Annotated in this window: 49 protein-coding genes and 1 tRNA gene (1 of these 50 running past the window's edge); 23 read left to right on the forward strand and 27 right to left on the reverse strand. The window is 64.2% G+C overall.

What is annotated here, in order from left to right; translation table 11 throughout:
- Positions 1–272 precede the first annotated feature (272 nt).
- From O4H53_RS23220 to O4H53_RS23235, 4 genes are all read right to left on the reverse strand, one after another.
- Positions 273–1,094, reverse strand: a complete 822-nt coding sequence (locus tag O4H53_RS23220) for an arginyltransferase (RefSeq protein ID WP_269367362.1) — start codon at positions 1,092–1,094, stop codon at positions 273–275.
- 87 nt (positions 1,095–1,181) lie between these two features.
- Complete coding sequence (locus O4H53_RS23225) at positions 1,182–1,607, reverse strand: RDD family protein (RefSeq protein WP_269367363.1); 426 nt, start codon at positions 1,605–1,607, stop codon at positions 1,182–1,184.
- A gap of 93 nt (positions 1,608–1,700) precedes the next feature.
- Positions 1,701–2,111: a DUF2852 domain-containing protein gene (locus O4H53_RS23230; RefSeq protein WP_114276491.1), complete on the reverse strand. Its 411-nt coding sequence runs from the start codon at positions 2,109–2,111 to the stop codon at positions 1,701–1,703.
- A 127-nt stretch (positions 2,112–2,238) separates the two neighbouring features.
- The gene (locus O4H53_RS23235; RefSeq protein ID WP_269367364.1) at positions 2,239–2,721 is read right to left on the reverse strand and encodes a YbaK/EbsC family protein; all 483 of its coding nucleotides are present in this window, start codon (positions 2,719–2,721) and stop codon (positions 2,239–2,241) included.
- A 28-nt stretch (positions 2,722–2,749) separates the two neighbouring features.
- On the opposite strand from O4H53_RS23235, the gene O4H53_RS23240 reads away from it, so the two are divergent.
- From O4H53_RS23240 to O4H53_RS23260, 5 genes are all read left to right on the forward strand, one after another.
- Positions 2,750–5,551, forward strand: coding sequence for a glutamine-synthetase adenylyltransferase (locus tag O4H53_RS23240; RefSeq protein WP_269367365.1), 2,802 nt, complete (start codon positions 2,750–2,752; stop codon positions 5,549–5,551).
- On the forward strand, positions 5,548–5,826 hold the full coding sequence (locus O4H53_RS23245; protein ID WP_269367366.1) for a hypothetical protein: 279 nt from the start codon (positions 5,548–5,550) through the stop codon (positions 5,824–5,826). The genes O4H53_RS23240 and O4H53_RS23245 overlap by 4 nt, the downstream gene beginning before the upstream one ends.
- Positions 5,827–6,412: 586 nt before the next feature.
- Positions 6,413–7,042, forward strand: a complete 630-nt coding sequence (locus tag O4H53_RS23250; RefSeq protein WP_269367367.1) for a DUF6778 family protein — start codon at positions 6,413–6,415, stop codon at positions 7,040–7,042.
- A 75-nt stretch (positions 7,043–7,117) separates the two neighbouring features.
- On the forward strand, positions 7,118–8,353 hold the full coding sequence (locus O4H53_RS23255) for an RSP_2647 family RNA methyltransferase (protein ID WP_269367368.1): 1,236 nt from the start codon (positions 7,118–7,120) through the stop codon (positions 8,351–8,353).
- On the forward strand, positions 8,353–8,895 hold the full coding sequence (locus tag O4H53_RS23260) for an RSP_2648 family PIN domain-containing protein (protein ID WP_269367369.1): 543 nt from the start codon (positions 8,353–8,355) through the stop codon (positions 8,893–8,895). Before O4H53_RS23255 ends, O4H53_RS23260 begins: the two co-directional genes overlap by 1 nt.
- 57 nt (positions 8,896–8,952) lie before the next feature.
- On the opposite strand, the gene O4H53_RS23265 is transcribed toward O4H53_RS23260, so the two are convergent.
- The 7 genes from O4H53_RS23265 to O4H53_RS23295 all read right to left on the reverse strand — a co-directional run bounded on the left by O4H53_RS23265 (position 8,953) and on the right by O4H53_RS23295 (position 15,514).
- Positions 8,953–9,636: a M48 family metalloprotease gene (locus O4H53_RS23265; RefSeq protein WP_269367370.1), complete on the reverse strand. Its 684-nt coding sequence runs from the start codon at positions 9,634–9,636 to the stop codon at positions 8,953–8,955.
- 70 nt (positions 9,637–9,706) lie between these two features.
- Positions 9,707–10,855, reverse strand: a complete 1,149-nt coding sequence (locus O4H53_RS23270; RefSeq protein WP_269367371.1) for a cytochrome P450 — start codon at positions 10,853–10,855, stop codon at positions 9,707–9,709.
- A gap of 107 nt (positions 10,856–10,962) precedes the next feature.
- On the reverse strand, positions 10,963–11,391 hold the full coding sequence (locus O4H53_RS23275; RefSeq protein WP_269367372.1) for an OsmC family protein: 429 nt from the start codon (positions 11,389–11,391) through the stop codon (positions 10,963–10,965).
- Between the two features lie 248 nt (positions 11,392–11,639).
- Positions 11,640–12,827, reverse strand: coding sequence for a vWA domain-containing protein (locus O4H53_RS23280; protein WP_269367373.1), 1,188 nt, complete (start codon positions 12,825–12,827; stop codon positions 11,640–11,642).
- 3 nt (positions 12,828–12,830) lie between these two features.
- Complete coding sequence (locus O4H53_RS23285; protein ID WP_269367374.1) at positions 12,831–13,001, reverse strand: apolipoprotein acyltransferase; 171 nt, start codon at positions 12,999–13,001, stop codon at positions 12,831–12,833.
- A 16-nt stretch (positions 13,002–13,017) separates the two neighbouring features.
- Positions 13,018–14,388 carry a DUF2927 domain-containing protein gene (locus O4H53_RS23290; protein ID WP_269367375.1) on the reverse strand — a complete coding sequence of 457 codons (1,371 nt, stop codon included), beginning with the start codon at positions 14,386–14,388 and terminating at the stop codon, positions 13,018–13,020.
- A 286-nt stretch (positions 14,389–14,674) separates the two neighbouring features.
- Positions 14,675–15,514 (reverse strand): AAA family ATPase, encoded by an 840-nt coding sequence (locus tag O4H53_RS23295; protein ID WP_114276504.1) that lies wholly within the window; start codon positions 15,512–15,514, stop codon positions 14,675–14,677.
- A gap of 135 nt (positions 15,515–15,649) precedes the next feature.
- Here O4H53_RS23295 and dksA point away from each other — a divergent pair, with 135 nt between their 5' ends.
- On the forward strand, positions 15,650–16,105 hold the full coding sequence (gene dksA, locus O4H53_RS23300) for an RNA polymerase-binding protein DksA (protein WP_269367376.1): 456 nt from the start codon (positions 15,650–15,652) through the stop codon (positions 16,103–16,105).
- Positions 16,106–16,172: 67 nt separating this feature from the next.
- Positions 16,173–17,333: an FAD-dependent monooxygenase gene (locus tag O4H53_RS23305; protein ID WP_269367377.1), complete on the forward strand. Its 1,161-nt coding sequence runs from the start codon at positions 16,173–16,175 to the stop codon at positions 17,331–17,333.
- A gap of 257 nt (positions 17,334–17,590) precedes the next feature.
- Here O4H53_RS23305 and O4H53_RS23310 read toward each other — a convergent pair whose 3' ends face one another.
- Together O4H53_RS23310 and rocF are read right to left on the reverse strand one after the other, a co-directional pair.
- On the reverse strand, positions 17,591–18,643 hold the full coding sequence (locus O4H53_RS23310; RefSeq protein ID WP_269367378.1) for an ornithine cyclodeaminase: 1,053 nt from the start codon (positions 18,641–18,643) through the stop codon (positions 17,591–17,593).
- A gap of 11 nt (positions 18,644–18,654) precedes the next feature.
- Positions 18,655–19,575 carry an arginase gene (gene rocF / locus O4H53_RS23315; RefSeq protein WP_269367379.1) on the reverse strand — a complete coding sequence of 307 codons (921 nt, stop codon included), beginning with the start codon at positions 19,573–19,575 and terminating at the stop codon, positions 18,655–18,657.
- A gap of 107 nt (positions 19,576–19,682) precedes the next feature.
- Between rocF and O4H53_RS23320 the strand changes: the two genes are divergently transcribed.
- Positions 19,683–20,108: an Lrp/AsnC family transcriptional regulator gene (locus O4H53_RS23320; RefSeq protein ID WP_269367380.1), complete on the forward strand. Its 426-nt coding sequence runs from the start codon at positions 19,683–19,685 to the stop codon at positions 20,106–20,108.
- On the opposite strand, the gene O4H53_RS23325 is transcribed toward O4H53_RS23320, so the two are convergent.
- Both O4H53_RS23325 and O4H53_RS23330 read right to left on the reverse strand, forming a co-directional pair.
- The gene (locus O4H53_RS23325; protein ID WP_114274531.1) at positions 20,100–20,567 is read right to left on the reverse strand and encodes a disulfide bond formation protein B; all 468 of its coding nucleotides are present in this window, start codon (positions 20,565–20,567) and stop codon (positions 20,100–20,102) included. The two genes, O4H53_RS23320 and O4H53_RS23325, sit on opposite strands and share 9 nt — an antisense overlap.
- Positions 20,564–21,142: a YqaA family protein gene (locus tag O4H53_RS23330; protein WP_269367381.1), complete on the reverse strand. Its 579-nt coding sequence runs from the start codon at positions 21,140–21,142 to the stop codon at positions 20,564–20,566. Before O4H53_RS23330 ends, O4H53_RS23325 begins: the two co-directional genes overlap by 4 nt.
- Before the next feature lie 121 nt (positions 21,143–21,263).
- Here O4H53_RS23330 and O4H53_RS23335 point away from each other — a divergent pair.
- From O4H53_RS23335 to O4H53_RS23345, 3 genes are all read left to right on the forward strand, one after another.
- Positions 21,264–21,347 (forward strand) — tRNA-Leu (locus O4H53_RS23335).
- Between the two features lie 881 nt (positions 21,348–22,228).
- A complete protein-coding gene (locus tag O4H53_RS23340; protein WP_269367382.1) occupies positions 22,229–25,111 on the forward strand; it encodes a Hint domain-containing protein in 2,883 nt (960 codons plus the stop codon).
- A gap of 167 nt (positions 25,112–25,278) precedes the next feature.
- Positions 25,279–25,653 (forward strand): nuclear transport factor 2 family protein, encoded by a 375-nt coding sequence (locus O4H53_RS23345; RefSeq protein ID WP_269367383.1) that lies wholly within the window; start codon positions 25,279–25,281, stop codon positions 25,651–25,653.
- A gap of 537 nt (positions 25,654–26,190) precedes the next feature.
- Here the strand turns inward: O4H53_RS23345 and O4H53_RS23350 are convergent.
- Positions 26,191–26,811 (reverse strand): nucleotidyltransferase family protein, encoded by a 621-nt coding sequence (locus O4H53_RS23350; RefSeq protein ID WP_269367384.1) that lies wholly within the window; start codon positions 26,809–26,811, stop codon positions 26,191–26,193.
- Positions 26,812–26,851: 40 nt separating this feature from the next.
- Positions 26,852–29,269: a GcvT family protein gene (locus O4H53_RS23355; protein ID WP_269367385.1), complete on the reverse strand. Its 2,418-nt coding sequence runs from the start codon at positions 29,267–29,269 to the stop codon at positions 26,852–26,854.
- Between the two features lie 180 nt (positions 29,270–29,449).
- On the opposite strand from O4H53_RS23355, the gene O4H53_RS23360 reads away from it, so the two are divergent.
- Complete coding sequence (locus tag O4H53_RS23360; protein WP_269367386.1) at positions 29,450–30,754, forward strand: DUF2254 domain-containing protein; 1,305 nt, start codon at positions 29,450–29,452, stop codon at positions 30,752–30,754.
- 38 nt (positions 30,755–30,792) lie between these two features.
- Here the strand turns inward: O4H53_RS23360 and O4H53_RS23365 are convergent, their stop codons facing one another.
- Positions 30,793–31,020 carry a hypothetical protein gene (locus O4H53_RS23365; protein ID WP_269367387.1) on the reverse strand — a complete coding sequence of 76 codons (228 nt, stop codon included), beginning with the start codon at positions 31,018–31,020 and terminating at the stop codon, positions 30,793–30,795.
- 173 nt (positions 31,021–31,193) lie between these two features.
- Here O4H53_RS23365 and O4H53_RS23370 point away from each other — a divergent pair, with 173 nt between their 5' ends.
- Complete coding sequence (locus O4H53_RS23370; protein WP_269367388.1) at positions 31,194–33,617, forward strand: GcvT family protein; 2,424 nt, start codon at positions 31,194–31,196, stop codon at positions 33,615–33,617.
- Positions 33,618–33,830: 213 nt separating this feature from the next.
- Here the strand turns inward: O4H53_RS23370 and O4H53_RS23375 are convergent, their stop codons facing one another.
- From O4H53_RS23375 to O4H53_RS23385, 3 genes are all read right to left on the reverse strand, one after another.
- The gene (locus O4H53_RS23375; protein WP_269367389.1) at positions 33,831–34,451 is read right to left on the reverse strand and encodes a class I SAM-dependent methyltransferase; all 621 of its coding nucleotides are present in this window, start codon (positions 34,449–34,451) and stop codon (positions 33,831–33,833) included.
- The gene (gene pssA, locus O4H53_RS23380) at positions 34,441–35,217 is read right to left on the reverse strand and encodes a CDP-diacylglycerol--serine O-phosphatidyltransferase (RefSeq protein WP_269367390.1); all 777 of its coding nucleotides are present in this window, start codon (positions 35,215–35,217) and stop codon (positions 34,441–34,443) included. Before pssA ends, O4H53_RS23375 begins: the two co-directional genes overlap by 11 nt.
- Positions 35,218–35,425: 208 nt before the next feature.
- On the reverse strand, positions 35,426–36,733 hold the full coding sequence (locus O4H53_RS23385; protein ID WP_269367391.1) for an HlyC/CorC family transporter: 1,308 nt from the start codon (positions 36,731–36,733) through the stop codon (positions 35,426–35,428).
- 76 nt (positions 36,734–36,809) lie between these two features.
- On the opposite strand from O4H53_RS23385, the gene O4H53_RS23390 reads away from it, so the two are divergent.
- Entirely contained in the window at positions 36,810–37,637 is an 828-nt protein-coding gene (locus O4H53_RS23390) for a metallophosphoesterase family protein (protein WP_269367392.1), read from the forward strand.
- Here the strand turns inward: O4H53_RS23390 and O4H53_RS23395 are convergent.
- The 3 genes from O4H53_RS23395 to O4H53_RS23405 are packed head-to-tail and all read right to left on the reverse strand — an operon-like array spanning position 37,574 to position 40,287.
- The gene (locus tag O4H53_RS23395) at positions 37,574–38,548 is read right to left on the reverse strand and encodes a site-specific tyrosine recombinase XerD (RefSeq protein ID WP_269367393.1); all 975 of its coding nucleotides are present in this window, start codon (positions 38,546–38,548) and stop codon (positions 37,574–37,576) included. The two genes, O4H53_RS23390 and O4H53_RS23395, sit on opposite strands and share 64 nt — an antisense overlap.
- Positions 38,549–38,552: 4 nt before the next feature.
- Positions 38,553–40,166: a hypothetical protein gene (locus O4H53_RS23400; RefSeq protein WP_269367394.1), complete on the reverse strand. Its 1,614-nt coding sequence runs from the start codon at positions 40,164–40,166 to the stop codon at positions 38,553–38,555.
- A complete protein-coding gene (locus O4H53_RS23405) occupies positions 40,138–40,287 on the reverse strand; it encodes a hypothetical protein (RefSeq protein ID WP_269367395.1) in 150 nt (49 codons plus the stop codon). Before O4H53_RS23405 ends, O4H53_RS23400 begins: the two co-directional genes overlap by 29 nt.
- An 80-nt stretch (positions 40,288–40,367) precedes the next feature.
- Between O4H53_RS23405 and O4H53_RS23410 the strand changes: the two genes are divergently transcribed.
- Positions 40,368–40,964, forward strand: coding sequence for a shikimate kinase (locus O4H53_RS23410; RefSeq protein WP_443069633.1), 597 nt, complete (start codon positions 40,368–40,370; stop codon positions 40,962–40,964).
- Positions 40,957–42,069 carry a 3-dehydroquinate synthase gene (gene aroB / locus O4H53_RS23415; protein WP_269367412.1) on the forward strand — a complete coding sequence of 371 codons (1,113 nt, stop codon included), beginning with the start codon at positions 40,957–40,959 and terminating at the stop codon, positions 42,067–42,069. Before O4H53_RS23410 ends, aroB begins: the two co-directional genes overlap by 8 nt.
- A gap of 9 nt (positions 42,070–42,078) precedes the next feature.
- Here the strand turns inward: aroB and O4H53_RS23420 are convergent, their stop codons facing one another.
- Together O4H53_RS23420 and O4H53_RS23425 are read right to left on the reverse strand one after the other, a co-directional pair.
- Entirely contained in the window at positions 42,079–42,615 is a 537-nt protein-coding gene (locus tag O4H53_RS23420) for a GNAT family N-acetyltransferase (RefSeq protein ID WP_269367397.1), read from the reverse strand.
- Complete coding sequence (locus O4H53_RS23425; RefSeq protein WP_269367398.1) at positions 42,615–43,139, reverse strand: single-stranded DNA-binding protein; 525 nt, start codon at positions 43,137–43,139, stop codon at positions 42,615–42,617. The genes O4H53_RS23420 and O4H53_RS23425 overlap by 1 nt, the downstream gene beginning before the upstream one ends.
- A 497-nt stretch (positions 43,140–43,636) precedes the next feature.
- Between O4H53_RS23425 and O4H53_RS23430 the strand changes: the two genes are divergently transcribed.
- From O4H53_RS23430 to O4H53_RS23445, 4 genes are all read left to right on the forward strand, one after another.
- Positions 43,637–44,224, forward strand: a complete 588-nt coding sequence (locus O4H53_RS23430) for a heme NO-binding domain-containing protein (RefSeq protein WP_269367399.1) — start codon at positions 43,637–43,639, stop codon at positions 44,222–44,224.
- Positions 44,221–45,255 (forward strand): GGDEF domain-containing protein, encoded by a 1,035-nt coding sequence (locus O4H53_RS23435; protein ID WP_269367400.1) that lies wholly within the window; start codon positions 44,221–44,223, stop codon positions 45,253–45,255. The genes O4H53_RS23430 and O4H53_RS23435 overlap by 4 nt, the downstream gene beginning before the upstream one ends.
- Positions 45,256–45,343: 88 nt before the next feature.
- Positions 45,344–46,387, forward strand: coding sequence for a glycosyltransferase family 2 protein (locus O4H53_RS23440; RefSeq protein ID WP_269367401.1), 1,044 nt, complete (start codon positions 45,344–45,346; stop codon positions 46,385–46,387).
- Positions 46,384–47,319, forward strand: coding sequence for a glycosyltransferase family 2 protein (locus tag O4H53_RS23445; protein ID WP_269367402.1), 936 nt, complete (start codon positions 46,384–46,386; stop codon positions 47,317–47,319). Before O4H53_RS23440 ends, O4H53_RS23445 begins: the two co-directional genes overlap by 4 nt.
- Positions 47,320–47,328: 9 nt before the next feature.
- On the opposite strand, the gene O4H53_RS23450 is transcribed toward O4H53_RS23445, so the two are convergent.
- Positions 47,329–48,075, reverse strand: a complete 747-nt coding sequence (locus O4H53_RS23450) for a WecB/TagA/CpsF family glycosyltransferase (RefSeq protein WP_269367403.1) — start codon at positions 48,073–48,075, stop codon at positions 47,329–47,331.
- Between the two features lie 205 nt (positions 48,076–48,280).
- Between O4H53_RS23450 and O4H53_RS23455 the strand changes: the two genes are divergently transcribed.
- From O4H53_RS23455 to O4H53_RS23465, 3 genes are all read left to right on the forward strand, one after another.
- Positions 48,281–49,738 carry a hypothetical protein gene (locus O4H53_RS23455; RefSeq protein WP_269367404.1) on the forward strand — a complete coding sequence of 486 codons (1,458 nt, stop codon included), beginning with the start codon at positions 48,281–48,283 and terminating at the stop codon, positions 49,736–49,738.
- A 259-nt stretch (positions 49,739–49,997) separates the two neighbouring features.
- Positions 49,998–56,450: a type I polyketide synthase gene (locus tag O4H53_RS23460; RefSeq protein WP_269367405.1), complete on the forward strand. Its 6,453-nt coding sequence runs from the start codon at positions 49,998–50,000 to the stop codon at positions 56,448–56,450.
- On the forward strand, positions 56,450–57,089 hold the 5' portion of the coding sequence (locus tag O4H53_RS23465) for a glycosyltransferase family 2 protein (RefSeq protein WP_269367406.1). The gene runs 353 nt beyond the window's last position; only the first 640 of its 993 coding nucleotides appear in the window; it begins with the start codon at positions 56,450–56,452; its stop codon lies beyond the right edge, outside the window. The genes O4H53_RS23460 and O4H53_RS23465 overlap by 1 nt, the downstream gene beginning before the upstream one ends.

Raw genomic sequence — 57,089 nt, forward strand, 5'->3', positions numbered from 1 at the left:
AAGGGAGGCGCTCCGAATGCGCGTCTCAATGCGCCCTCCCAGGCTCGGGCGCGGCCCTTCGTTCGAAAACGTAACGCTGAGCGCAGAAGAACGATTTACCTCCGGCGGCAGCCGTTTCCGGGTTTGTCAGCAATCTGAGGGCGCCCACGGGCGCCCTCATGCGATTCATGGATTGCAGGCGGGCCTTGTCACGGCCTGCATAACATCGGGGGGCTTTGCCCCGGGCGCTCTGAGTATTGCTGGCATGAAGAAGCGGGCAGGCCCCGGGCCCGTCAGCGGCGGTGGCGCGCCATGTCGGGCAGGGCGATATTGGCCACCTGTTCGGCAATCGGATCGTTGCCCAGCGGGTGTTGCTCCGGCCTGAATTCTTCGGGGTCGCGCAGTTTCTGCCAGTGACCGCCTAGGTAGATCTCCAGCCCCGAAAAGCGCGCCTTGTATCCCATCTTGGGGCTGCCGGGGACCCAGTAGCCCAGGTAGACATAAGGCAGACCCGCGGCGCGGGCGATCTCGATGTGATCGAGGATGATGTAATTGCCCAGCCCGTTGCGGGGAAGCTCGGGAGAGTAGAAGGAATAGACCATGCTGACGCCATCGGCCAGCACATCGGTCAGGCAGACCCCGGCCAGTTCACCGGTTTCGGGATCGACATATTCGATCACCCGGCTGCGGATCGGCGTTTCCTCGATCATCGCGGCAAATTCGAAGATGTCCATGTCCGCCATGCCGCCGTCCGCATGGCGGCTGTCCAGATAGCGGCGGAACAGGGCGTATTGGTCTTCTGTCGCCCAGGGCGAGGTGGCGCGGCGCACCAGATGCCGGTTGCGCTTCAGGGTACGTTTCTGACCCTTCGAGGGTTTGAAAGCGGTCACGTCGATCCGTGCGGAAAGGCAGGAGGCGCAATCGGCGCAGGAGGGACGGTAGAGCACATTCTGCGAGCGGCGAAACCCCTGTGCCGACAGGCTGTCATTCAGCTCTGTCGCGGTGTCACCCTGCAGTGCCGTGAACAATTTCCGCTCCATCCTGTTCTCAAGATAGGGACAGGGTTGCGGCGCGGTCACATAGAACTGCGGTGTGATCGGAAGACTGTGGCGCATGGAGATCCTTTGGTTGACGAAATGATAACCAAGGTCCTGTCACGCGCCAAGGGGACATTTAATAAAATGGTAAAGAGTCGCCCAGTGTCATGTGCGCCGGTTCAGCGGCACGGTGCCCAGCAGCATATCGGTCAGCCCCTGCCGGCGTGCGGAGGTGATCATGAGCACGACGGAGATCAGTTGCAGCGGGGCCATGGCAACCGAAACCGTATAGCCCAGCGTATGCATGAAGGCGGTGCCGCCGTCGAAGGGCAGGTCGCGCCCGTCGCGCAGTTCCATCCCCACCAGGCGCATCCCCCAGGTCGCAGAGCCGCCCGCGAGGGTGGCCAGCCGGTAGAGGAAGCCGATCACCAGGATCAGCGCGGGGAAAAAGAACACACCGGTAAAGGCGGTGAAGGGCAGCACCAGCAGGCACAGCGCAACAATCAGGATGCTGTCCACCACCCAGGCAAAAAAGCGCTTTGCAAGGATGCCGTCGTAGAATTCCGGCTGGTCGAAGGGATCGGGTGTCATTGCTGGTCCTGTGGCGGGCAAAGGCCCCCGGCAGGCGGCGGGGGCGGGAGAGGGAAGGTTGTCGGCCCGGTGTCCGGGCCGACCCGTGATGCGTCAGGCCTCTGCCGGGCCGTCGTTGCGCTTGGCGCGTTCGTCCATGAACTGGTCGAACTCGGCCTTGTCCTTGGCTTCGCGCAGCCGCTCCAGGAAGGATTCGAAGTTGGTCTGCTCTTCCTCAAGACGGCGCAGCGTGTCCGCCTTGTAGGCGTCGAACGCGGCATTGCCGGTGTTGCGGGTGGTCATCATCGTGCGTTTGCTGCGCTTGGCGCAGGAGGGGCCGGAAAACATGCGTTTGCTCCAGATCATGTACATAAGAAGGGCGAGGCCGACAGGCCAGAAGAAGATGAAGCCAAGCACCATCGCGGCGATCCAGGCACCTTTGCCCTTGTCGTCCAGCCAGCCCTCGGTCCGGGCGAACCAGTTCTGGCGGGTGCCGTAGCTAGAAGTTTCGGTCATGGTCGTCATGTGACAAGCCTTTCTGGTGGTAAGGCCTGACTGCGGCCTCGGGATCAAAAGGTCTTATGTGAATGCCTTTTACATCAACCAAGATGGGCATTGCCGCGATTCGTACAAGAGGGTATGTGAAGACTTTTTACATTTTCTCTGAAATCTGTTGGAAATCAGCGGCTTGCGCGCCAGAAATCTGGAGCATTTCTTGTGGTGTAAGCCGGAAAACGTGATGAGGCGTGCCCGCTGCGGCCCAGATTTCGGGGAAATCCAGCAGCCGCCGGTCAAACCACATGCGGCAGGGATTGAGGTGCCCGACCGGGGAAACGCCGCCGATGGCAAAGCCGGTCTGCGCCCGGATCAGCGCCGCATCCGCCTTGCCCAGGGGTTCTCCGGCCAGGGCGGTGGCGGCGGCAAGATCGACCTGATTGCCACCGGCCGTGATGAAAACCACCACATCGCCGGAGGTTTCGCCCCGCAATGCGATGGATTTCGCGATCTGGTCGATCTCGCATCCCACGGCAGCGGCCGCATCGGCGGCGGTGCGGGCCAGTTCGGTTTCACGGATCTCGGCGGGGACGCCGGCAGCCTCAAGGGCGGCGCGGACTCTTTTCAGGCTCTTGCTCATGGGCGCAGACTGTCGCAAAGCTGGGGCCATGACAAGTACGCTCGAAGCCCGTGTCACCCGATGCCCGCGACCCCATGATCCGGGCCGGGTCGATGATATAAAGGCGCTGGTGGGCGACCTGCCGCCGCGGCTGCGCGAGCTTGCTGTCGGGGCCGGGGCCTCTGCGCCCTATCTGGCGGGACTGCTGGAAAAGGAGCGTGACTGGCTGGCCGATGCCGTTGCGGACCCGGAGGCGGCGGTGCGCGCGGTGATCCGGGGCGCGGGTGAGCTGGCTCCGGAGGGGCTGGCAGACGGGTTGCGGCAGGGCAAGCGGCGCGTGGCGCTGATGGCGGCGCTGGCCGATCTGGGCGGCGCCTGGGCGTTGGAGCAGGTGACAGGCGCGCTGACCGATTATGCCGATGCGGCCTGTGCCGCCGCATTGCATGCGGGGCTGGTGGTGCAGGTCAAACGCGGCAAGCTGCCCGGGGTGACCCTGGACGATCTGGGGGATTCAGGCGGCATGGTGGTGCTGGCCATGGGCAAGATGGGCGCCCATGAGCTGAATTATTCTTCTGACATCGACCTGATTTGCCTGTTTGACGAAACCCGGTTCGACCCGGAGGTGTTTCACGATGCCCGCAGCGCATTTGTGCGCGCAACCCGGGCGATGGCGGCCACGCTCAGCGATCTGACCGGGCAGGGCTATGTGTTCCGGACCGATCTGCGGCTGCGGCCCGATCCTTCGGTGACCCCGGTGTGTCTGGGGATGGAAGCGGCGGAACGCTATTACGAATCCCTTGGCCGGACCTGGGAACGCGCAGCCTATATCAAGGCGCGCCCCTGTGCGGGGGATGTGAAGGCGGGCGAGCGTTTCCTTGCGGATCTGCGGCCCTTCGTCTGGCGCAGGCATCTGGACTTTGCCGCCATTCAGGATGCCCATGACATGCGTCTGGCAATCCGCGAGCACAAGGGGCTGGGCGGGCCGATCACCCTGCCGGGGCACAACATGAAACTGGGCCGGGGCGGCATCCGGGAGATCGAGTTCTTTACCCAGACCCGGCAGTTGATTGCAGGCGGGCGCGACCCCGATCTGCGCCAGCGCGGCACCTGTGCGGGGCTGAAGGTGCTGGCCGAAAAGGGCTGGGTGCCGCAGGAGGTCGCCGAAACCCTGACCGACCATTACCGCGCCCACCGCACGGTGGAGCACCGGTTGCAGATGGTGCGCGACGCCCAGACCCATGAGCTGCCGGGATCGGAAGAGGGATTTGCGCGGCTGGCGGCGATGATGGACATGGATGTACCGGCGCTGGAGCAAGACCTGCACCGCCGCCTCAGCGCGGTGCATGAAATGACCGAAGGCTTCTTTGCCGCCTCGCGCAAGGGTGCGGATCAGCCCGGCGCGCCCCATGCCTTCGACAGTACGATCCTTGACCGCTGGCCCAGCTATCCCGCGCTGCGCTCTGTCCGGGGGGCGGAAATCTTTGAACGTCTCAAGCCCGAATTGCTGGCGCGGCTGGCCGATGCGGCCAAGCCGGACGAAGCCTTGCTGGCCTTTGACGGTTTCCTGGCCGGGCTGCCTGCGGGGGTGCAGCTGTTTTCCCTGCTCAGGGCCAATCCGCAGCTGGCGGACCTGCTGATCGACGTGGTCAGCACCTCACCGGCGCTGGCCGCGCATCTGTCGCGCAATGCGCAGGTGCTGGATGCGGTGATCGGCGGCGATTTCTTCAGCGACTGGCCGGGGGCGGAGGCGCTGGGAGAAGCCCTGTCCGAGGTACTGGCCCGCGAACCGGATTACGAGGCGCGGCTGGACGGCACCCGCCGCTGGGCCCGCGAATGGCATTTCCGCATCGGGGTGCATCTGCTGCGCGGTCTGACCGATGCGCAGACGGCGGGCCGCCAATATGCCGATCTGGCCCGCGCGGTTCTATCCGCGCTCTGGCCGGTGGTGGTCGCGCAGTTTGCGGAACGCTACGGCCCGCCGCCGGGGCGGGGTGCCGTGATCCTTGGCATGGGGTCGCTGGGGGCAGGGCGGCTGACCGCGACCTCCGACCTGGACCTGCTGGTGATCTATGATGCCCAGGGGCAGGAGACCTCGGAAGGGCCGCGTCAGCTCGCCTCGCGCAGCTATTACGCGCGGCTGACCCAGGCCATGGTCACGGCGATGACCGCGCCGATGTCGCAGGGCAAGCTTTACGAGATCGACATGCGCCTGCGCCCCTCGGGCAATCAGGGGCCGGTGGCCACCTCGCTGGCCAGCTTTGACAGCTATCAGCGGTCAGAGGCCTGGGTCTGGGAACATCTGGCCCTGACCCGCGCCGATGTGGTGGCGGGGCCTTCCGATCTGGCGGCGGCGGTTCATGCGCTGCGCGACGACATCCTCGCCCGGCCCACCAAGCGCGACAGGGCGCTGGCCGAAGTGGCCGAGATGCGCAGCCGGATCGCCCAGGCCAAGGCCCCCGCAGGCCCTTGGGACGCCAAGATCGGGCCGGGCCGGTTGCAGGACATCGAATTGCTGGCACAGGCAGGCGCCCTGCTGGCCGGGACCACCGCGCGCCATATCCCCGACGGGCTGACCGCCGCCTGCACCGTGGGGCTGATCGACAAGCAGGAGGCCGAGACCCTGAAACAGGCCTACACCCGCTGCTGGGCGCTGCAATGCGCGGGCCGCCTGCTCTCGGCTGAGCCACTGGGAGAGGAAACGCTGGGTCAGGCCGGTGCGGGTTTTCTGGCCCGGACATTGAATGCACCCGATCTGGCTGCCCTTGAGGAAAAGATCATCGGCACCTATGACGCGGCGGCGGCGGTGATCGACCGCGCCCTTTCGGGACCAGAAGGGAATGAAAGCGCATGAGCAAGGCAAAAGGCACGACAGAGGACCCCAAGGCATTGATTCACGAAAGCTATCAGATCGAAGGGATCACCCTGTCCGAATGCCGCTCGATCTTTCTGGACTGGGCGCTCAGCCTGCCGCTGGAAGAGGACACGGGTGCTGCGATCAAGACCCTGCTGGAACGCTACGGCGATGACGCGCCCGATCACCCCATGTCGCAGGTGCTGCGCGAGGGGCAGGGCGGCATGACAGCGCCCCGGCGCCGGGGCGGCTGGCGCGGCCGCACGCGCAACTAGCCGCCGATTTACAGCCGAACCATCCCCTGTAGAGACGGAAAACCGCCACCTGTTGTCAGCTATGCCGCACAGGCTTGCTTTCGTAACGACCGTGAGCGGCGATTCTTGGACAGCGCGACGAACGGCGGGAGGGAGCCCGGAGTGACGTGAAGCGCAAGCCGGGCCAGCGCCTGCCCGGGGTGGGCGATACTGACCTATGTTCATGCCACTTAATTTCTCAACCGTGATGAACCCCATCGAGGGAATACCCAGCCTCACCAAATCGCCTACCCGTCATGCCAAAGGCATGCCGACGATCAAGGGCGCACCTTCGGTGCGACCGGCGGGCAGGCGATGGCCCGGCGCCTTCGGCTTGTTCCGGGCCTGGGTGCCACTGATTTACGGCAGCAAAGTCCGCGTATCGGGCACCTGACCTGCTCAGTCCGGACCGCCGCTCTTAACGCGCCTGATATTGACTGAGGATGTCGCTACCGCCGCCGAATGGCCCCATTATCAATGACGTTTCGACTAAAACGTGCCTCAATCTGAGGCGAATGTCCCTCAACGCCACAGTGGGCGGCCCTGCGTTGCCCCGAAGGAGGACTTGATGAAGACCTTGAAAATCATTGCCGCGATTGGCCTGGGTGCCCTTGTTTCTGCCTGTTCGTCCGTGCCGGACCTCGCCAGCCGCAACGCGCCCTTCGAAGCGACACCGCAACTGGCCTTTCAACAACCCGCGCCGGATGCGGGGGGGCAGATGGTCCTGCCGCAATCGCTTCAGGTCACTGCCATCAATGTGCGGGTGCCGGAAAGCCTCAAGGTCTCCGAGGCGAACCTCTTTTACCCCAGTGCCGATATCGTCTGGCGCGGTGAGCCGATCGGCAACCGCCACGCACAGGTACAGAAGATCTTTGAACAGGCCTTTCTGCACGGCACCAAAGACATGAAAGGCACGGTGGACGTGGTGCTGGATGTCGAGGTGACCCGTTTCCATTCGGTCACGGAAAAGACCCGCTACAGCATCGGCGGTGTCCACAACATGGAATTCAAACTGACTGTCCGTTCCGCGGAAACCGGTCTGCCGCTGGCCCCGACCCGGGAGGTGGAGGCGAACCTCCGCGCATTTGGCGGCAAGCAGGCGATTGATGCCGACCGCCGCGGTCAGACCCAGAAAGTGCGGGTCAGCGGCTATCTGGCCCAAGTGATCCGCCAGGAGCTGGCCAGGCCCTCGGTGTAAGCTGGCGGGGCATGTATCCGGGCCCCATGAATTCCGGGCTTTCACTGGCAGCGGTAAAGCACTAGACGGGGCGCTATGACAGCGCCCCTTTCCCCATCCCGCCCCTCAGACGCAGCACCTTCGGGTGATCTGCCTGTCGTGAGGCTTTTGCCCAAGGCCAATGCCCGTGCCATCCGCCACGGCTTTCCCTGGGTCTATGCAAACGAATTGGTCACCGACCGCCGCACCCGCAAGCTGGACCCAGGCACGCTGGCCCTGCTGGAAGACAACGAGCGGCAGCCGATGGGGCTGGTGTCGGTCAACCCGAATTCCAAGATCATCGCACGGGTGCTTGACCGCGATCCGGCGGCTGTCATCGACCAGCGCTGGTTCGAAGGGCATATCACCCGCGCCCTGCATCTGCGCGCGCGGATGTTCGATGCGCCGTTCTACCGCCTGATCCATGCGGAGGCGGATGGCCTGCCCGGCGTGGTGATCGACCGTTTCGGCGACACCTGCGTGGTGCAACCCAACGCGGCCTGGGCCGAGGCCCTGCTGGAGCCGCTGTGCGCGGCCCTGATTGCCGTGACCGGCGTGACCCATGTGCTCAAGAACGCCGCCGGACGCACCCGTGCGCTGGAAGGGCTGGACGATGTGAACGCGGTGCTGGCGGGCAGCGCGCCGACCGGCCCGGTGCCGGTGCAGATGAACGGTGCGATCTATCTGGCCGACCTCACGGGCGGGCAAAAGACCGGCATCTTCTATGACCAGCGGCCCAACCATGCCTTTGCGGCCAGCCTGTCCCGTGGCGCACGTGTCCTTGATGTCTTTGCCCATGTGGGCGGCTTCTCCCTCGCCGCGCTCGAGGCGGGTGCGCAGAGCGCGCTGGCGGTGGATGGATCGGCCCCGGCGCTGGAACTGGCGCAGGGCGGGGCCGAGGCCGCAGGCCTTGCCGACCGCTTCCAGACCCGGCAGGGCGATGCCTTTGACGTGCTGACCGATTTGCGCGCGGAAGGGGCCGAATTCGATGTGGTGATCTGCGACCCGCCGGCATTTGCACCGGCGCGCCCCGCGCTGGAGGCGGGGCTGCGCGCCTATGAGCGCATCGCGCGGCTGGCCGCACCACTGGTGGCCGAGAATGGCATCCTGGGCCTTTGTTCCTGCTCTCACGCCGCCGACCTGTCGCAGTTCCGCGTGGCGAGCGTGCGCGGCATCGGCCGCGCGGGGCGCAAGGGTGTGTTGCTGCACACCGGTTTTGCCGGGCCGGACCATCCGCAATTGCCGCAACTGGCCGAAAGCGGCTACCTGAAATCGCTCTTCTTCCGGCTCTGATGCGGGTGCTGATCGACACCTGCGTGCTTTATCCGACGGTGATGCGCGAAATGGTGTTGGGCGCGGCGGCTCAGGGATTGTATGAGCCGGTCTGGTCGGCCCGCATCCTTGAGGAATGGGCCCGCGCCGCCATCAAGCTGGGGCCGGCAGGCGAAGCCCAGGCGCGCGCCGAAATCGCCCTGCTGCGCCGCGACTGGCCAGCGGCGGAACGGCCTCCGGCCCCCGGCATTGCCGCGCGGCTCTGGCTGCCGGACGCGGATGACATCCATGTTTTGGCGGTCGCGGTGGCGGCAAGTGCCGATGCGATCATGACCCTGAATGCAAAGGATTTTCCCAGGGGAACCCTGGCCGGGGAAGGGCTGGACAGGATCGACCCGGATCACTTCCTGACAAGGCTCTGGACGGATCACCCGGGCAAGATCACCACTGTGGCAGGCCATGTCCTGCAGACCGCAAGGGCGCTGTCGGGCGAAGCATGGGAGATGCGGGCGCTGCTGAAAAAGGCGCGACTGCCGCGTCTGGCCAAGGCGCTGACCCGGTAGCGGGGGCGGAATTTTCAAAAATTCCGGCACGAAAAATTCAAATTTTTCGGCTCTGTCTCAGCTGTTCCAGCGGGATTCCAGCTTTTGCAGCGCGGCGATGCGTTCGTCGGTCCTGGGGTGGCTCAACAGCCATGCCGGCGCGCTGCCATGGTTGCTTTGGGTCAGGGCTTCCAGCTTGCGAAACAGCGAGATCTGCGGCGCAACGCCGATCCCGGCCTTGGTCAGCAGGGCGGCGGCATAGGCGTCCGCCTCATATTCATCGCCCCGCGACAGGCGCGCCGCCAGCAGCGTGGTGATCATATTGGCGAGCCAGACGCCAACGAATGGAATGAACCGGCCCAGCACCATCGCCAGCACCGTGCGGATGGCATTCTGGCCGGAAAAGTCGATCATCCGCCGCCGGGAATGCCCCAGCGCCACATGGCCCAGCTCATGCGCGATCACCGATGCGATCTCTTCGGCAGAAACCTCGCCCGAGCGGAACTTGTTGTAGAACCCGCGGGTGATGAAAATGCGCCCGTCCGGTGCGGCCAGCCCGTTCACCGGCTCGATCTCGTAGATATGCACCTTGATCTGCGGCAGATCGAGCGCGCGGGCCAGCCTGTTGCTGACCTCCTTCAGGGCCGGATCGGCCAGCCGCGTCGATCGCGCATCCAGTTCCCGCGCCGTGCGCCAGCTGGAAAAGCGGTACATCGCCAGCGCATAGAGAATGGCCAGAAGGATGGGAAGGACACGGATCATGCAATCAATATGGGGGCGGGCGGCGCGGGGGCAAGCGGTTTGTCGGTATCATGCCGCGCCCCGCCGGGTCTTACCACGCCACCGGCATCGCCGTGGGGCCGCGAAAGGCCCAGCCCCGGAAGGGCACCGGCCCGGTCAGCCGCAGGCCCGGCAGCGCCTCGAACAGCAGCGGCAGGACCACCTGGGTGATCAGGCAGCGCGCGGCGGCCGCCCCGGCGCAGAAATGCGGCCCGGCGCCAAAGGGGATGGCCGCAGCGGTGTCGCGGGTGATGTCAAAATCTTCTGGCCGGTCAAAATGCGCCTCGTCCCGCCCGGCAGAGGAAAACATCAAAAAGACCCGGTCGCCGGGATCAAACCGCACCGCGCCCACCCGGTCCTCGCGCGCAACGATCCGGGGCGACATGCCGATGGGGCTGATCCAGCGCGCGTATTCTGCAAAGGCCTCCTGCCAGCTGTTCTGGCCGCGACGGATGCGCTGCAACTGGTCGGGATGGGTCAAGAGCGCCCAGGCGATGCCCGCGATTGCATCGCGCGGCTCGTTCTGGCCGCCGGAAATCACCAGCTTGATATTGGCGCGCAGGCTGTCCATCGGCAGGCCCGCCTCCTGCTGAACCGCAAGGGCGCTCATCGGGGCAGGGCTGGCGAAGGCCCTGTCGATATGGCTGTCGATCAGCGCCGTGGCCGCGTGACAGCGCGCCTCCACCCCGGCATCACCGGTGTAATTCGCGCAGCCGTCGATCATGTGCTGGCTGACCCGGTCCATTTCCGAGCAGGACATTTCCGCCAGCCCGGTGATGGCGATCAGCGCCGAGGCCGAGACCGGCATGGCATAATCCGTCACCAGGTCACAGGAGCCGCGCGGTGCGAGATCCGCAAGGATGCGCCGGGCCGAGGCTTCAAAGACCGGGGCCCAATGCTGTGCCACGGTGCGCGGGCTGAGCGCGGGAAACAGCGCGCGCCGCTCCGCCTGATGGTCGGCCCCGTCCTTGCGCATCATGTTCTCACCCATGAGACGGGTCATCAGCCCATCCGGCTGCCGGGAGGAAAACACCTCGATCCGCTTTTCCTCGCGGTGGATGTCATCGCGCCGGGTCAGCAGGGTTGCATCCAGTTCCGGCACATAGGCGATGGGGGCCTCATGCCGCATACGCGCGAGTATGGGATAGGGATCAGCGGCAAAGCTGGCCGGGTCGAGGGAGAAGACGGGCGCATTGGACATGGCACGATCCTAGGGCAGACCGATGCCCCAGCCAATTGTAATCCAGCCAATTGCTAAGACGCGGGGTGCAATGACGTGGGGCGCCCGGCTTGCGCCGGGCGAGAGCGTCAGGCCAGTCTGGCGTCCATCGTGATCTCAGCCGTCAGCAGTTTGGAAATCGGGCAATTCTCCTTGGCGGTTTTGGCCGCTTCGGCAAATTGGTCTTCCGTTGCATTCGGAATGGTCGCGGTCACGTCCAGATGCACCTTGGGAATGTGAAACCCGCCGTCCTTCTGCTCCAGAGAGACGGTCGCCCTGGTCTCGATGCTGTCGGCGACAAGGTCATGCCCTTCAAGCACCATGGAAAGCGCCATGGAGAAACAGGAGGCATGGGCCGCCCCGATCAGCTCTTCGGGGTTGGTGCCCTTGCCGTCCTCGAAGCGGGTGTTGAAGCCATAGGGCTGATCCGCCAGCACGCCGGTCTGGGTGGAAACAAACCCCTTGCCTGTCTTCAGATTGCCGGACCATTTTGCCGAACCTGATTTCTTGATTGCCATGATATCGTCCTTTCAAATCTATGCGCCGGACCAACGCGCCGATGCGGATTGCGTTCCGTATGAGGTACAGCGGGGAAGGAGAAAGTGAAGGACGGGCGAAACACGGGCGATGGGAGATGTCGATCAAGTTAAAGCATCACTGTAACTTATTTATTTAATACTCAGAAATATATAGAAAATATATCATTCCTGAGGCTTTTTCTGCCCCTTCGATACAGGCGCGCAGCCCGTGCACCAAAAGCGCCGCCTCAGCGCGCCATGGTCTTGATCCCGCGCGACAGGCCTTCAAGGGTCATGGGCACCATCGCCTCGGGGCCGAAAATCTCTCGGATCATGGAGATCGACTGGGTGTAGGGCCAGTATTTCTCCGGCACCGGGTTGATCCACAGATTGCTTTGCCACTGATCACGCGCACGGGTCAGCCATGTGGCGCCGCTTTCGGCGTTCCAATGTTCATTGGCGCCGCCCGGATAGGCGATTTCATAGGGCGACATGGAGGCGTCGCCAACGAAAATGCATTTGTAATCAGGGCCATAGGTGCGCAGGATCTCATGGGTGCTCAGCTGTGCATCCCAGCGCCGGCGGTTGTCCTTCCACACGCCTTCATAAAGGCAGTTGTGAAAGTAGAAATATTCAAAATGCTTGAACTCCGCCTTGGCCGCGCTGAATAGCTCCTGCACCACCTTTACATGCGGGTCCATGGAACCGCCCACGTCGAGAAACAGCAGCACCTTGACCGCATTGCGCCGCTCGGGGCGGGTTTTCACATCCAGATAGCCATGTTCTGCCGTGGCGCGGATGGTGCCGTTCAGGTCCAGCTCCTCCTCCGCGCCGTCACGGGCCCAGCGGCGCAGGCGTTTCAGGGCCACCTTGATGTTGCGCGTGCCCAGTTCGACATTGTCGTCCAGGTTGCGGAATTCGCGTTTGTCCCAGACCTTGGTCGCGCGCTGGTGGCGGCTTTCCTTCTGGCCGATGCGCACCCCTTCGGGGTTGTAGCCATAGGCCCCGAAGGGCGAGGTGCCCGCGGTGCCGACCCATTTGTTGCCCCCCTGATGGCGGCCTTTTTGTTCCTCAAGACGTTTCTTGAGCGTTTCCATCAGCTTGTCGAAGCCTCCCAAAGCTTCGATCTCGGCTTTCTCGGCCTCGGTCAGGTGCTTTTCCGCCATCTTTTCCAGCCAGTCGCGCGGGATGTCGACAGCTTCAAGAACGTCGTCCAAACTGATGTTTTCCAAGCCTTTGAAGGCTGCGGCAAAGGCCTGGTCGAACTTGTCGATGTTCCGTTCGTCCTTCACCATCGACACCCGCGCGAGGTAGTAGAACGCCTCGACGTCATAGGTCGCGATTCCGGCTGCCATGCCGTCCAGGAACGCCAGGAATTCCCGCATCGAGACGGGCACCTTATGGGCGCGCAGCTGGTCGAAGAAGGGCAGGAACATCCGTCAGCCCATCATCATGCGGTCAACAATGACGGTCAGGATCATGCCGACAATCAGGAAGGCAATGCCATAGCCTGCCGCGTATTGTGCGATGTCCTTGCGGTTGCCCGCCCGCCTGCGCGCGGTCAGCCCGCCGATCAGGGCCCCGACAAGCGCCAAAACGATTGCGATCATATTCTTCCGCCCGTGGTTACGAGCCTTTCAGCGGGTTCAGCGAAGCGATCTCGCGCAGCTTGGCCCGCACGGCCCAATCTGGCCCAAACCCGTAGCGCGCCCAGCCCACACTGTCCAGCCTGACGCCACTGGCCTCTGTGGGGCGGTTCTCCAGTTCCAGCGCCTCTGCGCGCAGCAACAACAGGGTGGCGAGCAAAGCGGCATTCTCCGACTGGATCGCCGTGTCCACATGTGGGGCGATCAGCCGCAGGGCGCGGTTGCCGTCGCCCTTGGTGATGGCATAGGCCGCCACTTGGGTGGCGACATAGGCCCGGTGCAGCCGGGTGCCCGGCGACATCGCATAATAGCGGTCGGCAATCAGATAATGTTTCTGGGCCATTTCCGCATCGCTGGCCTGCATGACACGGCCCATGGCGTAATGGGCAAAGGCGCGGCGGTGGTCCTGCCAGCCCATCGCACCGGCAATCCGGATCGCTTCCCGTGCCGCGGCCTGACGCCTGGCAAAAGAGACCGAGCGCCCGCCCAGCGCGGTCTGGATCGCCTTGCTCCATTCCGTGGGGGTGCGGGTAGCGAAGCGCGCCCTGGCCTGGGCACCGCGCGGATTGATGCGCGCCAGGATCGCGGGCAGGGCGGCGGCCACCTGGCCCCGTGTCATCCCCGAGCGCAGCGCGGGATCGTAATAGGCGCGCAGGATCAGCATGTCGAAACCCGTCAGCACCGTATGGACATTGTCGTCGTTGAAGACGGAATCGGGCAGGCGGTAGAGATCGTTCAGCGGCCCCAGCGCCTGCGCCAGTTCCTCGTGCAGGCAATCGCGCACCTCTTGCGGGCTGGCATCGTTCGGCAGGAAAATCGCGATCTTTTCGCGGGTTTTCAGCAGGGTCCAGTTGGTCTTGGCCTGCCTGCGGGCGCTGCGGTATTCGTCAATTGTGGTGACATTGGGGGCCACGAAACAGGCCGCCTGGGGCAGAACCCGGCGGATGTCCTCGCGGCTGACGGCCTGGATGGTGATATTCGCATCGCCTGAACGGGCCTCGCGGATGTCGATTTTTGCCTCGCTGCGCAGACGCGCCATCAGCTTTCTGAGATCGGGCAGCAAGGTGGGTGGGGGGCTGCCCGCAACCCGCAGCGAAATCGGTGTTTCAAAGCGGGTCAGCACCGGCAGGCTGCGGCCGCTTTCCATCTGGAAGGACAGTTCGATGAAATCCAGGGCAAGATCGTTGTTCGACCGCACCGGCGCTTCGGGCAGGCTGGTTGCAAAGCTCTTCATTGGCGGCAGGCTGCTGGCCGACGTGTCAAATGCGGCGCGGGTGGCGACATCGGGGTTGGAAGCAGGGACGCAGGCGTTCAACAGCAATACGAGCGGCAGGAAAATGCGACCCCTCACAGAAAGAACCCTTGTCCGAACAAGGGGTTGGAGAATATCTGTTGGTCTGGCGTCGCGGCGGATGCCTGCGCCGACTGAGCGGTTCTGCTGTTCATCTGTGCCTGCCTGCACTTTTTGTTCTGTCGATCTGAGGCCTTTTCACCTTCTGACCCGACTTGAGTAGGGAGCAATTGAGGCAAAATGGAGGCAAAGCCGACAGTTTGGGGCAGGCGCGCGCATTGTGGCTTTCAGGTCAGCACGCGGGGCCGGGCGGTTAGCGGCGGCGCAGGCCGCCGGCCGCCGGCGTTCAGCGTTGCGCGCGCGCCATGAAGGCAAGCCGTTCGAACAGATGCACGTCCTGCTCGTTCTTCAGCAGGGCGCCATGCAGCTTGGGCAGCGCGCTGCTGCCGTCCTTCCTGAGGTCCTCGGCATCCATGTCCTCGGCCAGCAGCAGTTTCAGCCAGTCCAGCACTTCGGAGGTGGAGGGTTTCTTTTTCAGACCGGCCTGATCGCGGATTTCGTAGAACTGCGTCAGCGCGGTGGTCAGCAGGTTCTGCTTGATCCCCGGGTGATGCACCTCGACGATCTTTTTCAGCGTCTCCATCTCGGGGAAGCGGATGTAGTGAAAGAAACAGCGGCGCAGAAAGGCGTCGGGCAGTTCCTTTTCATTGTTCGAGGTGATGATGACGATCGGGCGCTGGCGGGCCTTGATCGTCTCGCCCGTCTCGTAGACATAGAACTCCATCTTGTCGAGTTCCTGCAGCAGGTCGTTGGGGAATTCGATGTCGGCCTTGTCGATCTCGTCAATCAGCAGCACCACCTTTTCATCGGCCTCGAAGGCCTCCCAGAGCTTGCCCTTGCGGATGTAGTTCCTGACGTCATGCACCCGCTCTTCGCCCAGCTGGCTGTCGCGCAACCGGCTGACCGCATCGTATTCGTAAAGCCCTTGTTGCGCCCTTGTGGTCGACTTGATGTTCCATTCGATCATCCGCAGCCCCAGCGCGGAAGAGACCTGCAGCGCCAGTTCCGTCTTGCCGGTTCCGGGTTCACCCTTGACCAGCAGGGGGCGTTCCAATGTCACGGCGGCATTGACCGCGATGGTCAGATCGTCCGTGGCGACGTAATCGGCGGTGCCTTGAAATTTCATTTGCTTTCAATCCTCTGTGATCCGGAGCTTGGCTTGAAGTCTTTAACCAAGAATCAAAAGGATTGTGTAGTGACAAAACTGAAAGGCTGAGGTAGACGCTGCGGCAGGGAGCGTTCTCGGGGAGATAAGTCTCACATGCTCAGTCTAAAAACACTTGAGGGACAATCGATGAAACAGGAAGTTTTCCTGCCGGATAATTATTCGCCGGCTGAAGATGAACCATTCATGAATGACAAGCAGCTGGAATATTTTCGTCGCAAGCTGCTGAACTGGAAATCCGAATTGCTGGCAGGCAGCCGCGACACCATCGAAGGGTTGCAGGACGGCACAAGGAACATTCCGGACGTGGCCGACCGGGCAAGCGAAGAGACCGACCGCGCGCTTGAATTGCGCACGCGTGACCGTGCGCGCAAGCTGGTGGGCAAGATCGACGCGGCCCTGCGCCGGATCGACGAGGGGGAGTTCGGCTATTGCTCGGTGACGGGCGAACCGATCTCGCTCAAGCGGCTGGATGCGCGGCCCATCGCGACGATGAGCCTGGAAGCGCAGGAAAAGCACGAGCGCCGCGAAAAGGTGCACCGCGACGATTGAGCGGGGCGCCAAAGCAGGCAATCCAATCCGCCGGGGCAAATGCCCCGGCGTTTTCATATGAGGCGGGATGCGGATTTCAAATGCCATTGTGATCGGTGCCGGGATCGGCGGGCTGGCGGCCGCTGCGGCCCTGGCACGGCGCGGTGTTGCGGTGACGCTGCTGGAGCAGGCCGACAGGCTGGGCGAAGTCGGCGCGGGCCTGCAGGTCAGCCCCAATGGCATGGCGGTCCTGCGGGCCCTGGGGCTGGAGCCGGAGCTGCGCCGCAAACAGGCGGTGGCGGGCCGCGCGGTTGTGCTGCAGACCGAGACCGGCCGCGAGGTGGCGCGGCTGGACCTTGCGCGCCTGCGCCCCGACCAGCCCTATTGCTTTTTGCACCGTGCCGATCTGGTCGACATGCTGGCCGGTCTGGCCCGGCGCGCCAATGTCAGCTTTGAATTCGGCGCGAAAGTGGCAAGCGTGCGGCCCGGCACCCTGCCGCAGGTGCAGCTTGCCGGGGGCGGCACAAGGCGCGCAGAGGTGGTGGTGGCCGCGGATGGCATCCATTCCGTCGCGCGTTCTGTCCTGAACGGGGCGGACAAGGCGGCTTTCACCGGGCAGGTGGCCTGGCGCGCTTTGGTGCCGAACCATATGGGCCACCCGGCAGAGGCGCATGTGGCCATGGGGCCGGGCCGCCATCTGGTCAGCTATCCGATCCGGGGCGCAAGCCAGGTGAACCTTGTCGCGGTCGAGGAGCGTGACAGCTGGGCGGCGGAGGGCTGGAACCATGCGGATGCGCCCGCGCATCTGCGCGCCGCCTTTGACGGGTTTTCCGGGCAGGCCGCAGAGATGATCGCGGCGGTGCGCGAGGTGACCCTTTGGGGGTTGCATCAGCATCCCGTGGCGGCGCATTGGCATCAGGACGGGATTGTCCTGCTGGGGGATGCCGCCCATCCGACGCTGCCGTTTCTGGCCCAGGGGGCCAATATGGCGCTGGAAGACGCCTGGGTTCTGGCCGAGGCGCTGACCGGGCGCGGGCAGGCGGGTCTGGCCTCTTATCAGGCGGCACGGCAACCCCGGGTGCGCCGGGTGATCGCTGCGGCCTCACGCAATGCCTGGCGCTATCATCTGCGTCCGGGGCCTGTCCGCAGTGCTGCGCATCTGGGTCTCGGTCTGGTCAGCCGCCTGGCACCGGGCCTGATGGTTGGCGGATTTGACTGGCTTTACGGGCATGACGTGACCCGGGCGTGATCTGAAGGACTGCGCTGCGCGCAGATTACATTATGGATTTTTGCTGCGGGATGGATCTTCGCTGCGGGCCCACCATCCCAGGAAAGTCTGGCGCCGCCCTTGATTGATCTCTTTCATGGCACCATCCGCCCGTCTTCCCAAGCACAATAGCCGTCTCCCCCTGCGGGGGCCCCTCGGCGATTGTGCTTGGCAATCCGGCCGTCTGGCGCCCTGACGTGCTCAAGCAAGGGCGGCGCCAGACCAGGGATGTCAGCGGGTCAGACCTGGGTCTTTGACCGTTGCAGCATGCCAAAAAGATCGCGGGGATCGTCGGGGTCTGCCAGCAGGTCCAGGGGTTGGAAAAATCCGGTGCCCGCGATCTGGTCGCGGATGTAGCGCAGGGCGGAAAAATCCTCGATCGCGAAGCCGACGCTGTCAAAAAGCGTGATCTGGCGGTCATCGGTCCGGCCCTGGGCCTGGCCGGTCAGCACCTGCCAGATTTCCGTCACCGGGTGGTCGGGGGCAAGTTGCTGGATTTCGCCTTCGATCCGGGTCTGTTCGGGGTATTCAACGAAGATCCCCGCCCGCTGCAGGATCGCCGGGGCCAGTTCGGTCTTGCCCGGGCAATCGCCGCCGATGGCGTTGATATGCACGCCGCTGCCGATCATGTTGTCGGTCAGGATGGTGGCATATTGCTTGTCTGCCGTGCAGGTGGTGATGATCTGTGCGCCCAGCATCGCCTCTTCGGCGCTGGCGCAGGAAACCACCGTGATCCCCTGGCCCGCAAGGTTGGCGGCGCATTTGCGGGTTGCGGCGGGGTCGATGTCGTATAGACGCACCTCGTCCACGCCGGCGATGGCCTTCATCGCGAGGCTCTGGAACTCCGACTGGGCGCCATTGCCGATCATCGCCATCACATGCGCGCCTTTCGGCGCCAGCAGCCGCGCCACCAGCGCCGAGGTGGCGGCGGTGCGCAGGGCGGTGAGCAATGTCATCTCGCTGAGCAGAACCGGATAGCCCGAGGCCACATCGGCCAGCAGGCCGAAGGCGGTCACGGTTTGCAGCCCGTCCCTGGTGTTGCCGGGGTGGCCGTTGACGTATTTGAAGCCGTAATCCTCGCCATCCGAGGTGGGCATCAGTTCGATCACACCTTTCTCCGAATGGCTGGCCACGCGCGGGGTCTTGTCGAAAAGCTCCCAGCGCCGGAAGTCAGCCTCGATATAGGCGGCGAGACCCTTGAGCATCTCCTCCACGCCGATGTGGTGGATCAGCTTCATCATGTGATCGACGGATACGAAAGGCACCAGCGCCTTGTCAGAGGGGGTCATCATGATCTGTTCCTTCAATAGGCGCGGTTGGGACGGTCGAAGACGCGGCGGCCCAGGGCCGAGGCGGCGAGATCCACCATCAGGGTTGCGGTCTTGCCGCGTTCGTCGAGGAAGGGGTTCAGTTCCACCAGGTCGAGCGAGGTCATCAAACCGCTGTCGTGCAGCATTTCCATGACAAGGTGGCCTTCGCGCACGGTGGCGCCGCCCGGCACCGTGGTGCCGACGGCCGGGGCCACCGCGGGGTCGAGGAAATCCACGTCGAGGGAGACATGCAGCAACCCGTTTGCCGCGGCCACCCGGTCGAGGAAGGCCTGCAGCGGGCGGGCGATGCCGCTTTCGTCGATCTCGCGCATGTCCACATGGGTGATGGCGCTGTCCTGCAGGGCGGCGCGTTCTGCCGCATCGACGGAGCGCAACCCGATGATGGCGACGTTTTCCTCGGGCAGCGGGGTGCCGATCTCGGGAAAGCCGTCAAACCCCTTGCGCCCGGTGACATAGCCCAGCGGGGTGCCATGCAGGTTGCCGCTGTCGCTGGTCTCGGGGGTATGAAAGTCGCTGTGCGCGTCGAGCCAGAGCACGAAGAGCGGGCGCGCGGCCTTGCGGGCATGGCGCATCACCCCCAGCACAGAGCCCAGCGAGAGCGCGTGATCGCCGCCCAGGAAGATCGGCAGCCCGTCCTGCATCGCCGCTTCGGCGGCATCGGCAAGGCTTTGCGTCCAGGCGATGGTGGCGTCAAGTTCCACCAGCTTGGGATGTGGTCTGGCGGTAAAGGGGGCGGGGGCGACATTGCCCCGGTCGCTGACCTCATGGCCCAGATCGCGGAGCGCCTGGGGCAGGCCCGCGGTGCGGTAGGCGTCGGGGCCCATCAGACAGCCCTTGCTGCGTTTGCCGGAATCCATCGGTGCGCCGATCAGAATGCAGTTGCGTGTGGTCATGTGGAGGGTCCTTTGCTGTTGATCTGGAGATACCCCGCCGAACGGGGTGTGGACAACTGGGCAAACTGGCCGTATTGAGCCACATATGATCATTGTGGGAAGTCGAAATGGACAAAACGGATGAGCGCCTGATCGCGGCCCTGCGCCATGACGCGCGTGCGGCGCTGTCGGACCTTGCCACCACGCTGAACCTGTCGCGCACCACGGTCCGGGCACGGATCGCGAAACTGCGCGAGAGCGGAGAGATCATCGGTTTCACCGTGGTGACCCGCGCGGATGTCGCCCGCGACCCGGTGCGCGGCATGATGATGATCGGGATCGAGGGGCGCGGCACCGAACGGATCACCCGGCAGCTTGGCAGCATGCGCCAGGTCCGCGCGGTGCACAGCACCAATGGCCGTTGGGATGTGATCGTGGAAATCGGCAGCGAGACGCTGGAGGATTTCGACGCGGCGCTGACCCAGATCAGGCGGCTGGACGGTGTGGTGGCGAGCGAGACCAGCCTGTTTCTGAAAACCCGGAAATCAGGCTGAACGGCGGGCTGCGGCAATCCAGATCGCGGTCAGGCCCAGGGAGATGACGGCATTCCAGCCTGCCATCGACAGGCCTGCCAATTGCCAGACAACCTCGTCGCACATGACAACGCCCATGGGGCCGTCCATCGACAGCAGGTCGCCGCCGGTCATGGTGCCCAGGTCCATGCCACCCCCGGTGCAGGAGGAGGGACCGGGCCACCAGCCCCATTCGACACCTGCGTGATAGGCGCCGATGCCTGCGGTCGTGGCGGCGGCCAGCGCGCCCAGCCAGGCCAGCAGACGGTGCCCGCCCGCCAGCAGCGCCACCCCGATCAGGATGGCCGCCGCATGGGGCCAGCGTTGCCACAGGCACAGCTTGCAGGGGGCCAGCCCGCCCAGGTGCTGAAATCCGAAGGCGCCCAGCAGCAGGGCGGCGGAGCCGAGCGTGGCCAGCAGGATCAGGGTTTTCCGGGTCATATGTACCTCACGAGGACAAAGGCGCCGACCAGCAGCAGGATAAACAGGCTGAACATCAGGCCAAGCCTGCGTTCGATGAATGCCCGCACCGGCGCGCCGAATTTCCACAGCAGCGCCGCCACGATGAAGAACCGCAAACCCCGCGCCAGGATCGAGGTGGCGATGAACGTGCCCAGCGGCATGCCGGTCCAGCCGGACATGATGGTGATCACCTTGTAGGGGAAGGGGGTGACGCCGGCGGTCAGCACCGCCCAGAACCCCAGGTCGTTGAACCGTTCGGAGAATTCGGCCATCGCCTCGGCCTTGCCCATAGCAGCAAGGATCGGCTCGCCCAGGGTTTCAAAGGCAAATGCGCCGATGGCATAGCCCAGCAGCCCGCCCAGCACCGAGGCCACCAGCGCGACAAAGGCGATCAGGAAGGCGCGGTTGGGCCGTGCGATGATCATCGGGATCATCAGGATGTCGGGTGGGATCGGGAAGACCGAACTTTCAATGAAAGCGACAAAAGCCAGCGCCCAGAGCGCATGGCGATGCTGGGCCAGGCTCAGCGTCCAGTCATAAAGGCGTTGGATCATTTCGTAAGGCCCGATCACTCGTCTGCCCTGCAACATCATGTGGCGGGGCCGGGGTCAAGGGCCTTGGGCGCACAAAGACCCTTGCCGCCACTTCAAGTGCAAGTTAAAGCAATCGCCGTGTGCCCGAGTGGTGGAATGGTAGACACGACGGATTCAAAATCCGTTGCCGCAAGGCGTGCCGGTTCAAGTCCGGCCTCGGGTACCATCCAATTGGATAAGAACATGGGTTCTGACGGGACCCGCCAATGCCCTGTATCGACATTGCGCGTGGCGGCATGTTTTGGCCTCAATGCCCGGTCTTTGAGAATTTGATTCGACCTTTCCCGGGGCGGATCGGTTGAATCCAGCACCAGTTCCGGCCATTGAGCTTGATTGGTTCCCCCCCGAAAACAACCCGACGACAACCTTGGCGAGAATTGGGCGAAGGTGCGATGATTTTCCGGGCGATGTGATTGTTTCTGGATTCTGCACAATGAGGGCGCGTTTTGCAGGCGGCGTTTTCGCGGAGCGCGCGGCGGCCCCTTATTAATATGAGATATGCCGGTGCTGGCACTGCTGTACCTGGAAACAATCAGGCCTCACTTTTCGGAAAATCTTGGTAAAACAGGGCCGTAAATTGGACTCAAGATGGGCGATCCAAACATATTTCGAACATTTTTCACTTTGTTCGCGTAAAGACAGCAGGTATCTAAGTCTTGCCCAACTGGGGGGCAAAGTCTGTAGGTCACGGGGGCGGCCGCACTTTTGCGCATCTGTTTGATGCGGGAGACGTGTGTACGCCGCGACGTTTGCGAATGTATTCACGACAGGATCATGACGTGCATGATCCGTGCCGTCTGCTGCGGTTCTCCCCATTTATGGAGCATTGGTGTGTGTCGCCCTGACCGGAGGCTTTGCTGACGGGGGTGAGTGAGTTGCTCGGAGTAAGATGAAGATGAACCGTGTGCCAAGGCCACAGATCAATCCCACGGCGTCCGCAGGACGCATTGCTTCGTATGCGGCTGAACTGCCCCACACGCAATCTGCACCATTTTCCAGACCGGCCGCGCTGCGCGCCGCGCGTCGCAACGCTTAGGAGATTACACCATGATTAGAACGCTTGACTTCAATCCATTCGCCGCAGGCACCGTCATCGACGACGAGTATGAAGGCGTGACCATCTCCGCAACCGGCGGCTCCGGCCAGGCCATGGTCTTTGACAGTGCCAACCCGACAGGCGGTGACGAGGACCTCGCCTCCGATACGCTGGGCGGTGTGCTGATCATCTCCGAAGACGGCGACAGCAGCGACCCCGATGACAACGCCACCGGCGGCAGCATCTTCTTTGATTTCGACAACGCCGTGCGGATGAAGTCGATCACCCTCAAGGACATCGAGGAAACCGGCGGCGAAGGCACACGGCTGATCTTTTACAACGAAGCGGGCGATGTCATCGAGAACCAGTTTGTCGAGCCGACAGGTGACGGCGGCGAAGTGACCCTTCAGCTCTTCGTGCCCGGCACGTTCCGCTGCGAAGTCCGCTTTCCCGGTTCCGGCGCGGTGGACAATGTGACCTTCGATGACCCCGGCTTCGGCGGCGGCGACAACGATGATCCCGACGCGGTTGATGACACGCTGATCCTGGACGAGGACACCACCGACACGGTGAACGTCCTGACCAACGATACCGATCCGAATGGTGATCCGCTGACCGTGACCTCGGCAGAAAGCCCCGATGGCGTGGTGACCTTCACGCCCGATGGCGAGGTGACATTCACCCCGAATGAAAACTTCAACGGGCCGACCACGATCACCTATACCGTTTCCGACGGCAATGGCGGCACCGACACGGGCACCGTGAATGTCACCGTGAACCCGGTGAACGATGCGCCGGTTGCGGTGGACGATACCGCCACGACCGACTTCGAGACACCGGTTGTCATCGACCTGCTGGGCAATGACACCGACGTGGACAATACCAACGACGAGCTGACGCTGGTCGATCCGACGGTCCCCGCCGAACAGGGCACGCTTGTCGACAACGGCGACGGCACTGTCACCTTCACACCCGCCGACGGTTTTACCGGCCCGGCGACCATCACCTACACCGTGCGTGATCCCGAAGGTCTGACCGACGCGGGCACCGCCACGGTCACAGTGGGCGCGGGTCCGCTGCTGGACGGCTACGTGGACGGCGACGACGATGGCAACATGATTGACGAGGATTACCTGGGCGATCCCGATGGCGACCGCGTCAACGACCCCGATGCGATCCTGCCGGGCACCGGACCGGACGACGATTATGTCCGCGCGGGCGGCGGTGACGACACTGTTGTCACAGGTCAGGGCAACGACACCGTCGAAGGCGGTGACGGCGATGACAACATCGACACCGGCAATGGTGATCTGGCACCCGATCTGGGCTATCCTTTCGCGGCGACCGATCCGCTGGGCTATGACCCCGATGCGGATCCGGAAAACGACCGTGACTATGTGGACGGCGGTGACGGCAACGACACCATCCGCACCGGCGATGACCGCGACACCATCTTTGGCGGTGCCGGTAACGACGACATCAACGGCGGCATCGACGACGACGTCATCGACGGCGGCACCGGCGACGACCGGATTGTCGGCGGCGAAGGCAACGACAGCATCCTGGGCGGTGCCGGCAACGACACGATCTATGCGGGCAACGACCCCGACCTGATCCCCGATGTGGTCAACATCACCGACGAGGACACCGGCGGCGTTTCGCCCGACCGGAACCCCGACAACGGCATGGACACTGTCAACGGCGGTGCCGGCGATGACGTGATCTATGGTGCCGACGACCGCGACTCGCTGTCCGGCGGCTCCGGCGACGATTACATCGACGGCCAGATCGACGATGACATCATCGACGGCAACACCGGCAATGACACCTTGCTGGGCGGCCAGGGCGACGACAGCGTTTCCGGCGGGCAGGGCGATGACCTGCTTGAAGGCGGCATCGGCAATGACACCCTGCGCGGCAACCGTGACAACGACACGCTGATGGGTGGTGACGGCGACGACAGCCTTGATGGCGGCGGCGAAGACGACGAGCTTTATGGCGGCGACGGCGACGACAACATGATGGGTGGCCAGGGCGACGACCTTCTGGACGGCGGCGCGGGCAATGACACGATGACCGGCGGTGCGGGTCAGGACACCTTTGTCAACGTCAACGCAGGCGATGTGGTCGACGGCGGCTCCGGCCCGGTGGACAACGATACGCTCGACCTGCGCGGCTCAACCGCGCCGGGCGGCAGCTTCAGCATCACCTACACGTCGGCAGACCGGGAAGACGGCATCGTCAACTACCTTGATGCGGACGGCAACGACGCAGGCCAGCTGGTGTTCGAGGAAATCGAGAACATCATCCCCTGTTTCACCCCCGGCACAAAGATCGCCACACCCAAGGGTGAGCGCCGTGTCGAGGAGCTGCAGGTGGGCGACCGCGTGATCACCCGTGACAACGGCATCCAGGTCATCCGCTGGGTCGGCAAGCGCGACATGAGCGCCGCCGAATTCGAAAAGGCGGTCCACCTGAAGCCGGTCCTGATCCGTCAGGGCGCGCTTGGCAACGATCTGCCCGAGCGTGACATGATGGTCTCTCCGAACCACCGCGTTCTGATCGCCAACGACAAGACAGCGCTCTACTTTGAAGAGCGTGAGGTTCTGGTCGCGGCCAAGCACCTGACCGGCATGGAAGGGGTGGATGTCGTGGATGTGTCCTCGACCACCTATGTGCACATCATGTTCGATCAGCACGAGGTCATCCTGTCGGATGGCGCCTGGACCGAGAGCTTCCAGCCTGGCGACATGTCGCTGGCAGGTATCGGCGACGCACAGCGCCAGGAGATCCTGGAATTGTTCCCGGAGCTGGCGACACAGAACGGCATCGACGCCTATGCGTCGGCCCGCCGGTCGCTGAAGAAGCACGAAGCCCAGCTTCTGACCAAGTAACAAGTTAATCCCCAGAAAATCGTGCGGTCCCTTCGGGGGCCGCACAACCGGAATATGCAGCTGCTGTTTTGACCCCGGTCAGAGAGCACGGGGAAGCGGAGTGGGCAACCACTCCGCTTTTTCTTTTGCCGGGTGACGGCGCGCCCGTTGCCGGGTATCGGTGGGGCATGGAAAAGGACAACGAACTTCTGGCCGAACTGACCACCTGCGAGGAATTGGTCTGGGACGCCCTGGTCGAGGGGGATATCGCCACCGACGAAAAGATGTTGCATGCCGATTTCCTTGGCGTCTATTCGACCGGTTTCGCGACCAGGGACGAGCACAGCGGGCAATTGGATGACGGTCCGACGGTCACCCGCTACAAGCTGACCGGGCACCGGGTGATGCGGCTGGGCCGCGATCACGCGGTCCTGTGCTATCGCGCCGATTTTCTGCGGGCCGGGCAGCAGGCGTCAGAGGCCATGTATGTCAGTTCGATCTGGCAACGCGGGCCGGACGGCTGGCGCAATGTCTTTTCGCAGGACACGACAGCGCGTGAGTGAAGCTCTCTGCTGTTGAGCGCCAGGTGACTTTGGCTGTGACGTCGTCAGCTGATCCGAAGCGGGAAACCGGACCTGTCGAATGCCAAGCATTTCCGACCCGACCGGACATTTGGCGCGGTATGGGTGAAGGTCAGGTGAGCGGGACTTTGCTGCCATCAAACATGAGCACCCAGGCCCGGAACAAGCCGAAGGCGCCGGGCCATCGCCTGCCCGCCCGTCGCACCAAAGGTGCGCCGTTGATCTCGGCATGCCTTCGGCATGACGGGTAGGTGATTTGGTGAGGCTAGTTGTTCCCTCGTTAGGATTCATCAAGGTTGAGAAATAAAGTGGCATGAGCCAAGGTCAGTATCGCCCACCCCGGGCAGGCGCTGGCCCGGCTTGCGTCTCATATCACTCCGGACTCAATCCCGCCGGTCGCTGCATTTTTCACAAATGACCACTTAGCCCCTGCCTCCCATCGGACATAACGCCGCGCTCCGGGCCAGCGATGTGACCCAGCGACGTTCCACCGCTGCTGCCTGAACCCGCAACCGCGTGTCAGAGCGCGCCGCCCTTGTCCCGCCGCGCGCGCCAGTCTGCCCAGGCCTCCGGCGTATCCAGATCCAGCCGGGCGCGACTGCCGGGCAGGGGGATCAGCACGACACGTTCCCTGACCTGCGCCACCACCTCGCGCCCACCGCTGTCGCCGGTCAGCCTGGCCAGCGCCGGGAAGAGGTCTGATCTGAACACGATCGGATGGCCGGGCGCGCCTTCTGCCGTTGCGCCGCGCCAGATCAGGGCGGGGCCCTCCGTATCAACCGCATCGGCAACCTTTGCCAGATCCTGCACTGTCAGATCCGGCAGGTCGCCCAGCAGAACCATCGCACAGATGGCCCCATCGGGCAGGGCGGCGATACCGGCGCGCAGGCTGGCGTTCATGCCTTCCGCCGCATCCGGGACGGGCAGGGCCTGCAGGTCAAGCCCCGCCAGCGCCGCATATCTTGGGTGTGGTGAAGGCGGCAGGGCCACAATGACCGGACCACAGCCCAGCGCCAGCGCCTTGCCCGCCTGAAGGCGCAGCAGGGGTGTTCCATCCACCGTTTCCAGCAGCTTGTCGCGCCCCTGCATCCGGGTCGATCCGCCCGCGGCAAGGATGATGATCGGCATCAGATGATCCATCGGGTCATCCTAGGGCCGTCCGGCGCCGAGCGCCATCCCGTCAGCCGCGCATGCGGTCCCCGTCGGGATCGAACAGCGCCGTGGTGATCAGCCTCGCGGGGCGCATCTGGCCCAGGATTTCGATCTCCACCTTCAGCCCTTCCGCGATCCGCCCGCGCGGGACAAAGCCCATGGCGACGGAGGTGCCGGTGAAATGCGAATAGCCCCCCGATGTGCAGAACCCCACAACCGCACCATCCAGCCAGATCGGCTCGTAGCCCTGCACATCCGCGTCTTCGGCCTCCACGTCGAAGGCCACAAGCTGCCGCGCGGGCGGTGTTGCCCTTTCCGCCTCTGCCGGGGCGCGGCCGATGAAATCCACGTTCTTCTTCCAGGAAATGAACCGGTCCAGCCCGGTTTCCGCCGCCGTGTAATCGGGCGAGAATTCCGACATCCAGGAGCCAAAGAACTTGTCCAGCCGCAGCGACATCATCGCACGCATGCCAAAGGGCACCATGCCATGCACCTGTCCTGCCGCCCAGAGCACCGACCACAGCGCGCGCTGGTCCATCGGGTCGCAATAGATCTCGAACCCCAGATCGCCGGTATAGCTGACCCGCTGCACGATACAGGCGGTCTGGCCCACGGTCATCTGCCAGACGTCCAGGAACTTCATGCCGCTGACATCTGTGCGGGTGCAGGCCTGCAGCACCGCGCGCGCCTTTGGTCCCGCAATCTGGAAACCGGTGCGCTTGTCAGAGATGTTCTGAACGTCAACACCGTCTTCCAGATGATTGATAAACCACCGATAATGGAATTCCTGTGACCCGTAGGAGGCGGTCAGCTGGAAGGTCTGCGCATCCAGGCAGGAGATGGTGAAATCGCCGATCAGCTTGCCCTTTTCCGACAGCATCGGGGTCAGCGACAAGCGGCCCTGCGCCGGGACGCGGCCCGCCATGATCCGGTCCAGCCAGGCGCGGGCCCGTGGCCCGGTGACCAGGAATTTGCCAAAGTTCTGCACCTCGTTGATGCCCACCCCGTTGCGCACCGCCAGCACCTCGCGCGTGGTGGCGCCAAAGGCATCCGAGCGGCGGAAGGACGGGGTTTCATAGGTCGGCTCATCGCCCGTGGCGAAGTAATTGGCGACCTCAAGCCCGAACTGCTGGCCCCAGACCGCGCCCATCCCGGTAAAGATGTCGTACATCGGCGTGGTGCGGTGCGGCCGGGCGGCGGGCAGTTCTTCGTTCGGGTAGGAGACGGAAAAGCGTTTCTGATAGTTCTCGATCACCTTGGGCAGGGTGTAGCCCGGCGTGATCCATTTGCCAAAGCGCGCCACATCCATCGCCATCACATCGCGCTCCGGCTCGCCCTCGATCATCCATTGCGCCAGGGTCAGGCCCACGCCACCACCCTGGCTGAAGCCCGCCATGACGCCGCAGGCGGACCAGTAGTTGCGCATTCCGGGCACCGGGCCGACCAGCGGGTTGCCATCGGGGGCAAAGGTGAAGGGGCCGTGAATCACGTTCTTGACGCCTGCGCGTTCCAGGTCGGGGAAACGGCGGTAGGCAAAGGTGATGCTGTCCTCGATCTTGTCGAAATCGTCCTGCAACAGGTCCTGACCAAAGGACCAGGGCGTGCCATCCACCGACCAGGGGCGGCAGGTCTGCTCGTAGAACCCGATGCAAAGGCCCCGGCCTTCCTGCCGCAGATAGCTTTCGCCTGCCGGGTCCATCACATGGGGATGTTCCTTGCCGTCCTGCATCATCTCAACGATCAGCGGCACTTCCTCGGTCACCAGGTACTGGTGCTCCATCGGGTGCAGCGGGAAGTAGACGCCCGCCATCGCGCCAACCTCGCGCGCCCAGAGGCCACCAGCGTTCACGACGTGTTCGGCGTGGATGGTGCCCTTGTCCGTGACCACGTCCCAGGTGCCATCGGGGCGCTGGTTGGTTTCCCTGACCATGCAATGGGTCTCGATTGTTGCGCCGCCCATCCGTGCGGCGCGGGCATAGGCATGGGTGGTGCCGGAGGGGTCGAGGTGACCGTCCAGCGGGTCATAAAGCCCGCCGATGATGCCGTCGATATTGGTGACGGGGGCGATCTTTGCGATCTCCTCCGGTGTCACGATCTCGGTGTCCAGGCCCATGAAACGGTGCTTGGCCCGTTCGGCCAGCAACATGTCGAAACGGTCCTGGTTGTCGGCAAGGGTCACGCCGCCCACGTGGTGCAGCCCGCAGGACATGCCGGTGATTTCTTCCAGTTCCTTGTAGAGCCGGATGGTATAGCCCTGAAGTGCTGCCATATTGGTGTCGCCGTTCAGCGTGTGAAACCCGCCCGCCGCGTGCCATGTTGACCCCGAGGTCAGCTCTGACCGCTCCACCAGCATGACATCCGACCATCCCAGTTTGGTCAGGTGGTAGAGGCAAGAAGCGCCGACGACGCCGCCGCCGATGATCAGGACACGGGTGGTGGTTTGCATGGGAAAACTCCGGTTGGATTTTGCCACAGATTGGCGGGCTGCGGAAAACACCTCTGGTCCGTTAACGACAGATCATGTCGCGCGCGGTCGGATTGCCCGGGGTTGGTTTCGAATCCGCGACCGGCTTGTTTCGCGCAGCACCGCTATGGACCTTCGCGCAGCCGTGCTAGATCATGCCGCATGGATCTTTCCGCATTGACCCCCAGGACCATTCTACGACGGGCCCGCTCCTATACCCGCAAGCTCTGGGTCCGTGTTGTGATCATGGGGCTGATGTCCTTTGTGGCGCTGGGGCTGACGCAGCTGATCGAAGGGTTCGTGCCGGATGAGATTGCGACCATGCTGCACGGGGATGCGGCGGATCGGCTGCTGAACATCATCGCCAATGCCATGCTGGCGGTGACCACATTCTCGCTGACGGTCATGGTATCGGTCTATCGCGCGTCTTCGACCCAATGGACCCCGCGGGTGCACCGCCTGATCCTGGAGGACCCGACGACCCAGAATACCCTGGCGGTTTTCATCGGCGCCTATGTCTATGCGCTGGTGGCGATCATCCTGCGCGAACTCGGGGTCTATGTGGATGACCGCGCCTTTGTGTTGTTTCTCATGACGGTTCTGGTGCTGGCGGTGATCGTGATCTACCTGATCCGCTGGGTCCTGCACCTGCAGACATTCGGCAGCCTGATGGATGTGACCCGCCAGATCGAGACGGTGACCGTTTCGGGGTTCAGGGAGCGGTTGCAGAACCCCTGTCTGGGTGCAAATGCCCTGACAGGTGACATCCCCGAGGGGGCGGAAAAGGTGCTGGCCACCGAAAGCGGATATATCCAGCACGTCTATCCCGAAGCGCTGCACCAGACCGCGGCGGAGCAGGGCGCGCGCATCTATTTTCTGCGCAACATCGGCGATTATGTTTTCATCAACGAACCGCTTGTTGCGGTGATCTATGACAAGCAGGACGCTGACAGCGAAGCGGTGGAAAAGGCGGTGCGCGATTGCATCGTGCTGGGCGATCTGCGGACCTATGACCAGGACCCGCGCTTTGGCCTAGTGGTGATGGGGGAAGTCGCCTCCAAGGCGCTGTCGCCGGGGGTCAACGACCCCGGCACCGCCATCGACGTGATCGGGCGCATCGGGCGGATCCTGTCGCTCTACAAGGATGAAGAGGCCAAGGACCGCGAAGACGAAGTGCTTGATTCGCTTTATTTCCCGCCGCTGGACCCCGGCGACCTGATCGAGGACGGCTTTGGCGCGCTGGCACGGGACGGGGTGCAGATTGTCGAGGTGCAGCAGCGCCTGCAGAAAGCCCTGAGTGGATTGATGCGGCACCCCGATGCGGGGCTGAGCCGCGCGGCCAGGGAGGCGGCGGTTCTGCATCTGCGCCGTGCGGTGCAGGCGATCCCCTTCGGGCCGGATCAGGACCGTGTACTGGCCTCTGCCTGTGCCGAGGTGCGCGCGGCAGTCTCAAAGGTCGACGATTAAAAAGTTAACAAAAGGTTAACCAAAAAACTCACCGCGTGTTATCGAAGGATCTCTTGGAGAGATCGGGATATTTTCATGTTTGTGGTTCGGGCACTGCTTCTAACGGTCACTGTCGTCATGCTTGCAGCGGCAGGACCAATGTCGGTTCCGAAGATACCCGCTGCTGATTTCCTGAGTGTGTTGAACTCCTTGAACGGAAAAGCACCGATGAATGCGGCCTGTTGCAAGGTCTGTTCAAAGGGCAAGGCCTGCGGCGATTCCTGCATCAGCCGCTCATATACATGCCGCAAAGGGGTCGGTTGCGCCTGCGACGGTTAAGAAATCCGGATCCCTCGGGCGTCGAATTATATTCGAGCGACGACAGATGTCGCTTTCTGGCAATCAGCCCGATGCAAGCGCGTAGAGGTTGTGAATAACGCAACCCAATTCAGGACTTATCATGCGCACCCATGCCCAGGCCGTCGTCATCGGGGGCGGCGTTATCGGCTGCTCGATCCTTTACCACCTGACCAAGCTGGGCTGGACGGATGTGGTGCTGCTGGAACGCTCCGAACTGACCTCGGGCAGTACATGGCATGCGGCGGCTAACATTCACGGGCTGCACGACAACAACAACATCACCCGGATCCAGAACTACACGATGGATCTCTATAACGCGCTGGAGGCCGAGACGGGCCAGAGCTGTGGCGTGTTCCAGCCCGGATCGCTTTATCTGGCGCAGACCGAGGCGCGGGAACACCAGCTGCGCCTGCAGGCGGCCAAGGCGAAATATTATGGCCTGCCGTTCCGCGAGATCGACCGCGCCGAGGCAGAGGCGCTGCATCCGCTGGTCGATTTCGATGGCATCCGCTGCATCATGTACGAGGAAAACGGCGGCAACGTGGACCCTTCCGGCGTGACAAACGCCTATGCCGTGGGGGCGCGGCAGAACGGGGCCGAGATCATCCGCTTTTGCCCCGTCACCGGCACCGAGCAGCAACCGGATGGCAGCTGGATCGTGCGCACGCAGAAGGGGGACATCGCGACACAATGGGTGGTGAATGCCGCCGGTCTCTGGGGGCGCGAGGTGGCGGCGCTTGCGGGGCTCAAACTGCCGCTGCAACCGACCGAGCACCAGTATTTTGTTACCGAAACCATTGCGGAGATTGCCGGGATGGAGCGCCGCCTGCCGTCGGTCGCGGACCGCGATGGCGAATATTACCTGCGGCAGGAGGGCAAGGGCCTGCTGGTCGGTGCTTACGAGAAGGATATGCGCTACTGGGCCGAGGACGGGACCCCGCAGGGGTTCGGCCACGAGCTGTTTGCCGATGATCTGGAGCGGATCGAACCCAACATGATGCGCGCGATTGCGCGGGTGCCTGCGGTGGGCGCGGCGGGGATCAAGCGGGTGATCAACGGCCCGATGATCTGGTCGCCGGATTCCAACGTGCTGTTCGGCCCGGTGCCGGAACTGCGCAATTACTTCTGCTGCAACGGCATCATTCCGGGATTCTCGCAATCCGGCGGCATGGGGCTTTTGGCCGCCGACTGGATCGTCACCGGCGAAACCCGCTATGACATGTTCGCCTGGGACATGGCGCGCTTTGGCGACTGGGCCGATGCCGCCTTTACCCGGGCGCGGGTGGGCGACCAATATGCCAACCGGTTCAAGATTCACTTCCCAAACGAGGAACGCAGCGCGGGCCGCCCCATGCGGATGCGCCCGGCCTATCAGATGCAGCGTGACCTGGGCGCGGTCTTTGGCCTGAACTACGGCTGGGAACATCCGCTGTACTACGGCCAGCCCGTCGGGGCAGAGGATGAAACCCACGGGTTCACCCGGCAGGGCTGGTGGGCGCAGGTGGGCCGCGAGGCGCGGATGCTGCGCGAGCATGCGGGCATCATCGACATTTCGAACTTTGCCAAATACCGCTGCAAGGGGCCGGGGGCGGAAAGCTGGCTGAACGCGGTTTTTGCCAATACCATGCCCCGGGCTGTGGGTCGGTCCTGCCTGACCCCGCTGATCGGCACGCGGGGCGGGATCGCCGGGGATTTCACCGTGACCCGGCTGTCGGAAGATGAATTCTGGATCATCGGCTCCGGCATGGCCGAACGCTATCACCAGCGGTTCTTTGGCGCGCTGCCCTTGCCGGAGGGCACCACATTCGACAGCCTGACGGTGGATGTCTGCGGCTTCAACGTCGCAGGACCGAAATCGCGCGATCTGTTGCAAAAGCTGACCAATACCGCGCTGGCGACGCCTGATTTCCCCTTCATGCGGTCGAAATGGATCACCCTGGCGGGGATCGAGGTGCTGGCGCTGCGGGTGTCCTTTACCGGCGATCTGGGCTGGGAGCTGCATTGCGCCGCTGCCGATCAGGCGCGCCTGTTGCAGGCGCTGCTGGACGCGGGCCGCGACATCGGCGCAGGCCCTGTCGGCAGCCGCGCGCTGATGTCGCTGCGGATCGAGAAAGGATATGGCTCCTGGAGCCGCGAATATTCGCCGGAATACTGGCCGCAGGAGGTCGGGCTGGACCGGCTGTGCAAGACCGGCAAGGATTTCCTGAACAAGGAGGCGGTCATGCTGACCCTGGCCAGGCCCGCGCGGGAGCATCTGGTGATCCTGGAACTGGATGCCGGTCAGACCGATGCCTCCAACGCGGATGCGAGTGGGGGGGAGCCGATCTTCATGGATGGCAAGGGCATCGGGCGGGTGACCTCGGGCGCCTATGGCTATTCGGTGGGCAAGTCGCTGGCGCTGGGGTTCCTCCGCGATGCGGGACCGGGTGATGTGGTGGAGGTGATGGTGCTGGGCCAACCGCACCGCGCGACGGTGCTGGCGGAACCGCCCTTTGACCCCGCAGGTGCCCGGCTGCGGGCGTAAGACAGGCGCATTCGAATTCTTCGAAGAATTCGGTCCGGAGTTTTTGAAAACTCCGGGGTCGGCAGGAAGGTCACTTTCCCCACGGCAGCAGATCGTCCCGCGCCACGAACCGCAGTACGGATGCCCGAAGGCCGGGGGGCACACGCATCGGCCGCGCATTCGAATTCTTCGAAGAATTCGGTCCGGAGTTTTTGAAAACTCCGGAACCCGCGGTCAGCCGCCCGATTTTTCCAGTACCAGAAAGGTCATCATGCCCAGGGGCGGCAGATCGTCCTGTTTCACGATCCGCAACGCAGGCTGCTGCAGCACGGTTTCGACCCGGAAATCGGAATGCCAGCCCAGCGTGTCGGCAAAAGGCGCCGTGAGCCGCTCGATCGCACCCAACACGCCGTCCTCGCGGGTGAAATGATTGGTGATCACCACCTGGCCGCCGGGTTTCAGCACCCGGACGATCTCGGTCATCACCCGCTCGGGTTCGGGCACCACCGAGAGCACATGCATTGCCGCAACCGTGTCGAAGGAAGCATCGGGAAAGTCGAGGTGCCGCGCATCCATCTGCCGCAGCGCCGCCACATGGTCGAGCGCCTTTTCCTTCACCCGCACTTGCGCCTTTTCCAGCATATCGTCGGAAAAATCGATCCCCGTGACCGCCAGATGGCCCCCGTATTGCTGAAGCGACAGCCCCGTGCCCACGCCAACCTCCAGCACGCTGCCGTTGCGTGCGTTGATATGGGCGACAGCCCGGCGGCGGCCCGCCTGGGTGATGGCGCCGAAGGTCCGGTCATAGATCGGGGCCCATCGGGCATAGGAACGGGTAACTGCGTCAAGATCCATCTTTTCTGTCCTTTCGGGAAGGGGTGGGCAGCCCGGCGATCAGGGTCAAGATCACCGTGGCGATATAGGCAAGGCAGAGCATCACCAGGGTGATCCATGCATAGGTGAGAAGCGCAGCCGCCAGCAGGACGGCGGTGAGCGTCACATAAGGCACCTGCGCGCGGCTGACGCGCAGCGCCTTGACCGACCAGGTCGGCACACGGCTGATCATCAGCAGGCCGATCACCACCATGTGCAGGCAGATCACCAGGTCGGGCAGCAGCGGCCCATTGGCGAAGGCAAAGGAGATCGAGAGCGGCAGCAGCACCAGCAGCGCGGCGGCGGGCGAGGGGATGCCGGTGAAATACCCCGGCGGCACTTTCGGATTGGCGGCCTGCGGTTCACGCGATGCCACGTTGAACCGTGCCAGCCGCAGCACGCAGCAGATCGCAAAGAACAGCACCGCCAGCCAGGCGGCGCTGCGCACGTCCTGCAGCGCCCAGAAGTAGAGCACCAGCGGCGGGGCGACGCCGAAGTTCACGAAATCGGCAAGCGAATCCAGCTCGGCCCCCATCTTGCTGTCGCTCTTGAGCAGCCGCGCCAGATGCCCGTCCACCCCGTCGAGCACGCAGGCCGCCACGATCAGCTGCACCGCCAGCACGTAATTGCCCTGCACGCCAAAGCGGATCGCCGAAAGGCCCGCGCAGATCGCCGTGACGGTGAGGATGTTGGGCAAGAGCTGCAGCAGCGAAAAATCGCGCGGTCCGGAGGATTGCGGATCGCTCATGCCGCTGTGGTCCCGGCAAGGCCGGCCATCTGCACCGCTCCGGACAGGATCGCGCAGCGCTTTTCGCCGCCGCCGCATATCCGCCTCAAGAAGTTGCCCGATATGGTCATTGTGCCCGTCCCTAGACTCACGGGTGCAGACCTATATCGTTCTGCGGCAAGAGCAAGTCTCATCCGCCGCCGATTTCCAAATGCCGCCGATCGGGGCCTTACAACGGCCTGATCTTGAGCTGCGTGATCCGGTTGCCGTCGCGCGCCATCACCTCGAAGCGGAATCCGTGGAAGGAAAACACCTGACCCGGCGTCGGGATCATCTGCGCCTCGTGAATCACCAGCCCTGCCAGCGTATTCGCCTCGTCATCGGGCAGGGACCAGTCGGTGGCGCGGTTCAGGTCGCGGATCGTCATGGCGCCATCGACGTAATAGTGACCGTCCTCGCCCGGGGCCAGCAGATGTTCACCGTCGGGGTCGAATTCATCGGTGATCTCGCCCACGATCTCTTCCAGAATATCCTCCAGCGTGATCAGCCCCTGAAGCGAGCCATATTCATCCACCACCAGCGCAAAATGCGTGCGGCGGCGCAGGAACTGGCGCATCTGTTCGTCCAGGGTCGAGGTTTCGGGCACGAAATAGGGTTTCATCGCCACGGTGGAGACATCGAAGTTCTTCAGCGCCGATGCATCGCCGTCGGGCCCGCCGATCAGTTTGTACATCGCGCGCAGCAGGTCCTTGGCGTGAATCACACCGATGATGTTCTCCTGATCGTCGCGATAGACGGGCAGGCGGGTGTGGTTGGATTCCAGACATTGCTGGAGGATTTCCTGCGGCGGCATGTCCGCGTCGATCATCTCGATCCCCGAACGGTGCAGCATGATCTCTTCCACCGCCCGCTCGCGCAGGTCGAGCGCGCCCAAGATACGGTCGCGGTCTTCCTTTTCAACCACCCCTTCGGAATGGCCCAGCTGCAACGCGCCCGCGATCTCCTCGCGCACCGCAAGGATGTTGCTGTCGGGGTCCACCGTCACCCCCAAGAGCCGCAGCACCCCGCGCACAAAGAAGCGCACCGCAGAGACCATCGGTGAAAACACCAGCACCACCAGCGCGATCGGGCGCGACACCAGCGCGGCGGCGGTTTCGGCGTTGGTGATCGCATAGGTCTTGGGCAGCACCTCGGAAAAGACCAGCACCAGCAGGGTCATCACCAGCGTGGCCAGCGCCACGCCGCTTTCCCCGAACAACCGGGTGAAGAGCGCGGTGGCCAGAGAGGCCGCCAGGATGTTGACCAGGTTGTTGCCCAGCAGGACAGAACCGATCAGCCTTTCATTGTCTTCCGTGATTTTCAGCGCCCGTTCCGCGCCGCGCGATCCCTTGTCCGCCTGCGCCCGCAGCTTTCCGCGCGAGGCGGCGGTCAGCGCCGTCTCGGATCCCGAAAAGAACCCCGAAAGAACAAGGAGGAGCAGAATGATGCTGCAGCTGATCCAGAATGCGCCATCGAACAGAGTCGTGCCGGTTTCCATTTCGGTTGGTATCCATATGATGTGTCTGTCGGACTATGATGATCCGCCATGCCCCATTCAAGGGCAGGAGGCAAGATTGGGCAATAAACGCCATCAGAACCTTGGAGACCGGAACGGCGCGCTGCTGCTGTTTGGCGGGCCCTATTCCAATCTGAACGCCACCCAGGCCCTGCTGGGCGCAGCACGGGAGCGGGGCATTGCCGCTGCGCAGATGATCTGCACCGGGGACGTGGTGGCCTATTGCGCGGCCCCGTTTGAGACCATCGAGGTGATCCGCGCGGCGGAAATCGCAGTGGTTGCGGGCAATTGCGAGCAGCAACTGGCCGCAGGCGCAGCCGATTGCGGCTGCGGGTTCGAGGCGGGCACGACCTGTGATCTGCTGGCTGCCGGCTGGTACGCATTTGCCTCGGCCCGTGTTGCGCCCGCCCAGCGCGGCTGGATGGCGGCGCTGCCGGACATCATCACATTTCACCATCAGGGCGCGCGCTATGGCGTGATCCATGGCGGTGTGACGGATGTGGCGCGTTTTGTCTGGCCGACCAGCCCCGACGAGGTCCTTGCCGAAGAATGGCGCGCGGCCGAGGAAGTGGTGGGGCCGCTTGATCACATCATCAGCGGACATTGCGGCCTGCCTTTCATCCGCGACACGCCACGGGGCCGCTGGATCAACCCGGGCGTGATCGGCATGCCGCCCCATGACGGGGCGCAGATGACGCGCTATGGGGTGCTGGACGGGGGCGAGGTGACGCTGCACCGCCTGCGCTATGACGCCGGGGGAGAAGCCGCGCGGATGCAGGCCGCAGGGCTGACCCAGGGCTATGACCGCGCGCTGCTGACCGGTTATTGGCCGTCCGAAGATATCTTGCCCAGTGCCCTGCGCGTGCCGTCCTTCGCCAGCGGGTGATGCTCCAGCACCAGTTCCGACAGGCGTTCTTCCAGCACATGGGTATAGATTTCGGTGGTGGCGACATCGGCATGGCCCAGCATGGTCTGGATCGCGCGCAGGTCGGCACCATTGGCGAGCAGATGCGTGGCAAAGGCGTGACGCAGGGTATGCGGCGTGACCTTGGCCGGATTCACGCCGCCCGCGACCGCGAATTCCTTGATCAACAGGTAGAACCGGTGCCGGGTCAGATGGCCCAGCTTGCCGCGCGAGGGGAACAGGAACCGCGAGGTCGGCAGCCGTTTGGCGCGTGCCTCTTCGTCCAGCCTGTCGCGCAGCACCAGCCATTCGGCCAGCGCCGTGCGGGCAGGCGGTGACAGCGGCACCATGCGTTCCTTGCCGCCCTTGCCCATGATCAGCAGCAGGCGCGGATCGCCACGGGTGGCGGTAATCGGCAGGCTGACCAGCTCGCTGACCCGCATGCCGGTGGCGTAAAGCAGCTCCATCAGGCAGGTGTTGCGGCATTGGTCGGACTGCGACCGGCCAGAGGCGCGCGCCGCTTCCAGCAAGGCATCGACCTCCGCTTCGCTCAGGATCTTGGGCAGGCGCTTATCCTGGCCGGGACCGGAAATCTGGATCGCCGGATTGTCGCTGCGCAGCCCTTCCTCAAAGGCAAAGCGGTAAAGTTGCTTGATCGCCGACAGCCGCCGCGCGCGGGTGGATTTGGCCAGCCCCTGTGCATCGCAATGGACCAGATAATCCTCTACCGAGCCGCGTGTCGCAGAGGCGAAATCGAGCCCCTTGCGGGCCAGATATCCGTCGAAGTCCTTGAGATCGCGGCCATAGGCCAGCTGGGTGTTGGTGGCAGCGCCCAATTCGGCGGCCTGCGCTTCGAGAAAGGTTGAAATCCAGTGAAAGGTCGGCGTTTGCATCGGCTCAACGCTCCAGCAGGAGGGATTGGAGGGCGGCGCGCCGGGCGGTGTCTTCCAGCCCCAGCGCCCGCAGGGTGGCCAGCGCATCACGCATCGCGGTGGTGTCGCCCTGCGCGCCTTTTTGCAACATGGCAAGGACCTGAAGGATCACTTCGCCCAGGCGGTTGTCACGCGCCGCACCCACCAGATTTTCGCGTGGCGGCGCGCCGTTGAAGGCATCATGGATCGCACCGGGCAGGGCGCCTTCCGGCCTGGTGGCCGGGGCCTCGCCACGCGCGATGGCGCGCAGCAGGGCGGTATTGGCAATGTCCCTGGAGGGGTCGGCCGCCGCGGCCTCATATATCGGGGACAACATGCAGATGTCGAATGCGATCCGTGCCGCACGCCCTTCGAGGGCGATCTTGGACAGGTCCTCGGCAAAGAGGGTGGCAAATGCGACCTCAAGCCCGGCTTCCTGCATGCCGATCCAGACCGCAGGCAATGTCTTGGTCACCGCATCGGGGCTGCCGGTGGCCAGGGCGGTCTCGAACCGTTGCAGGTCGCGGACGCGGTCCCAGACCCCGCCGGAGGCGGCAGGCGCGCGGTCGGTGTAGAGGCCCAGCAACCGGTTGTCGGGCAGCGCACCGGCGCGGGTCAGACGCTCTGCCGCCTCAAGCTGCGCCTTCCATCCGGCGATATCGCGCAGATCGGCCACCGCATAGGGGCGGGGCAGGGTGCCGGTGGGCATCGGCTCACCAATGGTCTCAAACAATCGAAAGCTCAGCGGGTCCATGCCGCGCGGGGTCGGCAAGGGCGGCGCCCCTTCAAAACCTTCCGGGTGCAGGAAGCGGTCCAGCAGGGCAAGCTGTTCCTGCGGCAGCAACCCCAGTGCCTGCGCAGAGCCAAAGGTCAGCGCCGCATTGTCCCAGTTGCTTGCGCGGGCGGCACAAAAGATGCGTGTGCCGTAGTTGCGTGTCAGATGGGGCGACTGGCCCAGCACGTCACAGGCGCGGTCCTCGGTTCCGGTCAGCAGGCTGATGTCCATCCAGAGGTCGAAATGCTCCGGCGAGGTGGTCACACCGGCCTGTTCGATCAGCGACAGGGCAGGGTCCAGCGCCCCCAGCCGCAGCAGCTTGCGCACCCGGGCAAGGGCCAGCTCATTGCCTGCCTGGGCATCGCCCTGCGGCGCAAAGGCCTCGGCAAGCAGAACGGTATAGAGCAGGGATTGCGCGGCGGGCAGGCGCAGTTCCGGCAGGTCTTCGATCTGGTCGATCAGGTCTTTCGCGGTGCTGCCCAACCAGAGATTTTGCGGCAGGCCGGTCACCGTGTTGGGCACCAGCCCGATGGCCCGGGGCGAGCCCATGCCCAGGGGCGAGACCGTGACCTTGGGCGGCAGCGCGGTTTTGGCCACCGGCGCTTCGTTCGGGTTGGCCTTGTTCGGCTGACGGCGCGCCACAGGTTGCGGTGTGGCCTGGGTGCCGAGCCAGTCAATCACCGACAGCGGCGATTCCTGCGCCTGTGTCTGGGCCGCAGCCGGACCCGTGGCAACCGCCGCGCAAAAAAGCAGCGCACCAAGGGTACGTGCTTGCCTGATTTCCGCCATCATGAGCCTATTGCCCGGAAAGAGTGACAGGTTCACGCATTTCTACCTGAGGTGGTGCGAACTCCGCGCCGAAGAACGGACCGATATAGGCATAGCCAGCCAGCCCGATAAATCCGACAATTAGTAGGAATATCAAAAACTTGATCAATCTGCCCATGAATTCTGCCTGCTCGGTTTCCGATTTGTTATGCAATCTATATATGGCCTTTTCGACAAGATCACGTCATTCAAGGCATAATGAGTGGAATTGAGCAAACCATGGCCGACGGCGAAGGGAAACATCAGGGGTATCGTCTGAAAAAGACAGTTGTTCTGGTGGGGATGATGGGCGCGGGCAAGACGGCCGTGGGCCGTGCGGTTGCCGCGCGGCTTGGTGTGCCCTTCCTCGACAGCGATGCGGAAATCGAGGCCGCAGCCAACCTCAGCGTGCCCGAGATTTTCCAGCGCGACGGCGAGGCGTTCTTTCGCAAGCGTGAATCCGAGGTGATCGCGCGGTTGCTCAGGCAGGAGCGCTGCATCCTGTCCACCGGCGGCGGGGCGTTCCTGGCGGAAAGCAACCGCGAGATGATCTCGCGCGATGGTGTCTCGCTCTGGCTGAATGCGGATCTGCCCCTGCTCTGGCAGCGCGTGCGCCACAAGGAAAGCCGCCCGCTTTTGCGCACGCCAAATCCCTATGCAACCCTGGCCGAAATCTATCGTGCGCGGGTGCCTGTTTATGAAAAGGCGGATATTTCAGTCACTTGCCAGCCGTCGTTAAGTATCGAAGCGATGGCGTCGCGGGTGATTGCGGCCCTGGCCGAACAGCCCGATGTCCTGGAGAATCAAGATGCGTGAAACCGTGAATGTTGCCCTTCCGGGGCGGGCCTATGACGTTGTGATCGGGCCGGGCCTGCTGCAGGAGGCCGGTGCGATGATCGCGCCGCTGCTGGGGCGGCCGCATGTCACGGTGATCTCGGATGAAACGGTGGCGGGGCTGCATCTGGACAGCCTGCGGGCCGGTCTTGCGGCGCAGGGCATCACGATGGAGGCGCTGGAACTGCCGCCAGGCGAGGGGACCAAGAACTGGGATAACCTGATCCGCTGCACCGAATGGCTGCTGACCCGGAAGGTCGAGCGGCGCGATGTCGTGATTGCATTCGGCGGCGGGGTGATCGGCGATCTGGTGGGTTTTGCCGCAGCCATCCTGCGGCGCGGGGTGCGCTTTGTGCAGATCCCCACTTCGCTGCTGTCGCAGGTGGACAGTTCGGTGGGGGGCAAGACCGGGATCAACACGGGTCATGGCAAGAACCTTGTCGGCGCGTTTCACCAGCCGACGCTGGTGCTGGCCGATACCGCCCTGCTGGACACGCTGACCCCCCGCGATTTCCTGGCCGGTTATGGCGAGGTCGTGAAATATGGCCTGCTGGGGGATGCGGATTTCTTCAGCTGGCTGGAGGCGCAGGGGCCGGCACTTGCCCGTGGCGACGGCGCAGGCCGCGTGACCGCTGTGCGCCGGTCGGTGCAGATGAAGGCCGATATCGTCATCCGCGACGAGACGGAGCAGGGCGACCGGGCGCTGCTGAACCTTGGCCATACCTTCTGTCATGCGCTGGAGGCCGCCACCGGCTATGGCAACCGGCTGATGCACGGCGAGGGGGTCGCGATCGGCTGTGCCATGGCCTTCGAACTCTCCGCACGGCTGGGCCTTTGCCCGCAGGAAGATCCCAGCCGGGTGCGCGCGCATCTCAAGGCGATGGGGATGAAGACGGATCTGGCCGAAATTGACGGCGAACTGCCAGGGGCCGACGCGCTGCTGGACCTGATGGGGCAGGACAAGAAGGTGAAGGACGGCAAGCTGCACTTTGTACTGGCGCGCGGGATCGGTGATGCTTTTGTCACCAGTGACGTGCCGCGTGACAAGGTGCTTGCACTTTTGCAAGATGCGGTGGCCGCCCGATAAGTCGGGACGTTAAGGTCGGCGCAATACCATCGCCGTCTTGCCCTCGGCGGAAAAACCGCAGGCTTCATAGAAGCCCACCGCATCGCGCCCGACACCCGTCATCAGCATGATCTTATAGGCATTTGCGGCCCAGGCGGTGTCGATCACCGCCGCCATCACCCTGCGGCCGAACCCTTGCCCCTGACAGGTGGCAAGCGTCACCACATTCTCGACTACAGCGTTTCGGGATAAACTTGAAACATCCCGCGTCACTTTTCGCGTTCGACCGAAGGGAGAGGCAGCGAACAAGTGATTCAGGTATATCCCGAAACGCTTTAGCGCATAGGGCCGGGCGTTCCAGACCACATTGGGCAGCAGGTGCAGGGTTGCCATTGCCACCAGCCGGTCCCCCGCAAAGGCGCCCAGCACCTGCGTGCCGGGATGGTCGATCACCGGGCCGAATGCCGCCGGGTCCGATGCCTTGGGCCCGACGGTCAGTTCATTGTAAAGCGTCAGAGCCTGCGCCGCGTCCGCCCGATCCAGCATGCGGACAACGGCATCTGTCATCAGAACGGGATTTCGTCGTCGAGGTCGCGCGAACCGCCGCCACCGCCAGCACCACCGCCGCTGCTGCCGCCGGAGGAGGGGCCGCTGTCGTAACCGCCGCCGTCATAGCCGCCGTAATCCCCGCCAGAGGAGGAACCGCCACCGCCATATCCGCCGCCTGAACCGCCGCCGTCGCGACCGTCCAGCATGGTCAGCGTGCTGCCGAATCCCTGCAGGACAACTTCGGTGGAATAGCGGTCCTGGCCCGACTGGTCCTGCCATTTGCGGGTCTGCAACTGGCCTTCGATATACACTTTTGACCCTTTTTTCAGGTATTGCTCGGCAATGCGCACCAAACCTTCCTGAAAGATGGCCACCGAATGCCATTCGGTCTTTTCGCGGCGCTCGCCGGTATTGCGGTCCTTCCAGGTTTCCGATGTGGCGATCCGCAGGTTGCAGACCTTGCCACCGTTCTGGAACGATCGCACTTCGGGATCGCGCCCCAGGTTACCGATAAGGATCACTTTGTTCACTGAGCCGGCCATATTGCCCCCTTTATTGTCGCAGCTTGTGTCGCACGCCCGATTGCGAATCCGCAAGGGGCCGTTGGTCGCTTATAAACTGGCTGGATCATGGTTAACATCAGGTTTCCGCCCCTAGGTCGTGTTGACACTCATCTTCGCCCACCCGCGCGAGACGGATTTTGCCGCTGGCGCCCTGATGTGAGCGCAGCAATGTGATCATTGGAAGTGAACATCCGGGATGGCAGAGGCAAAATCCGCCGCGCCCCGCAGGGGTTTCGCCAAAATTGCCCATTTCTGCGTTAAGAGAGCTTGAAATAGCTGGCTATTCCTGCGCTCTCTTGCCTGGAACTGAGCAATTTTGGACTGAAACGGGTGGGCGACAATGAATGTCAACACGACCTAGGCCTCTGTTCCCCGTGTTCGAACGGCAGGAAGATTGCAGACAATTGAAGCTGTTGACCTCCTGTTAATTCCTTTGGCCCAAGGTGCCAGCGGGGCGTTATGGGAATGAGGGAACAATGCACGGTCTTATCAACCGCAGCATCCAGAACTACATCTGCGACAGTTTCGGCGCGCACAGGTGGGACGATGTCGTGCGGCATGCCGGAATGGCATTCAACAATTTCGAGGCGATGCTGACCTATGAGGACAGTCTGACTCATGCCGTTCTGGACGCGCTGGTCGATGTCACCCGGCGCAGCCGCAGTGACCTGCTTGAGGATTTCGGGACGTTCCTTGTGGCGAACCCCAAGTTTGAAGGGGTGCGCCGGCTGTTGCGCTTCGGGGGTGTCAGCTTTGAGGATTTTCTGCATTCGCTCGATGACCTGCCGGACCGGGCGCGGCTGGCGGTGCCGGACCTGCACCTGCCGCAGATCGAATTGCGCGCCGTGGGGGAGGGCAGATACAGCCTGATCTGCAGGTCGCCCCTGGCCGGCTTTGCCCATCTGATGATGGGTGTCCTGCGCGCCATGGCCGATGACTACGGCGCGCTGGCGCTGCTTGAGCCGACCGGCTCGGAGAAGGGGATTGAAACCCTTTCGATCTCGCTGATCGAACCGGATTTCGCCGAAGGGCGGGCCTTTGAACTGGGGGCACGGGCGCAATGACGGGGCAGGGCGGCGCATCGGTGCTGGATATCCTGTGTCCCATGCATCTTGTGATCAACGCGACGGGGCATATCACCCATGCCGGGCCGACCGCCCGCAAGCTGGCCGGGGACAGTCCCATGGTCGGTGCCCGCTTTCTGGAGGTCTTTGCCGTCAACCGGCCACGCGCCGTTGCCAGCATGGCAGACCTGCGGCGGTCCGGTGGTACGAAACTGCATCTTGAAACGCGCGCCGCGCCGCGGACCAGGCTCAAGGCGGTGCTGGTCCCCTTGCCGGAGGGGGAGGGCAAGATGATCGTGAACCTGTCCTTCGGCATCTCCATCGTGGACGGCGTGCGGGATTATGCGCTCAGCAATGCCGATTTCGCCGCCACGGACCTGGCCATCGAAATGCTCTACCTGATCGAGGCAAAGACAGCGGCGATGGATGAATCCCGCCGTCTCAACCTGCGCCTGCAGGGGGCCAAGATCGCGGCGGAGCAGGAGGCCGATACCGATGCGCTGACCGGCCTTGGCAACCGGCGCGCGCTGAACAATGTGCTGACGCGCATGGTGGCGGGCCGGGTGCCCTTTGCCGTCATGCAGATCGACCTGGATTATTTCAAATCCGTCAATGACACCCTGGGCCATGCGGCGGGCGATCATGTCCTGCAGACCGTTGCGCAGATCATGGTCGAGGAAACCCGCAACAAGGACACGGTGGCGCGGGTCGGCGGGGATGAATTCACCGTCGTGCTTGTGGATGTGCGCGATGCCGACATCCTGCGCCGCGTGGGCCGGCGCATCATCGACCGGCTGGAGGAACCGATTGCCTACAGCGGCCACCTCTGCCGGATTTCCGCCAGCATCGGCACCGTCTGGATTCAATCCGGCATCAGCCCGGCAATGGAAAAGCTGATGGATGACGCGGATGTCGCACTTTATGCGTCCAAACATGCCGGGCGCGCCCGCCAGACCATATATGACCCATCGCTGCGTGAGACTGCGGGGCAGGGTGCCGCGCAGGGCGCCGGGGGTCAACAGCCCGCCTGAGGTCTTTCGCCGCCACAGATGCGCCAAAACCACGGCGGATGCAGGCGGGTCATGGACCCAAGCGCGGGGCTGTCGTATCACCCCATGCATGAAAACACCGCTCCATATCCTGCGCCGTGTCCTGCAGCGTGCCGCCGAACGCCGCCGCCGGGCGCGGTTCGCGGCCTCCCTGCGCCATATCCACGGGCCAAAGGTGCTGGAGACCGGCAAGGACGAGGTGATTGCCATCGTGCTGGTGCGCAACGGCAGCTACTACCTTGACGCCTTTCTCGACCATTACCGCAGCATCGGCATCCGGCATTTCGTCTTCATCGACAACGGATCGACCGACGATACGCTGACCCGGATCGCGGCAGAACCGGATACGGTGATCGACCAATGCACCCTGCCGCTGGCCGGCTACGAGGACCTGCTGCGCGCCTATCCGGCCCGGACCTACGGGCAGAATCGCTGGTGCCTCTATGTCGATATGGACGAGATCCTGGATTTCCAGGGGGCCACGACCCACGGCATCCGTGCGCTGACCACCTATATGCAGGCGCGGGGCCATACCGCGATGGTGGCGCAGATGCTTGAGATGTTCCCCAAGGCGCCGCTGTCGCAGGTGGCCGATCTGCCCTATGACCGTGTGCTGCGCGATTTTGTCTATTACGACATCAGCCAGATCACCCGCCATGACTACCACAGCCCCGAGATCGCCTTTTCCGACCTGCTGCGCGACAACCGGACTGCCAGCGACGCGGTCAAATTCTGCTTTGGCGGGGTGCGGGGCAAGGTGTTTGGCGAGAACTGCTGCCTGACCAAACATCCGCTGATCTTCAACGGGCCGGGGGTCACGCCCGCGCCGCATCCGCATCTGTCGATGGGGGTGACGGTGTCGGATGTGACAGCGGTGATCCAGCATTACAAGTTTGCCAACAATCCGCTGGCCCGCGATGCGGCGTCGCTGGCCTCGGGCGATCTGGCCCATGGCGAGGACGCGGCCCGCGCCAGAGTGCTGTCGGACAGTCCCGATGTGAGCCTGTTTTCGCTGGATGCGCGGCGCTGGAACCGGGTGGAACTGCTGGCCCGTGCGGGCTTTACCGTGACAACGCAGGATTATGCCGACCACCTGGCGGACCTGTCGCCGTGAAGGTCGCGGCGATTGTCATCGGCCGCAACGAAGGGGCACGGCTGATGGCCTGCCTCGATGCGCTTTCGGGCCGGGCCGATCCGGTGATCTATGTGGATTCGGGCTCAACCGATGGCTCCGTCGCGGCGGCGCAGGCGCGTGGCGCACAGGTGATCGCGCTGGACATGACGCAGCCCTTCACCGCCGCGCGGGCGCGCAACGCAGGGCTGGCGGCGCTGCCAGCCGATGCCGATCTGGTGCAGCTGCTGGATGGCGATTGCGTCTTGCGCGACGGCTGGATCGAGACGGCCCGCGCCTTTCTGGCCGACCATCCGCAGGCCGCCGTGGCCTGTGGCCGCCGCCGTGAACGTCATCCGGAGGCCAGCATCTACAACGCGCTGATCGACGCGGAATGGGACACCGCCCCGGGACAGGCCAAAGCCTGCGGCGGCGACGCCCTGATGCGTGTAACTGCCCTGCGCGCGGTGGGCGGCTACCGCGACAGTCTGATCGCGGGGGAGGAGCCGGAGCTTTGCGTCCGCCTGCGCGCCGCCGGATGGCAGGTCTGGCGGCTGGATGCGGAAATGACCTGGCATGATGCGGACATCACCCGCTTCGGCCAATGGTGGAAACGCAGCCGCCGGGCCGGTCATGCCTTTGCCGAGGGCGCGGCGCTGCATGGCGCCCCGCCGGAGCGTCACTGGGTGACCGAGACCCGGCGCGCGCTGATCTGGGGCGCGGGCCTGCCGCTGACGGTCCTGGTGCTGGCGGTACTTGTGACGCCCTGGGCGCTGCTCCTGCTGCTGGTCTATCCCTTGCAGGTGCTGCGGCTGTCGCGGCGCGGCGGGGTGGTTCAGGCGGTGTTCACCGTGCTGGGCAAGTTCCCCGAGGCGCAGGGCGCGCTGCAATACCTTCTGGGCCGCCGCAAGGGCCGGATCATCGAATACAAATGACCCCGGCCCTCAGCGCTGGCGCAGCGCCTGCACCACAAGGCCGGGCAGGATCGCGAAACATTTCGCATAGCGCGGCACCATCCGGCGCGGGGCCTGCAGCGCCCGCCACAGCCATTCCAGCGCCAGCATCCGCATGACCCGCGGCGCGCGGACCTGATGACCTGAGAGGAAATCCAGCCCCGCCCCGATGGAGGCAAAGCCGACCCCCGGCGCCTTTTCGCGGCCCAGGGCGGCAAACAGCTCCTGTTTCGGCGCGCCCAGCGCGATGAAACACAGGCCCGCGCCAGAGGCGGCAAGTTCCGCCAGCAGCGCTTCGGCAGCGGCACCCTGCGGATCGAACCCATAGGCCGGGGCGTGGATGTGGACAACCTCCAGACCCACCGTGCGGCCGGTCAACGCCTGCGCCGCCCCTTGCAGCGCCGCGTCGCTGCTGCCGATCAGCGAAATCTTGGTCCCCATCTCCGCCGCGAGGGCGCAAAGCGGCAGGATCATGTCGGAACCGGGCATGAGCTCGACCGGCTGTCCCGCCAGTTTCGACAGCCAGACGATGGGGCGGCCATCGGCCACCACCATGTCATGGGCGCGGTAGGCCGACAGAAAGGCCGGATCACGGGGCAGTTTGGTCAGGTGATCAAGGTTCAGGGTGGCCAGCGCGAATCCGTCGCGGGCGCTGAATTTTTCCCTGACTGCGCGAAACAATCCCGCGCGTGTCGGCACATTGACCGCGACTTCGGCCGGGGGCGTGCCAAATTTCACACGTCACCTGCCCAAGCGCAGCACGGGGCGCCCTGGGGCCATGCCGAATTCACTGATATATTTCCATTCATTAACAATGCCTTGCGGGGTTCGTCCGGATCAATTCTACAGGTTTTGCCAAATCTACCCAGATGACAGGGCGCGGGCCAGATGGTAATTTACCTGCTCTATTCCCTCACGCGACCTCAGGACACGCCCCGACCCCATGCCCAACGGCCTTGCCTATCTGATGCTGCTGATCTGGCCGATGGTCTGCCTGATCCTGTTCCGCACCCAGAAACTGGAGCGGGCGCTGATCTGGTCGATCCTGGGGGGATATCTGTTTCTGCCGCCACTGGCGGAGTTCAATCTGCCGCTGGTCCCGGCAATGGACAAGACCTCGATCCCCAATCTGAGCGTGCTGCTGATCCTGCTGTTCGGGGTGAAACACCACCGGGTGGCCCTCTGGCCCGATGCGCGGCTGGCGCAGCTGCTGACGGTGGGGCTGGTGCTCTCGGCCATCCCGACGGTGCTGACCAACGGCGATCCGATCATTTTCGAGGTGCTGCGCAATACCGACCCGATCGTCTTTGTGGTGGATCAACTGCCGGGGCAATCGGTGCGCGACATCGGGTCGGTGCTGATCGCGCAAGTGCTGAGCCTGGTGCCCTTCCTGCTGGCACGCCAGTTTCTGGCGACAGAGGGCGGGCTGCGCGAACTGCTGACGGCGCTGATGGTCGGGACATTGATCTATTCCGTGCCCTCGCTGATCGAAATCCGCCTCAGCCCGCAGATGAACGTCTGGATCTACGGCTTCTTCCAGCATTCCTTCGAACAGATGATGCGCGACGGCGGGTTCAGACCCATCGTCTTCCTGCCGCATGGGTTGTGGCTGGCGCTGTTTGTCTGCACCGGGCTGATTGCCGCAGCCGGTCTGGCGCGGGTGGCCGAACCGGAACGAAAGCTGCGGGCCTTCTGCGTGGTGGCCTATCTCGCGGTGCTGCTCATCCTGTGCAAAAGCCTTGCGTCGCTGGCCTATGGCATGGCGCTGACCCCGCTGGTGCTGTTTGCACCGCTGCGCTGGCAGATCCGGCTGGCGCTGCTCTTTGCCGTGGTTGCGGTGGTCTATCCGATGTTGCGCAATTTCCAGCTGATCCCGCTGGACGCGATCATCGCCCAGGCCGAGGCGATCAACCCCGCCCGCGCGCAATCGCTGGAATACCGTTTCAACAACGAGGAACAATTGCTGGCGCGGGCGGCGGAAAAGCCCCTGTTCGGCTGGGGCGGCTGGGGCCGCAGCCTGATCCGCGACGGCGAAACCGGGCAGATCCTGTCAATCCCCGATGGCCGCTGGATCATCATCTTCGGCACCTTCGGCTGGCTGGGGTACATCTGCGAATTCGGCCTGCTGGCCCTGCCGCTGGCGATGCTGGCGCTCTACATGCGGCGGCAGGGGGAGGCGGCGCTGTCGCCGCTGGTGGCGCCCTTGTGCCTGATCCTGGGGATCACCATGGTGGACATGCTGCTGAACGCCACGCTGACGCCACTGACCTGGCTCACCGCAGGCGCGCTTCTGGGGCATGCGGAACGCCTGATGCCGCGAGGGGTCGCGGCGCCGCGCCATGCGCTGGGACAAACGGCGATGTCCCCGAACCGCCCGGAGGGCAAGCGCACCGTGCTTTGATCCGGGGCAAAACCACCGATTCTGGCAAATATGGCGCGACTGTTTCCGCCTGCGGCAAAATTCCCCGGACAGCCTGTCGATTGTTGTGCTAAATAAGGCCTGAGAACCGTCGAACTTGCTGCAAAACCTCTTAAAAATATGAATGTTCGATGAAATGGGGCATAAAAATGCCGTAATTGCCCTGTTGAAACGCCCGGTATTTCAGAACTCGAATATGGGGCCCAGATCTGTCGCGCTTTCAGGTATGGGAAGTTTGAAAATGAGCACGTCTAAAAACCGCAGCCTGACCGGTGACGACATCGCCATTGTCGGCATGTCCGTGAATGTCCCCGGTGCCGCCAGTGTTGACGCCTATTGGGCGAACCTGCGCGATGGGGTGGAAAGCATCCGCCGCCTGTCGGAGCAGGAGCTGCTGGAGGCGGGCGAAAGCCCCGAAACCATCGCCCGCAAGAACTACGTGCCAGCCGCCGCCGTCCTGGACGGATTCGAGACATTCGATCCCGATTTCTTCGGCTTTTCCCCCAAGGATGCGGCCATTCTCGATCCCCAGCACCGCAAGTTCCTCGAAGTGGCATGGGAAGCGATGGAACAGGCGGGCCATCCGCCTGAAACGATTCCCGGCGACATCGGCGTCTATGCGGGCTGCGGCATGGGCAGCTATTTCTATTTCAACATCTGCTCCAACCCCGATCTGGTGGACGATGTGGGCATGTTCCTGCTGCGCCACACCGGCAACGACAAGGATTTCCTGTCCACCCGCGTCAGCCATGTGTTCGACCTCAAGGGGCCGTCGATCAATCTGCAAACCGCCTGTTCCACCTCGCTGGTCGCGATCCACTACGCCTGTGCCGCCCTGCGCGCGGGCGAGGTGGACATGGCGCTGGCGGGCGGTGTCACCATCGAACTGCCGCAGGGGCGGGGGTATCTCTTCAAGGAAAACGAAATCCTGTCGCCGGACGGGCATTGCCATGCCTTCGACCACCGGGCGCAGGGCACCGTCTTCGGCTCCGGCGCGGGCTGCGTGGCGCTGCGCAGGCTCAGCGATGCAGTGGCGGACGGCGATCACATCTGGGCGGTGATCAAGGGGTCGGCGGTGAACAACGATGGCGCGGCCAAGGCCGGCTACCTGGCCCCCTCGGTCGATGGCCAGACGGCGGCAATCACGGCGGCGCTGGATGCCGCAGGTGTCGCGGCGCAAAGCATCGGCATGGTCGAATGCCACGGCACCGGCACCTATCTGGGTGACCCGATCGAGGTCGCGGCACTGACCGAAGCCTACCGGAGCGAGACCGACGCCACCGATTTCTGCCGCATCGGATCGGTCAAGACCAACATCGGCCATCTGGATACCGCCGCCGGGGTCGCAGGCTTTGCCAAGGCCGCGCTGGCCCTGCATCACAAGCAGATCCCGCCCTCCCTGGGCTACGAGGCACCAAACCCCGCGATCCCCTTCGCGGGCAGCCCTTTCCGCGTCAACGACCAGCTGACCGACTGGGCCGCCGGCGACACCCCGCGCCGCGCCGCGATCAACGCGCTGGGCGTGGGCGGCACCAATGCCCATGCGATCATCGAGGAAGCACCGGAACGCGCCGCCTCGGACGCCAGCGACTGGCCGTTCCAGCCGCTGGTGATTTCGGGCCATAGCAAGGCGGCACTGGATGCCAATACCACCGCCCTTGTCGCCCATCTGCGCGCCCATCCGGAACAGCCCCTGGCCGATGTGGCCTTCACGCTCAAACAGGGCCGCCGCGCCTTTGACAAGCGCAGGGTGGTGGTGGCCGAAACCGCGGCACAGGCCGCCGACCTGCTGGAGGCAGGCGATGGCCGCCGCGTCTTTACCCATGATGCGCTGGGCGAGAACCCCGAAGTGGTCTTCATGTTCCCCGGCGGCGGCGCGCAATATGCCGGCATGGCGCGCGATCTGTACGAGACGGAGCCGGTCTTTGCCGAGTGGATGGACCGGGGTCTGGCGCATCTGCAGCCGCAACTGGATTATGACATCCGCGCGCTCTGGCTGCCCGAGGCCGCTCAGCTGCAGGCCGCCGACGAGACGCTGAAAAAACCTTCCGTGCAATTGCCGCTGATCGCCATCACCGAATATGCGCTGGCGCGGCTCTGGATGTCCTGGGGCGTGAAACCCGCCGCCATGGTGGGCCATTCCATGGGCGAGAACGTCGCGGCCTGTCTGGCAGGGGTGATGACATTCGAGAACCTGATCGACCTGGTCCTGCTGCGCGGACGATTGTTCGACGAGGTGCCCGCAGGTGGCATGCTGTCGATCTCGGCCCCGCTGGCGGTGATCGAACCGCTGCTGGGTGACGATCTGGACATCGCATCGGTGAACGCGGCAGAGCTTATTGCCGTCTCCGGCCCGCAGGCGGCGCTGGATGCCATGCAGCAGCGGCTGACCGGTGCCGGGCTGGACCACCGGCGCATCGCCATCGACATCGCCGCGCACAGCCGGATGCTGGAGGGTATCCTGGATCGCTACCGCGCCTTCCTTGCGGGCCTGAACCTGCAGGCGCCGCAGATGCCCTTTGCCTCCAACCGCACGGGCGAGATGATCACCGCCGCACAGGCCACCGACCCCGATTACTGGGTCGCGCAGCTGCGCAATACGGTGAATTTCGCCGATTGCATCAGCACGCTGAGCGCCGCGCGCAAACGGGTCTATCTGGAGGTCGGCCCCGGCAAGGCGCTGTCCTCGCTTGCGATGATGCATCCCGATGTCGGCGTGGGGCAGGTGATGTCATCGCTGCGGCACCCCGAACAGAAAATCGCCGATGATGTCTATTTCATCTCCGTTTTCGCGCGGCTCTGGGCCTGCGGCGTCACTGCCGACTGGTCGCAGATCTGGGGCGGGGCGCGGCGCAACCGGGTGCTGCTGCCGACCTATCAGTTCCAGCGCGCCCGCTTTTTCATCGAACCGGGCAAGGCGGTCAGCGCCGCACCCGCGCCCGTGCTGACACGGGCCGATGACATTGCCGATTGGGGGGCGGTGCCCACATGGCGGCCTGCCTTTGCCGATGTGGCGGTCGATGCCCTGGACGATCTTGCGGCAACGCCGCTGACCTGGCTGTTCTTCGCGGATGAGGCCGGGCTTTCCGCCCCGCTGCGCACAAAGCTGCGCGAAGCCGGCCACAGGGTTGTCACGGTCCGGGCGGGCGATGCCTTTGCCAAGACCGGCGAAGACAGTTTTACCCTTGCCGCCGAACAGGGGCGGGCAGGCTATGACCAGCTGATCGCTACCCTGCGCGAGGCCGGGCGGATGCCCGACCGGATCGCGCATTTCTGGCTGACCGACGATCAGGTGGCCCCGCGCCCCGGCTCCAGCACCTTTGACCGCAACATCGAACAGGGTTTCTGGAGCCTGACCTGGCTGGCCCAGGCCATCACCGAGGCAGGCATCGACGCGCCCCTGCATCTGAGCGTCTTTACCACTGGTGCGGCACAGGTGACGGATGAAGCCCTGCCGCATCCCGAAAAGGCGCTGGTGTCCGGCCCGGTTGGCGTGATCACCCGCGAGGTGCCCGGTGTCACCGCGACACAGATCGACCTTGAAGCGGTGCAGCCCGTGATTGCGCGGGCAGGGTGGTTTGCCAGATCCGTCCCGGCGGTTGCGCCGCCTGACCTCACCAACCGGCTGATCGAGGATCTGATGGCCACGCCCGCCAACCGCATCGGTGCCTTCCGGGGCGAAAAGCGGTTCGAGATGGGTTATAAACCCCTGCCGCTGACCCCGGCGGAGACGGCGCATTTCCGCGATGGTGGCACCTATCTGATCACCGGCGGTTTCGGCGGGATCGGCCAGACGTTGGCGGCGGATATCCTGACCCGGCATGGGGCCAATGTGGTGCTGCTGGCACGCGAGCCCATGCCCGAACGCGCGGCCTGGCAGGCCCATATCGCCAGAAACGGCACCGCCGACCGCAGCGCGCGGCGGATGCAGGCGGTGATGCGTCTGGAAGCGATCGCAAAAGCCAAAGGCGGCAGCGTCGAAGTGGCGGGCGGCGATGTGGCCAACTTGGCCCAGATGCGCCGCGTCATCGACGATCTGACGGCGCGGCACGGCGGGCTGACCGGTGTGATCCATGCCGCCGGCGTGCTGGATGATGCCCCGATGCTGGGCAAGAGCGATGCGCAGATGGATGCGGTGCTGTCACCCAAGGTGCAGGGGCTGCGGGTGCTGGATCAGCTGCTGCCCGATGGCGCGCTGGAACTGCTGGTGCTGTTCTCCTCGACCTCGACCGCGACCCGCTCGGCGGGGCAGGTCGATTACGTTGCCGCAAACGCCTGGCTCAACGCCTTTGCCGCCGCGCGGCGGGGCGGCAAGACCCGGGTTGTGGCGGTGAACTGGGGCATCTGGTCGGATGTCGGCATGGCGGCCAATGCCCTGCCGGGTGCGGCCAGCGACGTGCTGCCACCGCGCCCCGTGGAGGCGGCGCTGATCAGCACCGCCGGCGCGGATGCGGGCGGCGATCCGGTGTTCACCGCCCCGCTGGGCACCGACCACTGGCTGCTCGACCAGCACCGCACCCGGGACGGGCAGGCGATCCTGCCCGGCACCGGCTACATCGAACTGCTGGCCGAAGCGGCGGCGGCGCAGGGGCTCAGGACCTTTGACATCGAAGACCTCTATTTCCTGCGCGCCATGCCGGTGGCCGAGGGCGATGCGCGCCAGATGCGGATCACGCTTCAGGGCCGTGGCCGGGGCTTCAGCGCCGAAATGCGCAGCGATTGCCTGTTCGGCGGCAAGCAGGGCTGGCAATTGAACGCCCAGGCCAATCTGGCCCCGCTGGCCGAGGCGCGGCCCCATGCCCTTGACCTCGCAGCCATTTCCGCGCGCTGCGGCACCGTGCAAAAACCGGGCGCGACACGCCTTGTCTCCCCGCAGGAGGCGCATCTGTCCTTTGGTCCGCGCTGGCACGTCCTGCGCGAAACCGCCCTTGGCGCGGGCGAGGGGCTGGCAACACTCGCCCTGCCAAAGGATGCGCGCGATGACCTCAAAGCCGGGCATCTCCTGCATCCCGGGCTGATGGACCTTGCAACCGGCTGGGCCATATCGCTGGTACCGGGCTATGGCGCGACCCATCTCTGGGTCCCGGTCTCCTATGGGCTGATCCGGGTGCATGGCAGCCTGCCTGCAGAGATCCGCTCGCATGTGCGGCTGGCCTCCGGCAAGGCCAGCGACGGTTTTGCCCGTTTCGACGTCACCCTGACGGACCCGTCAGGCAAGGTGCTGGTCGAGGTCCGCGATTTCGCGATGAAACGCCTTGAGGGCGGCTTCGGCACCACGCCCCTGACCGCCGCCGAAGTCCGCTTTGAGGACGAGAACCGCGACGACACGCCGCTTTCCGCCGCCGAGGAACGGCTGGCCTATCTGGTGTCGCAGGGCATCCGCGCCGCCGAGGGGCCCGAGGCCCTGCGCCGTGCGATTGCCCTGAACCGCCCGCAGGTCATGGTCTCCTCGCTGCCGCTGCAAGCGCTGATGGCACAGGCCGATGTGCCCGCCGTGACCCCGGTGAAAAGCGGCCAGAGCTTTGAACGCCCGGATCTGGACGGCAGCTATGTCGCGCCCCGCAACGGGATAGAGGAACGTCTGGCCGGGATGTGGGAAAACCTGCTGGGCGTCAGCCCGGTGGGGGTCGAGGACAGTTTCTTTGACCTTGGCGGTCATTCGCTGATTGCCGTGCGCCTCTTTGCCAGTGTCAAACGCACCTTCAAGGTGGAATTCCCGATCTCGGTCCTGTTCGAGGCCCCGACCATCGCAAAATGCGCCGCCCTGATCGCGGCGGAAACCGGCGGCGCCGGAGAGGTGTCGGGCGGTCCCGGCGACGGGGTCGTGGCACCGGAGAAGTTCGAGTTCCTCGTGCCCCTGAACCAGAGCGGCCACAAACAGGCGGCACCGCTTTTCGTGGTGGCGGGGATGTTCGGCAACGTGCTGAACCTGCGGCATATGGCGCTGCCCTTCAGCGCCGAACGCCGGGTGATCGGCGTCCAGGCCCGCGGCCTGATCGGAGAGACCACGCCCCATGCGACAATCCCCGAGGCGGCAGAGGATTACCTGAACGAAATCAAACGCCTGCAACCCGAGGGCCCCTATCTTCTGGCGGGCTATTCCGGGGGCGGGATCACCGCCTATGAAATGGCACAGCAGCTGCGCGCCGCAGGAGACGAGGTTGCCGTGCTGGCGATGCTCGACACGCCGCTGCCGGTGCGCCCCTCGCTCAACCGCATGGACAAGGCGCTGATCAAACTGGCGGAACTGCGCGCCAAGGGGCCGGGATATCTGGTCGAATGGGCGCGCAACCGCTGGGCCTGGGAGATGGAGAAACGCAAGGGCCTGCACAGCCCCGGTCAGGATGCACCGGGCGCGGAGTTCAACAACCACAAGATTCAGGCGGCTTTCCTCGGCGCGGTCGGCCAGTATCAGACACCTGACTGGGACGGGCCGATGACCCTGTTCCGCCCGCCGCAGGATTTCCACTGGCAGGTGACAAAGGGCAATTGGGTCAGCGCCGAACGCGAATATGTCTTTGCGGACAACGACTGGCGCAAATATGCCCCGCATATGGAGATCATCGAGGTGCCGGGCGATCACGTCAGCATGGTGCTGGCCCCGAATGTGACGGTGCTGGCGCAGGAATTGCGCGAAGTCATCGCAGCGGCGCTGGTGCAACATGATGATGTCCGGGCGACGGCGGCGGAATGATGTCTGATCCCCGCTTGCTTGTCGTGCTGCTGAACTACCGCACCCCGCAGATGACCCTGCGCGCGGCAAAGGCGGCATTGGCCGACATGCCGGAAACGGCGGAACTGGTGATCGTCGACAATGCCTCCGGCGACGGGTCGATGGGCATTTTCGAACAGGCGCTGGCCGACTGGGACCTGGGCGCGCGGGTGCGCCTGATCCTGTCGGGGCGCAACGGCGGCTTCGGGGCGGGCTGCAACATCGGTCTGGCCGAGCAGATGTCGGACGGCAGCGCGCCGGATTTCTTCTATCTGCTGAATTCCGATGCCTTCCCCGATCCGGGCTGCATCGCAACCCTGCTGGACCATATGGCCCGCCATCCGCGCGCGGGCTTCGCCGCCAGCCATGTGCGGGGCGAGGATGATCTGCCCCATACCACCGCCTTCCGCTTCCCCTCCATCGCCGGGGAATTCGAAGGGGCGGTGCGCTTCGGCCCTGTCTCGCGCCTGCTGGCCCATGCCATCGTGGCCCCGCCGCTGCCGGAAAAGACCACCCGGGTCGATTGGGCCGCGGGCGCCAGCGTGATGATCCGCGCCGCGACCCTGGAGGAGATCGGCAGGTTCGATGAGACCTTCTTTCTTTATTTCGAGGAAACCGACC

Origin of the sequence: Sulfitobacter sp. G21635-S1, assembly GCF_027213915.1 — a bacterium.
Taxonomy (GTDB): domain Bacteria; phylum Pseudomonadota; class Alphaproteobacteria; order Rhodobacterales; family Rhodobacteraceae; genus Sulfitobacter.

What these genes read in the sequence shown, in the direction of transcription:
- O4H53_RS23220 (WP_269367362.1), bottom strand. Translation starts at nt 1,094, where the DNA reads ATGCGCCACAGTCTTCCGATCACACCGCAGTTCTATGTGACCGCGCCG.
- O4H53_RS23225 (WP_269367363.1), bottom strand. Translation starts at nt 1,607, where the DNA reads ATGACACCCGATCCCTTCGACCAGCCGGAATTCTACGACGGCATCCTT.
- O4H53_RS23230 (WP_114276491.1), bottom strand. Translation starts at nt 2,111, where the DNA reads ATGACGACCATGACCGAAACTTCTAGCTACGGCACCCGCCAGAACTGG.
- O4H53_RS23235 (WP_269367364.1), bottom strand. Translation starts at nt 2,721, where the DNA reads ATGAGCAAGAGCCTGAAAAGAGTCCGCGCCGCCCTTGAGGCTGCCGGC.
- O4H53_RS23240 (WP_269367365.1), top strand. Translation starts at nt 2,750, where the DNA reads ATGACAAGTACGCTCGAAGCCCGTGTCACCCGATGCCCGCGACCCCAT.
- O4H53_RS23245 (WP_269367366.1), top strand. Translation starts at nt 5,548, where the DNA reads ATGAGCAAGGCAAAAGGCACGACAGAGGACCCCAAGGCATTGATTCAC.
- O4H53_RS23250 (WP_269367367.1), top strand. Translation starts at nt 6,413, where the DNA reads ATGAAGACCTTGAAAATCATTGCCGCGATTGGCCTGGGTGCCCTTGTT.
- O4H53_RS23255 (WP_269367368.1), top strand. Translation starts at nt 7,118, where the DNA reads ATGACAGCGCCCCTTTCCCCATCCCGCCCCTCAGACGCAGCACCTTCG.
- O4H53_RS23260 (WP_269367369.1), top strand. Translation starts at nt 8,353, where the DNA reads ATGCGGGTGCTGATCGACACCTGCGTGCTTTATCCGACGGTGATGCGC.
- O4H53_RS23265 (WP_269367370.1), bottom strand. Translation starts at nt 9,636, where the DNA reads ATGATCCGTGTCCTTCCCATCCTTCTGGCCATTCTCTATGCGCTGGCG.
- O4H53_RS23270 (WP_269367371.1), bottom strand. Translation starts at nt 10,855, where the DNA reads ATGTCCAATGCGCCCGTCTTCTCCCTCGACCCGGCCAGCTTTGCCGCT.
- O4H53_RS23275 (WP_269367372.1), bottom strand. Translation starts at nt 11,391, where the DNA reads ATGGCAATCAAGAAATCAGGTTCGGCAAAATGGTCCGGCAATCTGAAG.
- O4H53_RS23280 (WP_269367373.1), bottom strand. Translation starts at nt 12,827, where the DNA reads ATGTTCCTGCCCTTCTTCGACCAGCTGCGCGCCCATAAGGTGCCCGTC.
- O4H53_RS23285 (WP_269367374.1), bottom strand. Translation starts at nt 13,001, where the DNA reads ATGATCGCAATCGTTTTGGCGCTTGTCGGGGCCCTGATCGGCGGGCTG.
- O4H53_RS23295 (WP_114276504.1), bottom strand. Translation starts at nt 15,514, where the DNA reads ATGAAATTTCAAGGCACCGCCGATTACGTCGCCACGGACGATCTGACC.
- dksA (WP_269367376.1), top strand. Translation starts at nt 15,650, where the DNA reads ATGCTCAGTCTAAAAACACTTGAGGGACAATCGATGAAACAGGAAGTT.
- O4H53_RS23305 (WP_269367377.1), top strand. Translation starts at nt 16,173, where the DNA reads ATGCGGATTTCAAATGCCATTGTGATCGGTGCCGGGATCGGCGGGCTG.
- O4H53_RS23310 (WP_269367378.1), bottom strand. Translation starts at nt 18,643, where the DNA reads ATGATGACCCCCTCTGACAAGGCGCTGGTGCCTTTCGTATCCGTCGAT.
- rocF (WP_269367379.1), bottom strand. Translation starts at nt 19,575, where the DNA reads ATGACCACACGCAACTGCATTCTGATCGGCGCACCGATGGATTCCGGC.
- O4H53_RS23320 (WP_269367380.1), top strand. Translation starts at nt 19,683, where the DNA reads ATGGACAAAACGGATGAGCGCCTGATCGCGGCCCTGCGCCATGACGCG.
- O4H53_RS23325 (WP_114274531.1), bottom strand. Translation starts at nt 20,567, where the DNA reads ATGACCCGGAAAACCCTGATCCTGCTGGCCACGCTCGGCTCCGCCGCC.
- O4H53_RS23330 (WP_269367381.1), bottom strand. Translation starts at nt 21,142, where the DNA reads ATGATCCAACGCCTTTATGACTGGACGCTGAGCCTGGCCCAGCATCGC.
- O4H53_RS23340 (WP_269367382.1), top strand. Translation starts at nt 22,229, where the DNA reads ATGATTAGAACGCTTGACTTCAATCCATTCGCCGCAGGCACCGTCATC.
- O4H53_RS23345 (WP_269367383.1), top strand. Translation starts at nt 25,279, where the DNA reads ATGGAAAAGGACAACGAACTTCTGGCCGAACTGACCACCTGCGAGGAA.
- O4H53_RS23350 (WP_269367384.1), bottom strand. Translation starts at nt 26,811, where the DNA reads ATGGATCATCTGATGCCGATCATCATCCTTGCCGCGGGCGGATCGACC.
- O4H53_RS23355 (WP_269367385.1), bottom strand. Translation starts at nt 29,269, where the DNA reads ATGCAAACCACCACCCGTGTCCTGATCATCGGCGGCGGCGTCGTCGGC.
- O4H53_RS23360 (WP_269367386.1), top strand. Translation starts at nt 29,450, where the DNA reads ATGGATCTTTCCGCATTGACCCCCAGGACCATTCTACGACGGGCCCGC.
- O4H53_RS23365 (WP_269367387.1), bottom strand. Translation starts at nt 31,020, where the DNA reads ATGCAGGAATCGCCGCAGGCCTTGCCCTTTGAACAGACCTTGCAACAG.
- O4H53_RS23370 (WP_269367388.1), top strand. Translation starts at nt 31,194, where the DNA reads ATGCGCACCCATGCCCAGGCCGTCGTCATCGGGGGCGGCGTTATCGGC.
- O4H53_RS23375 (WP_269367389.1), bottom strand. Translation starts at nt 34,451, where the DNA reads ATGGATCTTGACGCAGTTACCCGTTCCTATGCCCGATGGGCCCCGATC.
- pssA (WP_269367390.1), bottom strand. Translation starts at nt 35,217, where the DNA reads ATGAGCGATCCGCAATCCTCCGGACCGCGCGATTTTTCGCTGCTGCAG.
- O4H53_RS23385 (WP_269367391.1), bottom strand. Translation starts at nt 36,733, where the DNA reads ATGGAAACCGGCACGACTCTGTTCGATGGCGCATTCTGGATCAGCTGC.
- O4H53_RS23395 (WP_269367393.1), bottom strand. Translation starts at nt 38,548, where the DNA reads ATGCAAACGCCGACCTTTCACTGGATTTCAACCTTTCTCGAAGCGCAG.
- O4H53_RS23405 (WP_269367395.1), bottom strand. Translation starts at nt 40,287, where the DNA reads ATGGGCAGATTGATCAAGTTTTTGATATTCCTACTAATTGTCGGATTT.
- O4H53_RS23410 (WP_443069633.1), top strand. Translation starts at nt 40,368, where the DNA reads ATGAGTGGAATTGAGCAAACCATGGCCGACGGCGAAGGGAAACATCAG.
- aroB (WP_269367412.1), top strand. Translation starts at nt 40,957, where the DNA reads ATGCGTGAAACCGTGAATGTTGCCCTTCCGGGGCGGGCCTATGACGTT.
- O4H53_RS23420 (WP_269367397.1), bottom strand. Translation starts at nt 42,615, where the DNA reads ATGACAGATGCCGTTGTCCGCATGCTGGATCGGGCGGACGCGGCGCAG.
- O4H53_RS23425 (WP_269367398.1), bottom strand. Translation starts at nt 43,139, where the DNA reads ATGGCCGGCTCAGTGAACAAAGTGATCCTTATCGGTAACCTGGGGCGC.
- O4H53_RS23430 (WP_269367399.1), top strand. Translation starts at nt 43,637, where the DNA reads ATGCACGGTCTTATCAACCGCAGCATCCAGAACTACATCTGCGACAGT.
- O4H53_RS23435 (WP_269367400.1), top strand. Translation starts at nt 44,221, where the DNA reads ATGACGGGGCAGGGCGGCGCATCGGTGCTGGATATCCTGTGTCCCATG.
- O4H53_RS23440 (WP_269367401.1), top strand. Translation starts at nt 45,344, where the DNA reads ATGAAAACACCGCTCCATATCCTGCGCCGTGTCCTGCAGCGTGCCGCC.
- O4H53_RS23455 (WP_269367404.1), top strand. Translation starts at nt 48,281, where the DNA reads ATGCCCAACGGCCTTGCCTATCTGATGCTGCTGATCTGGCCGATGGTC.
- O4H53_RS23460 (WP_269367405.1), top strand. Translation starts at nt 49,998, where the DNA reads ATGAGCACGTCTAAAAACCGCAGCCTGACCGGTGACGACATCGCCATT.